The sequence below is a fragment of the Hymenobacter terrenus genome (genome assembly GCF_000972495.1).
Lineage (GTDB): Bacteria > Bacteroidota > Bacteroidia > Cytophagales > Hymenobacteraceae > Hymenobacter > Hymenobacter terrenus.
Genome location: NZ_LATM01000005.1, coordinates 55,761 through 113,431, shown reverse-complemented (window position 1 = coordinate 113,431; position 57,671 = coordinate 55,761). Strand labels below are relative to the sequence as shown.

Annotated in this window: 54 protein-coding genes (2 of these 54 cut by a window edge); 40 read left to right on the top strand and 14 right to left on the bottom strand. The window is 56.1% G+C overall.

What is annotated here, in order from left to right; all coding sequences use genetic code 11:
- The 4 genes from WX88_RS09785 to WX88_RS09770 all read left to right on the top strand — a co-directional run.
- Window positions 1–254, top strand: the final stretch of a protein-coding gene (locus WX88_RS09785; protein WP_046244181.1) for a site-2 protease family protein. The gene continues 898 nt to the left of window position 1, outside the view; only the last 254 of its 1,152 coding nucleotides appear in the window; its start codon lies off the left edge, out of view; it ends in the stop codon at window positions 252–254.
- Window positions 255–586: 332 nt separating this feature from the next.
- The gene (locus tag WX88_RS09780) at window positions 587–1,039 is read left to right on the top strand and encodes a hypothetical protein (protein WP_156176044.1); all 453 of its coding nucleotides are present in this window, start codon (window positions 587–589) and stop codon (window positions 1,037–1,039) included.
- Between the two features lie 191 nt (window positions 1,040–1,230).
- Window positions 1,231–2,133 carry an ABC transporter ATP-binding protein gene (locus WX88_RS09775; protein ID WP_046244179.1) on the top strand — a complete coding sequence of 301 codons (903 nt, stop codon included), beginning with the start codon at window positions 1,231–1,233 and terminating at the stop codon, window positions 2,131–2,133.
- 66 nt (window positions 2,134–2,199) lie between these two features.
- Window positions 2,200–5,883, top strand: a complete 3,684-nt coding sequence (locus tag WX88_RS09770) for an ABC transporter permease/M1 family aminopeptidase (RefSeq protein WP_046244178.1) — start codon at window positions 2,200–2,202, stop codon at window positions 5,881–5,883.
- Between the two features lie 282 nt (window positions 5,884–6,165).
- On the opposite strand, the gene WX88_RS09765 is transcribed toward WX88_RS09770, so the two are convergent.
- Both WX88_RS09765 and WX88_RS09760 read right to left on the bottom strand, forming a co-directional pair.
- A complete protein-coding gene (locus WX88_RS09765; RefSeq protein WP_052732535.1) occupies window positions 6,166–6,543 on the bottom strand; it encodes a hypothetical protein in 378 nt (125 codons plus the stop codon).
- A 142-nt stretch (window positions 6,544–6,685) separates the two neighbouring features.
- Window positions 6,686–7,294 carry an RNA polymerase sigma factor gene (locus WX88_RS09760; RefSeq protein WP_082115963.1) on the bottom strand — a complete coding sequence of 203 codons (609 nt, stop codon included), beginning with the start codon at window positions 7,292–7,294 and terminating at the stop codon, window positions 6,686–6,688.
- A 244-nt stretch (window positions 7,295–7,538) separates the two neighbouring features.
- Between WX88_RS09760 and nuoK the strand changes: the two genes are divergently transcribed.
- The gene (nuoK, locus tag WX88_RS09755) at window positions 7,539–7,871 is read left to right on the top strand and encodes an NADH-quinone oxidoreductase subunit NuoK (RefSeq protein ID WP_046244176.1); all 333 of its coding nucleotides are present in this window, start codon (window positions 7,539–7,541) and stop codon (window positions 7,869–7,871) included.
- Window positions 7,872–7,952: 81 nt separating this feature from the next.
- Window positions 7,953–9,905: an NADH-quinone oxidoreductase subunit L gene (gene nuoL, locus WX88_RS09750; protein WP_046244175.1), complete on the top strand. Its 1,953-nt coding sequence runs from the start codon at window positions 7,953–7,955 to the stop codon at window positions 9,903–9,905.
- A gap of 168 nt (window positions 9,906–10,073) precedes the next feature.
- Here the strand turns inward: nuoL and WX88_RS09745 are convergent, their stop codons facing one another.
- Window positions 10,074–10,418: a winged helix-turn-helix transcriptional regulator gene (locus WX88_RS09745; RefSeq protein WP_046244174.1), complete on the bottom strand. Its 345-nt coding sequence runs from the start codon at window positions 10,416–10,418 to the stop codon at window positions 10,074–10,076.
- A gap of 125 nt (window positions 10,419–10,543) precedes the next feature.
- Between WX88_RS09745 and WX88_RS09740 the strand changes: the two genes are divergently transcribed.
- Together WX88_RS09740 and WX88_RS31975 are read left to right on the top strand one after the other, a co-directional pair.
- Window positions 10,544–11,260: a pirin family protein gene (locus WX88_RS09740; protein ID WP_046244173.1), complete on the top strand. Its 717-nt coding sequence runs from the start codon at window positions 10,544–10,546 to the stop codon at window positions 11,258–11,260.
- 189 nt (window positions 11,261–11,449) lie between these two features.
- Complete coding sequence (locus WX88_RS31975) at window positions 11,450–13,042, top strand: OmpA family protein (protein WP_077068273.1); 1,593 nt, start codon at window positions 11,450–11,452, stop codon at window positions 13,040–13,042.
- Between the two features lie 104 nt (window positions 13,043–13,146).
- Here WX88_RS31975 and WX88_RS09730 read toward each other — a convergent pair whose 3' ends face one another.
- The 5 genes from WX88_RS09730 to WX88_RS29960 all read right to left on the bottom strand — a co-directional run bounded on the left by WX88_RS09730 (window position 13,147) and on the right by WX88_RS29960 (window position 17,827).
- Window positions 13,147–15,765 carry a TonB-dependent receptor gene (locus tag WX88_RS09730; RefSeq protein ID WP_082115947.1) on the bottom strand — a complete coding sequence of 873 codons (2,619 nt, stop codon included), beginning with the start codon at window positions 15,763–15,765 and terminating at the stop codon, window positions 13,147–13,149.
- Between the two features lie 85 nt (window positions 15,766–15,850).
- Window positions 15,851–16,336 (bottom strand): hypothetical protein, encoded by a 486-nt coding sequence (locus tag WX88_RS09725; protein WP_052732533.1) that lies wholly within the window; start codon window positions 16,334–16,336, stop codon window positions 15,851–15,853.
- A gap of 57 nt (window positions 16,337–16,393) precedes the next feature.
- Window positions 16,394–16,753, bottom strand: coding sequence for a winged helix-turn-helix domain-containing protein (locus WX88_RS09720; protein ID WP_046244171.1), 360 nt, complete (start codon window positions 16,751–16,753; stop codon window positions 16,394–16,396).
- Between the two features lie 157 nt (window positions 16,754–16,910).
- Entirely contained in the window at window positions 16,911–17,630 is a 720-nt protein-coding gene (locus WX88_RS09715; protein WP_046244170.1) for a DUF72 domain-containing protein, read from the bottom strand.
- Window positions 17,631–17,656: 26 nt separating this feature from the next.
- Window positions 17,657–17,827, bottom strand: coding sequence for a hypothetical protein (locus WX88_RS29960; RefSeq protein WP_156176043.1), 171 nt, complete (start codon window positions 17,825–17,827; stop codon window positions 17,657–17,659).
- Window positions 17,828–18,045: 218 nt separating this feature from the next.
- Between WX88_RS29960 and WX88_RS09710 the strand changes: the two genes are divergently transcribed.
- The 11 genes from WX88_RS09710 (at window position 18,046) to WX88_RS09660 (ending at window position 33,391) form a co-directional block, all read left to right on the top strand.
- Window positions 18,046–20,508, top strand: coding sequence for a S9 family peptidase (locus tag WX88_RS09710; protein WP_046244169.1), 2,463 nt, complete (start codon window positions 18,046–18,048; stop codon window positions 20,506–20,508).
- Window positions 20,509–20,723: 215 nt separating this feature from the next.
- Window positions 20,724–22,061 carry a PQQ-dependent sugar dehydrogenase gene (locus tag WX88_RS09705; protein WP_046244265.1) on the top strand — a complete coding sequence of 446 codons (1,338 nt, stop codon included), beginning with the start codon at window positions 20,724–20,726 and terminating at the stop codon, window positions 22,059–22,061.
- Window positions 22,062–22,231: 170 nt separating this feature from the next.
- Window positions 22,232–22,615: an NUDIX hydrolase gene (locus WX88_RS09700; RefSeq protein WP_046244168.1), complete on the top strand. Its 384-nt coding sequence runs from the start codon at window positions 22,232–22,234 to the stop codon at window positions 22,613–22,615.
- A 200-nt stretch (window positions 22,616–22,815) separates the two neighbouring features.
- Entirely contained in the window at window positions 22,816–24,948 is a 2,133-nt protein-coding gene (locus tag WX88_RS09695) for a prolyl oligopeptidase family serine peptidase (protein WP_052732559.1), read from the top strand.
- A gap of 270 nt (window positions 24,949–25,218) precedes the next feature.
- Window positions 25,219–25,785: a class I SAM-dependent methyltransferase gene (locus tag WX88_RS09690; protein WP_046244166.1), complete on the top strand. Its 567-nt coding sequence runs from the start codon at window positions 25,219–25,221 to the stop codon at window positions 25,783–25,785.
- Between the two features lie 406 nt (window positions 25,786–26,191).
- On the top strand, window positions 26,192–27,529 hold the full coding sequence (locus WX88_RS09685; protein ID WP_046244165.1) for an inositol-3-phosphate synthase: 1,338 nt from the start codon (window positions 26,192–26,194) through the stop codon (window positions 27,527–27,529).
- An 11-nt stretch (window positions 27,530–27,540) separates the two neighbouring features.
- Complete coding sequence (locus WX88_RS09680) at window positions 27,541–27,990, top strand: phosphatidylglycerophosphatase A family protein (protein WP_046244164.1); 450 nt, start codon at window positions 27,541–27,543, stop codon at window positions 27,988–27,990.
- 79 nt (window positions 27,991–28,069) lie between these two features.
- Window positions 28,070–28,453 carry a GtrA family protein gene (locus WX88_RS09675; RefSeq protein WP_046244163.1) on the top strand — a complete coding sequence of 128 codons (384 nt, stop codon included), beginning with the start codon at window positions 28,070–28,072 and terminating at the stop codon, window positions 28,451–28,453.
- Entirely contained in the window at window positions 28,450–31,050 is a 2,601-nt protein-coding gene (locus WX88_RS09670; protein ID WP_046244162.1) for a DUF5686 and carboxypeptidase-like regulatory domain-containing protein, read from the top strand. Before WX88_RS09675 ends, WX88_RS09670 begins: the two co-directional genes overlap by 4 nt.
- A 21-nt stretch (window positions 31,051–31,071) precedes the next feature.
- Entirely contained in the window at window positions 31,072–32,361 is a 1,290-nt protein-coding gene (locus WX88_RS09665; protein WP_046244161.1) for a DUF4833 domain-containing protein, read from the top strand.
- 67 nt (window positions 32,362–32,428) lie between these two features.
- A complete protein-coding gene (locus WX88_RS09660) occupies window positions 32,429–33,391 on the top strand; it encodes a phosphatase PAP2 family protein (protein WP_046244160.1) in 963 nt (320 codons plus the stop codon).
- 30 nt (window positions 33,392–33,421) lie between these two features.
- On the opposite strand, the gene WX88_RS09655 is transcribed toward WX88_RS09660, so the two are convergent.
- The 6 genes from WX88_RS09655 to WX88_RS29955 form a co-directional block, all read right to left on the bottom strand.
- Window positions 33,422–33,913 carry a DUF2243 domain-containing protein gene (locus WX88_RS09655; RefSeq protein WP_046244159.1) on the bottom strand — a complete coding sequence of 164 codons (492 nt, stop codon included), beginning with the start codon at window positions 33,911–33,913 and terminating at the stop codon, window positions 33,422–33,424.
- Window positions 33,910–34,128, bottom strand: a complete 219-nt coding sequence (locus WX88_RS09650; protein WP_046244158.1) for a hypothetical protein — start codon at window positions 34,126–34,128, stop codon at window positions 33,910–33,912. Before WX88_RS09650 ends, WX88_RS09655 begins: the two co-directional genes overlap by 4 nt.
- Window positions 34,125–34,562 (bottom strand): hypothetical protein, encoded by a 438-nt coding sequence (locus tag WX88_RS09645; RefSeq protein WP_156176041.1) that lies wholly within the window; start codon window positions 34,560–34,562, stop codon window positions 34,125–34,127. Before WX88_RS09645 ends, WX88_RS09650 begins: the two co-directional genes overlap by 4 nt.
- 137 nt (window positions 34,563–34,699) lie before the next feature.
- Complete coding sequence (locus tag WX88_RS09640) at window positions 34,700–36,310, bottom strand: protein adenylyltransferase SelO (protein ID WP_046244156.1); 1,611 nt, start codon at window positions 36,308–36,310, stop codon at window positions 34,700–34,702.
- 354 nt (window positions 36,311–36,664) lie between these two features.
- Window positions 36,665–37,582: a pirin family protein gene (locus tag WX88_RS09635; RefSeq protein ID WP_046244155.1), complete on the bottom strand. Its 918-nt coding sequence runs from the start codon at window positions 37,580–37,582 to the stop codon at window positions 36,665–36,667.
- A gap of 165 nt (window positions 37,583–37,747) precedes the next feature.
- Window positions 37,748–37,915 carry a hypothetical protein gene (locus WX88_RS29955; RefSeq protein WP_156176040.1) on the bottom strand — a complete coding sequence of 56 codons (168 nt, stop codon included), beginning with the start codon at window positions 37,913–37,915 and terminating at the stop codon, window positions 37,748–37,750.
- A gap of 178 nt (window positions 37,916–38,093) precedes the next feature.
- On the opposite strand from WX88_RS29955, the gene WX88_RS09630 reads away from it, so the two are divergent.
- From WX88_RS09630 to WX88_RS09540, 21 genes are all read left to right on the top strand, one after another.
- Complete coding sequence (locus WX88_RS09630) at window positions 38,094–38,564, top strand: GNAT family N-acetyltransferase (RefSeq protein ID WP_046244154.1); 471 nt, start codon at window positions 38,094–38,096, stop codon at window positions 38,562–38,564.
- A gap of 286 nt (window positions 38,565–38,850) precedes the next feature.
- Window positions 38,851–40,968: a glycoside hydrolase family 97 protein gene (locus WX88_RS09625; protein ID WP_046244153.1), complete on the top strand. Its 2,118-nt coding sequence runs from the start codon at window positions 38,851–38,853 to the stop codon at window positions 40,966–40,968.
- 559 nt (window positions 40,969–41,527) lie between these two features.
- A complete protein-coding gene (locus WX88_RS09620; RefSeq protein WP_052732531.1) occupies window positions 41,528–42,373 on the top strand; it encodes a phytanoyl-CoA dioxygenase family protein in 846 nt (281 codons plus the stop codon).
- Between the two features lie 211 nt (window positions 42,374–42,584).
- On the top strand, window positions 42,585–43,586 hold the full coding sequence (locus tag WX88_RS09615; protein ID WP_052732530.1) for a glycoside hydrolase family 43 protein: 1,002 nt from the start codon (window positions 42,585–42,587) through the stop codon (window positions 43,584–43,586).
- Between the two features lie 73 nt (window positions 43,587–43,659).
- Complete coding sequence (locus WX88_RS09610) at window positions 43,660–44,595, top strand: NmrA family NAD(P)-binding protein (RefSeq protein ID WP_231590667.1); 936 nt, start codon at window positions 43,660–43,662, stop codon at window positions 44,593–44,595.
- A 617-nt stretch (window positions 44,596–45,212) separates the two neighbouring features.
- Complete coding sequence (locus WX88_RS09605; protein ID WP_046244152.1) at window positions 45,213–45,773, top strand: hypothetical protein; 561 nt, start codon at window positions 45,213–45,215, stop codon at window positions 45,771–45,773.
- Window positions 45,774–45,962: 189 nt separating this feature from the next.
- A complete protein-coding gene (locus WX88_RS09600; protein ID WP_046244151.1) occupies window positions 45,963–46,241 on the top strand; it encodes a hypothetical protein in 279 nt (92 codons plus the stop codon).
- A complete protein-coding gene (locus tag WX88_RS09595; protein WP_046244150.1) occupies window positions 46,238–46,687 on the top strand; it encodes a type II toxin-antitoxin system VapC family toxin in 450 nt (149 codons plus the stop codon). The genes WX88_RS09600 and WX88_RS09595 overlap by 4 nt, the downstream gene beginning before the upstream one ends.
- Before the next feature lie 321 nt (window positions 46,688–47,008).
- Window positions 47,009–47,617, top strand: a complete 609-nt coding sequence (locus tag WX88_RS09590) for a hypothetical protein (protein ID WP_046244149.1) — start codon at window positions 47,009–47,011, stop codon at window positions 47,615–47,617.
- A 145-nt stretch (window positions 47,618–47,762) separates the two neighbouring features.
- The gene (locus tag WX88_RS09585) at window positions 47,763–48,536 is read left to right on the top strand and encodes a DUF3800 domain-containing protein (protein WP_046244148.1); all 774 of its coding nucleotides are present in this window, start codon (window positions 47,763–47,765) and stop codon (window positions 48,534–48,536) included.
- A 499-nt stretch (window positions 48,537–49,035) separates the two neighbouring features.
- A complete protein-coding gene (locus tag WX88_RS09580; protein ID WP_156176039.1) occupies window positions 49,036–49,263 on the top strand; it encodes a hypothetical protein in 228 nt (75 codons plus the stop codon).
- Window positions 49,256–50,032: an AAA family ATPase gene (locus WX88_RS09575; RefSeq protein ID WP_316932321.1), complete on the top strand. Its 777-nt coding sequence runs from the start codon at window positions 49,256–49,258 to the stop codon at window positions 50,030–50,032. The genes WX88_RS09580 and WX88_RS09575 overlap by 8 nt, the downstream gene beginning before the upstream one ends.
- A 513-nt stretch (window positions 50,033–50,545) precedes the next feature.
- Window positions 50,546–51,736 (top strand): AAA family ATPase, encoded by a 1,191-nt coding sequence (locus WX88_RS09570; protein WP_046244261.1) that lies wholly within the window; start codon window positions 50,546–50,548, stop codon window positions 51,734–51,736.
- Window positions 51,720–52,460, top strand: coding sequence for an HNH endonuclease (locus tag WX88_RS28700; RefSeq protein ID WP_072052982.1), 741 nt, complete (start codon window positions 51,720–51,722; stop codon window positions 52,458–52,460). The genes WX88_RS09570 and WX88_RS28700 overlap by 17 nt, the downstream gene beginning before the upstream one ends.
- A 162-nt stretch (window positions 52,461–52,622) precedes the next feature.
- Window positions 52,623–55,232, top strand: a complete 2,610-nt coding sequence (gene clpB / locus WX88_RS09565; protein WP_046244145.1) for an ATP-dependent chaperone ClpB — start codon at window positions 52,623–52,625, stop codon at window positions 55,230–55,232.
- 117 nt (window positions 55,233–55,349) lie between these two features.
- A complete protein-coding gene (locus tag WX88_RS29950; protein ID WP_156176037.1) occupies window positions 55,350–55,799 on the top strand; it encodes a hypothetical protein in 450 nt (149 codons plus the stop codon).
- Window positions 55,800–55,922: 123 nt separating this feature from the next.
- Window positions 55,923–56,240: a nucleotidyltransferase family protein gene (locus WX88_RS09560; RefSeq protein WP_046244144.1), complete on the top strand. Its 318-nt coding sequence runs from the start codon at window positions 55,923–55,925 to the stop codon at window positions 56,238–56,240.
- A complete protein-coding gene (locus WX88_RS09555; protein WP_046244143.1) occupies window positions 56,218–56,577 on the top strand; it encodes a HepT-like ribonuclease domain-containing protein in 360 nt (119 codons plus the stop codon). The genes WX88_RS09560 and WX88_RS09555 overlap by 23 nt, the downstream gene beginning before the upstream one ends.
- Before the next feature lie 131 nt (window positions 56,578–56,708).
- A complete protein-coding gene (locus tag WX88_RS09550; protein WP_046244142.1) occupies window positions 56,709–56,936 on the top strand; it encodes a DUF6364 family protein in 228 nt (75 codons plus the stop codon).
- Entirely contained in the window at window positions 56,936–57,355 is a 420-nt protein-coding gene (locus WX88_RS09545; RefSeq protein ID WP_046244141.1) for a type II toxin-antitoxin system VapC family toxin, read from the top strand. The genes WX88_RS09550 and WX88_RS09545 overlap by 1 nt, the downstream gene beginning before the upstream one ends.
- Before the next feature lie 86 nt (window positions 57,356–57,441).
- On the top strand, window positions 57,442–57,671 hold the 5' portion of the coding sequence (locus WX88_RS09540; protein ID WP_231590666.1) for a DUF433 domain-containing protein. It continues 28 nt past the right edge of the window; 230 of the gene's 258 nt are visible here — the first part of the coding sequence; it begins with the start codon at window positions 57,442–57,444; its stop codon lies off the right edge, out of view.

Below are 57,671 nucleotides of genomic sequence, written 5' to 3'. Positions count from 1 at the left end.
TGCCGGCGGCCCGCGCTTTCCTGACACAGGCGAAGATTACGACCCACATTCCGGCTGATGTGCCGCCGCGCGTCCAAGCCGCCATAGCCCGTTTAGCTGGCGATGTCGACGGTGCCTGCGCTCAGGCCCAAGCGGCTCTGTGCGAACTGTCCAAAAGCTTCGACCAAGGCAGTGCCCACTTCTACGCCGAGTGGCTGGCCGACACGGTGCGCTGGGCTAGGCAAACAGACCCCGCCGCTAACACTAATTGTTGATTTTTGCCGCTTGCTGCCTCAGTGACCAACGAGGTGCAACCGGACTCTAAGCGCTTATAAACAAGTGCGCCGACCTACGGCTCTTCTGCTCCAATTACTTCTTTCCAGCGCCTCTAACTGACCATTCAGCCCAAGGCCTGCTAGCAGCCCCGCGCCCGCCCCGCCTTTTGCCGCACTCGTGTAAAAAGCGGCGGCTTAGCGTTAGTTCGGCTCTTTAGTTTGTGCCAGTAATTCATTGAATCACTTCAATCATAACTGGCTTCGTCATGCTATGCATCTATCACTTCTGCCTTACTACCGCTTTCGTTCTTTTACTGAACCTGCTGCCCAGTATGCTTCAGGCCCAGTCCTATGCATGGCAGGCTCTGGCCGATGCTCCGCGCAATGGGCAGACGCAGGACGATAGTTCGATTGTGAAGTCGAGTCTGGGCAGTGCCGTGAACAGCTCGGGACAGATTGACAAAACCACCAATAGTAGTCTGGCCCGGACTTGGCAACTGCCCCAACTCGGCGCCACGCTTGCCCCGGCCACCTTTGGCTTCGAGGCCTTGCTCAACCCCGCAACCCGGCAGGTCACATTGCGCTACACGCTGCCCCGTCGTCAGCCCGTGCGCTTGGTAATAAACGACTTACAGGGACGAGAAACCGGGGCAGTCCTCGAGTTTACTCAGGACGCCGGCTCCCATGAGCTTACGTACACGCTGCCCCTTACGCTCGCGCCCAACCGCCTGCAATTTACCTTATCCACGGCCCATGGCCATGCCACGCTGCCAGTCAGCCTCTGACCTTAACCAAAGCGTAAATTTCTGGTATCGTGCGAATTCACGCATTCTGTGGTGCTCGGGCAACCGCCGACCAAAAACGTGCATCTATTTCGGTCAGCTGTAATGTTCGGCCCTGTTTTGCGAATAACTCCCAGCCAGCTTTCAGCTGATTCTTCTCGCGTCACTTTCACCTCACCTTATTTTCTGCAACCATGGCTCTCACCATCACCAACCTCTCCAAGACGTACCCGAATGGGACGCAGGCCCTCAAAAATGTTAGCCTCACCATCCCCACGGGGATGTTTGGCTTGCTGGGCCCCAACGGCGCGGGCAAATCCAGCCTGATGCGTACCATCGCCACTTTACAGGATGCCGATACTGGTTCCATTCAGCTCGACGACATCGACGTACTGCGCAACAAGGAGGCCGTGCGCCGCGTGCTGGGCTATTTGCCCCAGGAGTTTGGCGTGTACCCCAGCGTGAGCGCCGAGGAATTGCTCGACCACTTTGCCACGCTCAAAGGTATTGCCAATGGTAAGGAGCGCAAGGAAATAGTGGCATCTCTGCTCCACCAAACCAACCTTTACGACGTGCGCAAAAAGCACGTGGGCGGCTATTCGGGTGGTATGAAGCAGCGTTTCGGCATCGCGCAGGCCCTGCTCGGCAATCCCCGCCTCATCATCGTCGATGAGCCTACCGCCGGCCTCGACCCGGCCGAGCGCAACCGCTTTCACAACCTGCTGAGCGAGATTGGCGAAAACCTGGTAGTCATCCTCAGCACCCACATCGTGTCCGACGTTTCGGACCTCTGCCGGAGCATGGCCATCATCAACCGGGGCGAAGTACTGCTCACCGGCGACCCGCTCACGGTGATGAATAACCTGAAAGGGAAAATCTGGCGCAAGCTGGTCGAGAAAGCTGAATTGCCCGCCCTGCAAGCCAGCCAGCAGGTGATTAGCTCGCGGCTGTTTGCCGGCAAAACTGTGGTGCACGTACTAGCCGATTCGGCTCCGGATAGTGGGTTTGACTTGGTGAATCCGGATTTGGAAGACGTGTACTTCTCAGAAATTAAAAGCTACGAGTCAAAAATTAAAAACGGACCCGTTCTGGCCTAAAAAAGCTCTCTGCGTAACGCAGGAGCACCTTTTGATTTTCAATTCAGGCTTTTAATTTCCAAGACAATGTTCTTTCCTATTTTTCTTTTTGAGCTGAAATACCGTCTCAAGCGACCGGCTACCTGGATTTATTTCATCTTGCTATTGCTGATGGGCTACCTGCTTGTGGGGCTGGCCGGTGGGCTGTTTGGATCGGGCATACAAATTGGCCTGGGCAGCGACGGGCAGACTGATAAAATCAACTCGCCTTTCTCAATCACGGTCATCGTGAGTATCATAAGCGTATTCGGCGTTGTCATTGCCTCCTCGCTGATGGGTAACTCGGTATATCGCGACTTTGAGCACCGCACCCACCCGCTGTTCTACACCACCCCCATCACAAAGTGGGGCTATTTGGGCGGGCGCTTCCTGGGGGCGTACGTGATAGCAGCGCTGGTTTTCAGCGGTATTGGCCTGGGTGCGGCATTGGGTGCTACGTTGCCCGGCGTCGAATCCGACCGCTTTCTAGCCTCTGCTCCGGTGGGCACCTACTTCTGGCCTTTCTTGGTGATAGTACTACCCAACCTGTTTTTCACGGGGGCCATTTTCTTCACGGCCGCTACGCTCAGCCGCAATATTCTCAGCACCTACATTGGGGCCGTGTTGCTGCTCGTTGGCTATATTATTTCCAGCGCTTTCACCGTGGATATTAAAGACGAGTACCTGGCCTCGGCCCTTGATGCGTTCGGCCTTGGCGCTCAGACTCTCACGACGCGCTACTGGACTTCGGCCGAAAAAAACACGCTCCTGCTGCCGCTCAGCGACTACGTGTTGCTGAACCGCGCCATATGGGTAGCCTTGGGTGCCGGGCTGCTAGCCTGGTGCTACGCGGGCTTTCGCTTTTCGGCTTTCGCCGCCGACAAAGCGCCCCGCAAATCGAAAAAAGCGGCGCAGGCCCTCGACCGTGACACGTCTGCGTTGCCCGATAACGGCGGTTTGGGCGGAGCGCTGGCTAGCCTGCGCCTGCCCAAAGTCCAGCAACTGTTCACCAGTAGCATGCACCGCAGCCAGTGGTGGAGCCTCACCAAGCTGGAGTTTCGCGGCATCGTGCGGAACGTGTATTTCGCGGCCATTGCCGGTGCGGCCGTGATTGTGCTACTATCAACTGCCTCGCAGGCCGGCAAAACGTTTGGTACGACTACTTATCCCGTTACGGCCGTGGTATTAGGCCTGTCGCGGGGGGCGTTTTCCTTGTTCTTGTTCGCCATCATCGTTTTTTACAGTGGTGAGCTGGTGTGGCGCGAGCGTAACGCCAACGTCAATCAAATTGCCGACGCCGTACCGGTGCCCAGTTGGGTGCCCTTTCTGAGCAAGCTGAGCGCGCTCTGCCTTGTTCAGGCGCTGATGATGGTGGTAGTGCTGCTCAGCGGCCTCATCATCCAAACATTCAAAGGTTATCATCACTACGAAATCGGCCTTTATCTGGAGGTGCTGTTTCTCTACCGCTTGCCCTATTTAATACTGATGTGCGTGCTGGCCATGTTCTTGCAAGTGCTCGTGAATAACAAGTACCTGGGCTTCTTCGCCATGATAGTGTACTACGTGGCCGACCTTTTCCGTGGGCAGTTGGGCTTCACCCACCGCCTGTTCAGCTACGGGGGCGACATCGTGCCGGGCACTTACTCCGACATGAACGGCTACGGCCACTTCCTGCCCGCATTTTGGTGGACCAAGCTGTTCTGGATTGGCATCGCGCTGCTTTTTGTGGTGATTGCCAACTTGCTCTGGGTGCGCGGCACCGACACCGGCCATCGCCTGGCCGAGGCCCGGCGGCGGTGGGGCCTGGGCAACCTGACCACGACCGGCGCCGGCTTGGTGCTGGCCGTGGGTGCGGGTGGGTTCATCTTCTACAACACCAATGTGCTCAATAAGTACTGGACACCCAAAGCGCAGGAAAAGGTACGGCTAAGCTACGAGCAGCAGTACCGCCGCTTCAAGGACGTGCCGCAGCCACGCATTGTGGCCGTGCAGATGAACACCGACATCTACCCCAAAACCCGCGCCGTGCATTTTCAGGGCCGCTACATGCTGGTGAATAAGCACGCCGAGGCACTCGATTCGGTTATTGTGAATTTAGCACCGCAGAACAACCCGCGCCTGCGCCAGCTGGCCCTCGGGGCACCGGGCCAGGCCACGCTCGCCCTCAACGACAGCACACTGGGCTTCCGCCTCTACCGGTTGGCAAAGCCGTTGGCTCCCGGCGACTCGCTGTCCCTGGCCATAACCGTGGACTATCAGGAGCGCGGCTTCCCCAACGACGACTCCAACACCGACATCGTGGATAATGGCACCTTCATCAACAACAGCTACCTGCCCAGCCTGGGCTACAGCGAAGACCAGGAATTGAGTGAAGACCAGGACCGCAAAGACTATGGCCTCAAGCCCAAGCCCCGCATGGCTAAAGTCAACGACCTGAAAGCCCGGCAGAATACTTATTTCAGTAACGATTCCGATTGGATACGCTTCGAGACGACGGTCAGCACTGAGGCCGACCAGACGGCTGTCGCGCCTGGTTATCTGCAAAAAGAGTGGGTGAAGGATGGCCGCCGCTACTTCGCCTACAAGATGGACCGGCCGATGCTGAATTTTTACTCCTACGTGTCGGCCCGCTATCAGAAGTTCACCGACCAGTGGATAGACTCGGCCGGGCAGCGCACCATTCCCATCACCATCTACTACCACGCCGGCCACGAGTACAACCTTAAGCGCATGGCCGCTGGGGCCAAGGAGGCATTGGCTTACTGCTCGAAGAACTTTTCGCCCTACCAGCACCGGCAACTGCGCATTCTGGAGTTTCCGCGCTACCAGACCTTCGCCCAAAGCTTCCCTAATACGGTGCCGTTTTCCGAAGCGATTGGCTTCGTGGCCGACGTGGATGACAAAGACCCCGACGATTTGGACTATCCATTCTACGTGTCGGCCCACGAAGTAGCGCACCAGTGGTGGGGCCACCAAGTTGTCGGTAGTAACGTGCAGGGCAGCACGCTCATGTCCGAAAGCATGGCCGAATACTCGGCCCTGATGGTGATGCGCCACCACTACGGCGCGACGGCAATGGAGCGCTTCCTCGAACTCGACATGAACCGCTACCTCAGAGGCCGTAGCTTAGAAAAGAAAAAGGAAGTACCCTTGGCCTTGGTCGAAAACCAGCAATACATTCACTACGGCAAAGGCTCGGTAATAATGTATGCCCTGCAGGACTATATGGGGGAGGCCCGCCTGAACGGCGCCTTGCGCGATTACGCGAAAGCCGTCGCCTTTCAGGCGCCGCCCTACACCAATGCACCCGAGTTTATCGGCTACATCCGCCGGGCCGCTCCCGACACTTTGCAACCCCTGCTAACGGACCTTTTCGACCGCATCACGCTCTACGACAACCGGGTGACGGCCCCCGCTACGGCCAAAAAGCTGCCCGATGGTCGCTACCAAGTCAGCTTCACAGTCAAAAGCACTAAGTTCTACGCCGACTCGCTGGGGCAGCAGCATCCCGCCTCGCAGGAGCAAGACGAATTTCCGGTGGCTATTTTCCCCGAAATCGGCAAAGACAAGCGCCCTCCCGCGCCTTTGCTGCTCGTGAAGCAGCGCCTGCGCGCCGGCGAAAACAAGCTGCAATTCATTGTAGCTCAAAAGCCTGCCACCGTAGCCGTGGACCCCTATCACGAACTGGTAGACCGCGACCTCGACGACAACACCAAGGATGTGAAGCTATAGCACTAGGCATAAAAAATCCCCGGTTCATTCGGCCGGGGATTTTTTTATGTTTTAGTTGAAGCGGTGAATCATAAGCCTATCAGCCCGTCCTACTGAGCGGAGCCGAAGCATTTCGCGTGCAGCAGTAATTCAATCGTTACACCATGCGAGCGAGATGCTTCGGCTCCGCTCAGCAGGACCACGTTTTTATTTGCTTGAATAACTAATGTTGCTGTCCACTCCGCTGTGAGCGAGTGGTAATCGGAAGATACTACACGCTTTTATTGGCGAGATGGGCCGTTCTTATGCGGGTTGCTGCGCAGTGGATTCGGTCGTTTCGGGTTGGCGCATCCAACCCATGTTGCACCGGCTCTTCATCTGCTGGCGAAATTTTTCGCGGGCCTCGGGGCTAAGGTGCTCCATGCGGCCGGCCATGCGTTGCTGCCAGGCCTTGCGGCGCCGGGCCCAGCCGCCGGGCCGTCCGCCCCGGAAGCTACCCAGTAAAATACGGCTGAGGATAAGCAAGCCCAGTGTCTGCCCTAAACCAATCTGGGGTAAGTGGAACAGTTCGGGCATCAGCCAATTCCAGAGTGCTTGGGTGGTGAAAATGGCGGCAATGACGAATAGCGCTGCAAAAATAAAAAAGCGGAGGCCGCGAAGCAGCCAGAATTTACGGTCCATAATTCTTAAATGAATGAGGAGATGTAATGATGTGAACGCTAACTACAGGTAGATTAAGGAAAAGTATTTGCAACGGTGGAACATATTCACCGTGCAATTTACCTTTACATCTTCCTAATTAGCACCGCGGCACACCAAGAAATCAATCGGTGAATAACTCGGTGTACAGCTTCTGTAGCCGTTTGCGAAGGTGCAGCACAGCGTAGTGCTTACGCGAAATCAGCGTTTTGAGGGGTACGCCGGTTTCTTCCTCCATTTCACGGAAGGTTTTGTCTTCCAGCTCATGCCACACAAATACCTGACGCTGAGCAGCCGGTAGTTCGGCCAGCGCTTCAGAAAGCGCGTCCATGAGCGTTTCGCGCAGCAGGCGGTTTTCGGGTGAGTCGTCGGGGGCTGGCAGCAGGTCGGCCAGCAGCAGGCCTTCGCCGTCGTCGGACGCTTCAGCCGCGCCAAAAGCCGCTTCTAAGCTCACCGGCCGCTTGCGGCGGTAGAGGTCGGTGATGCGGTTGCGGGCCACCCGGAAGAGCCAGGCCGCGGCCTGTTCTACGGGCTTAAGCAGCCGGTAGCTTTCAACGAGTTCGGCGAAGACGTCTTGCAGGAGGTCTTCGGCCTCTGCTTCGTCGGGGATGCGGCGCCGGATGAACTGCAAGAGCCGGGGCCGCTGCTGCCGCACGGCGTCGGCAATCTGGCGGTCCTGCTGACTAGCCGTCATCGGAGCCGGAGCAAAAGAGGAGGGGAGCGAAAGAGCCATGGTTTTCATTCTGAACAAGCAGACGCTGGCTCATCTAAATTACTTTAACTTTTGTAGCCCAGACTGAATAGTCCTGGCCCGGCCCGGCTGATAGCAGGGCCTACTCACGTGGCATTGTGGGCCACAAATTTCGTGCTACGGTGCACGCCACGGAAATTCAGCCCCATTTTTTCGTTTTTCAGGATACCTTTGCCTACTTAATCGCAGCCGGGCTTCCCCACCCGCTTTTTCGTTGTTGCCTCGCATGGACCAAACCATCCCCCAAGTCATCCGCACCGTTCCGCTGCAGTATTACGTTTTTTTCGCCTCGGCTCTGTTCGCCATCGGCGTCACGGGCGTGCTGGTGCGGCGCAATGCCATCATCATTTTCATGTGCGTAGAGCTGATGCTCAATGCCGTGAATATCCTCCTGACAGCCTTTTCGGCCTACCGCGCCGACCCCAACGGCCAGGTTTTCGTGTTTTTCATCATGGCCGTGGCCGCCGCCGAAGTCTCGGTGGGCCTGGGCATTATCGTCATGATTTATCGCAACTTCCAGACCACCGACGTCAATCTGCTTAGCCGGTTGAAGTGGTAATTCAGTGCTTGGTGTCGGGGTCTTACAGTACTGAGACCCCGACACCAAGCACCCGGCACCAAGCACCAAGCACTAACCCGCATGCAAGAAACCGTTCTCCCCAGCGCTAGCGCCCCCTATCCTACGATACTCTACGTACTGATTCCGCTGTTGCCCTTTTTGGGCTTTTTGCTGAATGGGCTGCTGAACAGGAAGCTTTCCGGCACTGTGGCCGGACTAATTGGCAGCGTCACCGTCCTGGGTTCGTTCCTAATTTCGGTGATGCTGTTCCTGAATTTTCAGTACCAGTACACCGTGCAGCTCTTCGACTGGATTACGGTCGGCTCGCTGCAAATTCCCTTCCAGTACCAGATTGATCAACTCAGCCTGATTATGCTGCTGCTGGTTACCGGCGTCGGCTTCCTCATTCACGTCTACAGCATCGGCTATATGCACCACGACGAGAACGTGGGCAAGTTCTTTAGCTTTCTGAACCTGTTTATCTTCAGCATGCTGCTGTTGGTGCTGGGTTCCAACTTTGTTATCTTGTTCATCGGCTGGGAAGGTGTGGGCTTGTGCTCCTACCTGCTCATCGGCTTCTGGAACAAGAACACCAACTACAACAACGCCGCCAAAAAAGCCTTTATCATCAACCGCATCGGTGACCTGGGTTTTCTGCTGGGTATCTTTCTCATCTATCTCACATTCAATTCAGTGCAGTACGCTGAGGTGTTCCAGAAAGCCTCACTCGGCGAGTTTGGGACCTATAGTGTCGGCATCTGCACGGCTATTACCTTGCTGCTGTTTGTCGGTGCCATGGGTAAGTCAGCTCAACTGCCGCTCTACACCTGGCTGCCCGATGCCATGGCCGGCCCCACGCCGGTTTCGGCCCTAATCCACGCGGCTACCATGGTCACGGCCGGCATCTACATGGTGCTGCGGGCCAACGTGCTGTTTACCCTCGCGCCTGAGACGTTGCAAGTAGTGGCCATTGTGGGAGTGGCTACGGCTTTGTTTGCCGCCACTATCGGGTTGGCGCAGAACGATATCAAGAAAGTGCTGGCTTACTCCACGGTGTCGCAGCTAGGTTATATGTTTTTGGCCCTGGGTGTGATGGGCTATTCTACGGCTTTGTTCCACGTTCTCACCCACGCCTTCTTCAAGGCGCTGATGTTCCTAGGGGCCGGCTCAGTTATTCACGCCATGAGCAACGAGCAGGACCTGCGCCGCATGGGTGGCCTGCGTAAAGCCTTGCCCATTACCTTCCTCACATTTCTCATCGGCTGCCTAGCCATTTCGGGCATTCCGCCGTTCTCGGGCTTTTTCTCCAAAGACGAAATCCTGAGCCACGCCTATGAGCACAACAAATTGTTGTGGGCCATGGGCTTGCTCACGGCATTCCTTACGGCCTTTTACATGTTCCGGCTACTGTTCCTGGCCTTCTTCGGGGAGTTCCGCGGCACCGAGGAGCAGAAGCACCACCTGCACGAGTCGCCCGCGTCGATGACGCTGCCGCTGATTGTGTTGGCTATTCTGGCTGCCGTCGGTGGCTTCATGGGCGCACCGATGTTCACCGGCGGCCACCACTACTTGGCCGAATATTTGGCCCCGATTTTCACCTATTCTCGGGGCATCTTACCGGCCGCCTTCAATGCCGAGCCCGACCACAATACCGAACTGATGCTCATGGGCCTATCGGTGGCCGCGGGCTTACTGGGCATTATTCTGGCCTACGTGCAGTATGTGGCCCGCGCTCAGCGCCCGGCCGAAGACGAGGCCCAGCGTTCGGCCCCCGAGAGCCTAGTGTACCACAAATACTACATTGACGAGCTATATAATGCGCTGTTCACGCAGCCCATTATGTGGCTGTCCAACGGCTTGTTCAAGTTTGTTGAAAACGGCATTATCAACCCCGTCGTCGGTGGTTTCGGTCGCATCGTGAACGGCGGTGGCCAACTATTACGCTACGTGCAAACCGGCGCCGTGGAAACCTACCTGATTCTAATGGTAATCGGCATCGTGCTGATTCTTGGCCTGAACTTCGGGCGTTTCTAGCACCTTTTACCGGATATCAAAAAAGCCTCATTGCATCAAGCAGTGAGGCTTTTTAACGTTATAAATAGACTAGTAAATTAACCGCTGCTTCTCATTTCTTCACCAAGGGAGGCTCACTCTATGGAAGACACGTGAGATTTCGCCCATTAGGCGCTTGCGCCAAGACTTTTATCGCCTGGCCGCCAGCACCGCCCGGTTCTGGATGCCCCAGGCCTGAATGGCGTCAATCACAGGCTCTAATGACTGGCCGCATTCGGTAAGACTATACTCTACGGTGGGGGGCACAGTGGGGTAGGGGCGGCGGGTCACGATGCCGTGTGCTTCCAGTAGTTTCAGCTCCTTAATGAGCATGCGGGCGGTGATGCCCGCCACGTCGCGCTCCAGGTTTTTGAAGCGCAAAGTGCCGTGCTGCAACAGGCTGTGGATGATGGCAAACTTCCATTTTCCCTCTAGTACATCTAGCGTTTCGCGGAACGGACAGTCCAAAACGGGCTTTTCTTTCTTGGCGGACATAATTTATATGCTTGGGTATGAGCAAAGATTACACGTGCGTCTCTAGTATACATCGGTGTAACTACTTGCAAATGTATACCGACGGTGGGACCTTTGCTAAGAAATTTAAATAAACACAATCTGACATGCCTCAATCCGTTCTGCACCGCGCCGATACTCGCGGGCACGCCAACCATGGTTGGCTTAATTCTTACCACACGTTCAGCTTTGCCGGCTACCACAGCTCCGACCGGATGCACTTTGGCGCGTTGCGCGTGCTGAACGACGATACCGTGGCTGGCGGCATGGGCTTCGGTAAGCACCCGCACGACAATATGGAAATCATCTCTATTCCCTTGTTCGGCGATTTGGAGCACCAGGACAGCACGGGCCGCCAGGCCGTCATCCGCGAGGGCGACGTGCAGGTGATGAGCGCTGGCACGGGCATCGCCCACAGCGAGAAAAATCACAATCCTGATAAGGAGGTGAAATTTCTACAAATCTGGGTGTTCCCTAACCAGCGCAATGTGGCTCCGCGCTACGCTCAACAAAGCTTTAAGGCCGAAGACCGGCGCAACAAACTGCAGCAAGTATTGTCACCTTCACCCGACGACGAAGGCGTATGGATTCACCAGGACGCCTGGTTTCATCTGACTGACTTAGATGCCGGCGTGAGCCTGGAGTACGCTTTGAAACAAGCTGGCAACGGCGTATACGCCTTTGTGTTGGAGGGCAACGTGACAATCAACGAGCAGGCGTTGCATCGGCGCGATGGTCTGGGCTTGTGGGAAGTTGAGAAACTGACCATCAAAGCCGATGCTACGGCTCAGCTTTTGCTAATGGAAGTACCGATGTTAGGTTAGCAAGGAGGACATATAAAGCACCTCTTTTTTTATGTCATTATTACCTGATTATCAATAATTTTATTTGTGCGCTTTGCAAGCCTGCTTTGCAGATATAGCAACTTTTTTAGATAGATGGGGTATAGCAGCACATCCGTCGCTAGCTGAACGGCCAGCGGCGGATTCACGCCTCTTTTACATCCCACTATTATGCACTTAAAACCTCAACTCCTGCGTAGTCTCGCGTTGGGTGCGGTAATGCTCGGCATGGCTGCCCCGCACTCGCAGGCCCAAACCCCCGATAAAAAAACAGCCATCAGCCTCTTTGGCAGCGGCTACCAATATAAGGGCAACTATGGCTCTTATTTCTGGGACTGGTCCAACACCAACGGCGGCCCCGGTATCTCCTTCAACCGCTACCTCACGTCTGGCCTCGACTTGGGCCTGCAGTTTGGCTACGCCGAACTGAAAGGTAATCAACCCACGAATGCACAAAACGTATTCAAAACTAACGTGGTGCATGGCAATTTAGCCTTCAAACTGAAGCTGAATAACGGTTGGGCGCTGAAGGAAGATGCCGTAATTCAGCCCTACCTGACCATAGCACCGGGCCTAGCTTACCTGAGCCGGGAATCTACATATCGGGGTGTTACTTCCGATAGAAATTCTACGGCTTTCGACCTGTTCGGCGCCGCTGGCATCAATTTCCGTCTTAGCGACGGGGTTGGCCTTTTCATTCAGACTGGGCAGCACATTCCATTTGGTGCAAACATTGACGGTGACCTCGTTCGTGACGAAAATCGCATTGACGACCGATATCTGCAACACTCTGCGGGCCTGACGTTTGCCTTCGGCAAAATGAAGGACGAAGACAAGGACGGCGTGTCTGACAAGAAAGACAAGTGTCCTGGCACGCCCGCCGGCGTAGCTGTAGACCCCACTGGTTGCCCGCTCGATAAAGACGGCGATACCGTGCCGGACTACCAAGACAAGTGCCCCGACGAGAAAGGTGTGGTAGCACTGGAAGGCTGCCCCGACCGCGATGGCGACGGTGTTCGTGACGCGGATGACAAATGCCCCGATACACCCGGCAAGGCCGAGCTGGGCGGCTGCCCCGACGCTGATGGCGACGCTGTAATTGACCAAAACGACAAATGCCCCGGTACCCCCGCTGGCGTGGCCGTCGATGCCAGTGGCTGCCCCTTGGATAAGGACGCCGACGGCGTGCCGGACTACCAGGACCGTTGCCCCGACCGCCCCGGTCCCGCTTCGAACAAAGGCTGCCCCGAGGTGAAAGCCGAAACCAAGAAGCGCCTATCGGAAGCGACCAAGTTCATCAATTTCGAGTTCAACAAGGCCGTACTGCTACCCAGCTCGTACCCTACGTTGAAGGACCTCGCCGCCGTGATGGCCGAGTACCCCGACTACACGCTGAGCATTGCCGGCCACACCGATAGCAAAGGCGCCGACAATTATAACCTGCGCCTTTCGGATGACCGTGCTGCTTCGGCTCGTACCTACATGCTGAGCCAAGCGGTGCCCGCCGAGCGCATCGTGTCGCATGGCTTCGGCGAAACCAAGCCGATTGCCGACAATGCCACGGCTGCTGGCCAGGCCCAAAACCGCCGCGTCGAGTTCGACCTCTACCTCACCGGCGACCCCAACGCCGCCGAAGTGAAGTATGGTGCAGCCCCGACCATCGCCCCCGAGCCGGTGAAAGCCGCCCCGGTGAAAAAGGCTCCCGCCAAGAAAGCCCCCGCCCGCAAGGCGCCGGCCAAAAAGGCACCGGCCAAGCGCAAGTAGGCCGCCCACGCGGCAAGCGCTAAGCAAGAAAAAGGCCCGCTCGATGAGAGCGGGCCTTTTTTGTGAACACGTGAAGCGTGCTGATGCGTAAACCCACAGGTGCCCTACAACACCGAATATGTGACGGCCAAGTAATACAACCCGCCCACGCTGGGCCCGCCGAGGTACGACACGTAATACTGGTTCAGCACATTGCTGGCACCTAACTTGATGCGCAAATTGGGCGTCGGCACGGCATAGCTGAGCTGGGCATCAAGGGTGCCGTAGGCGGCCACGTTGCCACTCACGAGGAAGGTTTGGGAATAGTAGCCTTTCTGCCAGCGGTAATTGAGGCCGAAGCCGAAGTTGCGATAGGCGTTTTCATTGTCCAGGCTCAGGTTATAGGCCCAGCGTGGGGTGTTGAAGCCATCTTCGAGGCCGTCACTGTTTTCGGTGCGGTCGAGGCGGGTGCAGGTGGTGTTAGCGCCGACCAGATAGCCGCCCGCGAGTTCGTAGCGCAGGCCGAGCGAGCCCCCGTAGTTGTACACCTTGCTCTGGGCGTTGGTCCAGAGGCGGTAGCGGTTTTGGGTGGTTCTGCTGTTGAGGTAGATAGCCGAGGAATCAGGGTTCAGGGTTTTGGGTACATAGGCTTCGACCTGGGCAATGAAGTCGCGGTAGGTATTATAGTAGAAATCAACATCGACCAGCAGCCGGCCGTCGGGCAGCAGCACCGCTTTATAGCCCAGCTCCAGCGAGGTGATACGCTCGGGGTTAAGATAGGTGTAGGGATTTTTCACCAGCAAGCGTTTGTTCTGGGCAATAGCTTGGTTTTGAATAGAATGCCTCTGAGTTGCGGTGGCGTTGGCGGGCGTATTGGCATTCATATAAGCCGTGTTGGCCGCTACGAAGGCGTCGATGCTGGTGCGCAAGTAGCTATTTTCAAATACGCCGTCCGACATCACCCGCAGCCCACCGATGCGCTTCACTTGCCCGCTGTTGACGTTTGAGAAACCCTCAAACAAGCTGGGGAATCGGTAGCCGCTCTGGTAGCTCAATCGAAAATTGGCGCGCTGCCCGGGCGAGTACACCGCCGTAAAGCGCGGGTTGAATCTGGTAGTGAAATAATCGTTTTTGTCGGCGCGCAACGTAGCGGTAAGGCGGATTTTCTCGGCCAGCAACCGGGCGCTGGCTTGCAGGAAGCCACCGGTTTTGCCGTAGGTCAGGTTGCTGAACGGGTCCTGGCCTTTTTCGGGATTAATGAAGTAATTGCCATCCGGTACCACGATGTAGGTGCGGTGGTCGGCGCCGGCCAGCAGGTCAACGTTGCCCGGGAGCCAGCTCTGGCCGCCTCGGCGCAGGGCCTCGGTAATATTGATCTGGCCCTCGGCATGTACCAAATTGGCACGCACGCGCAGGGCCGCGCCCACGTCCCAGTTATTGATGTTCTGCACGGCCGCCAACTGTTTCCGAAACTGGGGCGTGCCGGGCTGCGGGCGGCCGGCGTCGGCGGTGGTGCGGGCGGTGGCGTGGGCCTGCGCCACGGTTTGGCCGGACTGGGTAGCCGCATTCCAAGCCGTGGTGTAGTCGCGGTTCCACACCGCATCGGGCTTGAAACCGCGGTCAATGTTCTCGGCGGCCGAGCGTAGGTTGTAGCTCTGGCCGGTATTTTCCCGGGTGAAATAGGCCCGCACCTGCACCACGGAATTGGTGAGTTGCAGAGCGTGCTGCCGCAAGTGGTAACCCTGCAGCTGAAAGCGGTTGGAGCGCTGGTACACGTTGTCGAAACCCGCCATGCGGTAGGTATAAGCCAACTCAGTGCCGGGAGCCAGCTTGTAGTGCAACGCAGCGTCGGCCTTGAGGGTGCGCAGGTGATAGTCGACTATGTGTTGCTCGTCGTAGCCGGTGCGTGCCACCTGGTAGTTTTTGCCCCCCAGGCTCAATGTGCTGCGGTTCGACGACTCGTTGCCGTAGCTGTTCACGGGGTCGCGGGCAGGGTTGGCGGCTCCAAACAAGCCAGTATTGGCGTTGCCGTTGGGGTTGATGTCGGTCTGGTCGTTGGCTACCCAGTCGTAGCCGCGCAGGTAGCTGCCGTTGACTTTAACCGCTAGCTTTGGCGCCAGAATTTTAGCGTAGCGGAGGCTGGTTTCGGAGAAGAGCTTGGCCGCACTGTTGGGGCCGCCGACGTGGTTGACGCCGGTTTTTTGCTGCACTGTCAGGCCCTCCGAGGTGAAAGGGTTTTTCGTTTGAAGATTAGCCAGGCCATTGATAGCATTGAGCCCGTAGAGCGCGGCGGCCGTGCCCGGCACAATTTCCACCGAGCTAATATCTAAATCACTCGGCCCCAAAGCATTCCCAATGGGCCCACCGATGTGCGGTGCCTGGTTATCAATGCCGTCCACGAGTTGGGCGAAGCGCACATTGGTAGTATTGGTGAAGCCGCGGGCGTTGATGACTTTAAAAGCCAGGCTGCTGGTAATCACTTGCACGCCCTTGAGGTGCTCGATGGCATCGAAAAACGACGGCGCCGGCGTGAGCCGTAGGGCCCGGGCATTAAGCTTCTCTACCGTCACCGGCGATTGCAAAAAGCTTTCCTCAACCTTGGAAGCCGATACAACGACTTCTTCTAAATCCACTTTTTGGCGGGTCGTGTCGGGGGGCGCCACAGTCTGGCCGTGGGCGGTGAGCGCCCCCAAAATTGCCGGAGACAGTGGGAGAAATGTGCGCGTGAGTAGCCGTGGCAGCATAATCGGGAATGATTGATGATAAACCATTAAACTCCCAGCTTCAGGGCTGGGCGGCTACCACGCGCAGGGTTTGCACCTGGCGTACTCACCGGCCCATTTTCTTTTCGTCGGGCACAATGATTTGGTAGGGGCCAGCCGTGGCGGGCCGAGGTTGGCCGTCGCAGCGGTCAGCCAGCACGATGGTGTGGGTGGCAAAGCCGGGGTCCAACTCAGCCAGAGCAAACACGGCGTGGTAGCCGTCGGCGGCGCTTGCGAGCAGGTAGTGCGCCATGCCTTTGCCCGGTAGTTTCGAGCCAAGCTCGGCCCCAACGGCGGTCAGCACGTCGTAGAGGGCCACGCCGGAATAAGTGCGGGGCTTCCCGCCGTGGTCGGGCCGGGCGACTTGTCGGCGCGGCAGCTTAGCCAGCTCGGCGGGATTTATTCGAACGGTTTTGGCGAGTCCGACGCCGCTCACTTGCACCCCGGCCACTGTGGGCGTTTGGGCTTTAGCGGCAAGCGCCACACTCAGCAAAGCCGCCAGATAAAGCAGGCAGAAGCGGATAGGCCAGCTGGAAGCAGGAGTGAGAGACATCGAAGCGAGGCAGGTAGCGTTATATTCACAAAGATATAACGAGTCCTCGTTTGAGCGTTACGCGTTGATTGCCTGCGTCTCAGCGGCCATAAAGGCTTGAAAACGTTCTTGTAGTCTCCGGAAATCGGCGATGGCCGCGTGGCCAACTGCAGTTACTGTCGCGCCGCCACCGCGCGGGCCCCCGGTTTGAGTGCTTACCAGTGGGGTGGTAGCTTGGCCGTTCATGGAGCTCACCAAATCCCAGGCTCGCTTGTAGGACATGCCCATGGCCTGCGCTGCTTTTGTGATAGAGCCCAAAGCGGCAATGTGTTCCAGCAGTTCCAGCCGACCGAAACCGAGAAAGCGACCATCCTCGGTTTCGAGCCAGACGCGGCCATTGAGGCGATAGGTTTTGGTGGGAAGGAGCAGACTTTTCATGCAGCAAGTATAGCGCAAAGTAGCGCGGAGCCTTCGCTCCGCGTTGGGCCTAGGTAAAAGCAGTGCCCAACGTAGCAATAGTACCGTCCAACGCGGAGCGAAGGCTCCGCGCCACTTTGGGGGACAATTTGAGGGCAAACTTTGGGCACGACAGGAATCACACCAAAGCTAGCATTTGCCGGGCGTTGCCGATGGCCGAGGCGTCGATGTCATTATTAAAGTACAGATACGCTTCCTGCACGGCCGTTTGGGCCCGAATCTCATCGGCCACGCGGCGCAAAAAGCCTTCCTCATAAGGCGAGCGGTAGAGGTCGGGCACGCCGTGGAAGCGGTAGTAGAGCACAGGCGCGGTGGCCACCACAGCATCGGGCAGCTGCGGGTGACTTTGGCCGCAAAAGACGACGTTGCGGTGGGCGAGCGCCTCGTACACCTCGGGGCGCCACCAACTGGGATGCCGGAATTCGAGCACATTGGCAAAGGCCGGGTCGAGGCAGTCGAGGATGCGAGTCAGGCGGTCGGGGTCGTAGGCCAGGCGCGGTGGCAGCTGGAAGAGAACGGGTCCCAGCTTTTCGAGCAGGCCGCGGCCGGTGGTGTCGTAAAAGTCGCCCAATAATTGCTGCACGTTGTTGAACTGCTTATAATGCGTAATGAGCTGGGGCGCTTTCACCGCGAACTGAAAATCGGGCGGACTGAGGGTGTACCAGTTTTCCAGAAATGAGAGCTTGGGGAACCGGTAAAAAGTCACGTTCAGTTCTAGCGTGCGGAAGTGCTGGCTATAGTACTCAAACCACTGGCGCATGGGCATTTTCTCGGGGTAAAACGCGCCGCGCCAGTGGCGGTAGTGGTAGCCGGAGCAGCCGATATGGAAAGTTGCCATGTTTCCCCCAACGATGAATTAAGGCCTTACGTTGGGGCCTCGCCGGCCGGCAACTCCTGCATCGGCCACGCATTCTCCACCCCGATGGCGCCAATGCCGCTGTTGAAGTACAAATACACTTGCCGCACGTGCTGGTTGGCTTTGACTTCGACTTCTGCTACGATACGCGCCAGTAAAGTCAGGACTGTTTCGGGCACGCTTTGAAAGCGGTAAGCAAGTTGCGCTCAGTTCCAGAGTGCTGAACTATGCGCAAGCCAAGCGCTGCTCCGATGGCTCACTGGCACCCTGCTGATGATAGGGCGGCTGTTACCACTGCGCTGCAACACTGAGTAGGAAGCTATGTCTATGCACCAGCCACAGTGTTACCTTTCGGCTGCGGCACCTTGTCGTTTCGGTTCTCTTTGCATTCCCGCGTATGAAAAAACTGCTTCTTTCCGCCACACTTCTGCTTGCTGCCGCCGTGTCCCAAGCCCAGGATGTCCAGTATAAAACGCCGCCCAAAGCCATTCAGGACCTGCTGTTGGCGCCACCCACGCCGCGCGTCAGCCTGTCGTCTGACGGCCGCATTATGGCCCTGCTGCAAGTGCAGGATTTTCCTACCGTGGCCGAGCTGGCCCAGCCCGAACTGCGCCTCGCCGGCCTGCGCTTCAACCCGCGCACCAACGGCCCCAGTCGGGTAAGCTACGCCGTGGGCATCAAGCTCAAAAAGCTGCCCAACGGGGTCGAAACCGAGGTAAAAGGCCTTCCCGCGCAAGCCCGCATCAGCGGCGTGAACTGGTCGCCGGATAACAAAACCATGGCCTTCGCCCTCACCACACCCGGTTCGGGCACCGATGGCCGGGTGGAGCTGTGGGTTGCCGACGTGGCCACGGCCACCGCCCGCCGCCTGCTGGCCACTCCCTTGAACGAGGCCTTTGGTACCTCCTTCGAATGGGTATCGGATAGCAAGACCCTATTGGCCCGCACCGTGCCGGCCAACCGAGGTACTGCACCCGCCGCCACGGCCGCGCCCACCGGCCCGGCGGTGCAGGAAAGTGGCGGCGGGAAAAAATCTGGCGCCCGCACCTACCAGGATTTGCTGAAAAACCCCGCCGATGAGCGGTTGTTCGACTATTACGCAACCTCGCAGCTAGTGAAGGTGAGCCTGGTCGACGGCAGCGCCCAGCCTCTGGGCCAGCCGGCCGTGATTCAAACCAATTCGCCCTCACCCGATGGCAAGTACGTGCTGCTCCGGGTTCGCCAGCGGCCTTATTCCTATACGTTGCCAGTCAGCAGCTTTTCGCAGCGAATCGACGTGCTCGATTTGGCTACCGGTGCACCCGTGAAAACCGTGGCCAACCTGCCCCTTGCTGATAACGTGCCCACCAATTTCGACGCCGTGCCCACCGGTCCGCGCAGCCATGCCTGGCGGGCCGATGTACCCGCTACCATTTACTACGTCGAAGCGCAGGACGGTGGCGACCCCAAAGTCAAGGCGGACACTCGGGACAAGATTTACACCCTGCCCGCGCCTTTTAGCGGTCCGGCGCAAGAACTCGCGGCTCTGCCGCTGCGCTATGCGGGTCTCACCTGGGGCAATGAGAAGCTGGCGCTTGTGGACGGCTACCGCTGGGCTGACCGCCACCTCAGCACCTGGCAGTTGAACCCCAGCGCGCCTACTGCGCCACTCACCGCGCTCTACGATGGCTCGTCGGAAGACACCTACCACCTGCTCGGCACGCCTTATGAGCACCGCAACGCGCAGGGTAAATTCGTGCTGCTAACTGGTGGGCCCACGGGCCAGAGCATCTATTTTCTAGGAGATGGGGCGTCTCCCGAAGGCGACCGGCCGTTCGTGGATGAGCTGGATTTGACTACCAGGAAAACCACCCGTTGGTGGCGTTCTGAGGCGCCATTTTACGAAGTGCCAGTGGCTATTCTCGACGCCACCGGCAAGCGCCGCCAGCTACTCACGCGCCGCGAGTCGCTCACCCAAAACCCCAACTACTACCTGCGCGACGCCAGCAAAAAGGGCAAGCCAACGGCGATTACGCGCTTTCCTAACCCCTACGCAGCCTTTGGTGGCAGCTTCAAAAAGCAGGTTCTGAAGTACAAGCGCGCCGATGGCGTTGACCTCACGGCGGACCTTTATCTGCCCCAGGATTATAAGAAAACCGACGGCCCGCTGCCCACTTTGATGGAGGCTTACCCCGTTGAGTTCAAAGATAAAAACAACGCCGGGCAAGTGAGCGGCTCACCCTACACATTTACCCGGCTGAACTGGGCCTCGCCGGTATTCTGGGTGACGCAGGGCTATGCCGTGCTGGCCAACGCCAGCATTCCAATTGTGGGCGAGGGCAGCAAGGAGCCCAACGATACCTACATCGAGCAGCTGGTGAGCAGCGCCAAAGCTGCCATCGATGAGGGCGCCCGCCTGGGCGTGGTCGACGCTGGCCGCGTGGGCGTGATGGGCCACAGCTATGGTGCCTTTATGACGGCAAATCTGCTCTCACACTCCAGCTTATTCAAGGCCGGCATTGCCCGCAGCGGTGCCTACAACCGCACGCTCACGCCATTCGGCTTTCAGGGGGAGGAGCGGACGTTCTGGCAGGCACCGGAGGTATACAATGCCATGTCGCCGTTCAACTTCGCCGACAAAATCAAGACGCCCATCCTTCTCATTCACGGCGAGGCCGACAACAATTCCGGCACATTTCCCATTCAGAGCGAGCGGTACTACGCCGCCCTCAAAGGCCAGGGTGCCACTGCCCGCTACGTGGTACTGCCCGCTGAAGCCCATAGCTATGCCGCCCGCGAAAACCTGCTCCATATGCTGTGGGAAATGGATTCGTGGCTGAATAAGTACGTGAAGGCGCCTGCGCCCCAGCCCGCTAATTAGCTGATTGTCCGGGTATGCTATTCAGTGAATGTATAATGCCCTGTATGATATTAGCTTCGGCGTGACTTTCGTGCAACTGCTTGAGCTGCCTGCGAGGACTTTGCAAGTTCGGACCACGACCGATTAACCGCAACCAATATTGTATGGTCGAGTAAAACAGTGGACCGGCGGCTATAGTAAGTCGCCGGTTTTATTTCAACGTGTTACACTCGATGATGCTTTCCAGAACCTTCTTTTGGGCGGGCCTGACGCTGCTGGCCGCCTGCGGCGGCCCCAGCAAGCAAGAAAAACAAGAAGCCGCCGCCAAGCTGCCAGCCCAGACGGTGACTACTCCGGCCGCCGACGTCGTGAACCTACCCGCGCCTTACGCCACCAAATCGGTGACCAAGCGGGTGGATATTTTGCCCTGGCCCGCCGGCAAAACGCCCACCGCGCCCGCCGGCTTCAGCGTGACCGAATACGCCGGGCAACTAGAGAGCCCACGCTGGATTTACGTGGCCCCGAACGGCGACGTGCTGGTGGCCGAGGCAAGCACCATCCCGATGACGATGACCAAGAAAGTGGCCGCCGAGCTGAAACTGGATAAGTCCCGCTCGCTGCGTTCGCGCAGTGCCAACCGCATTACCTTGTTTCAGGACGCCAATAAGGATGGCAAACCCGACATCCGTACCACATTTCTGGCCAACCTGAGCCAGCCTTTCGGCATGCTGATATTGGGCAACAACTTTTACGTGGCCAATACCGACGGCATGCTGCGCTTCCCGTACCAGCCCGGTGCCACTACAATTACTGCCTCCGGCCAGCGCATCCTCAACCTGCCCAAGGGTGGCTACAACAATCATTGGACCCGCAATCTGCTGCCGAACACTGATGGGTCCAAGATTTATATAACGGTAGGTTCCGGCAGCAACGTGCAGGAGCACGGTGCCGAAAACGAAGTACGCCGGGCCAATATCCTCCAAATCAACCCTGACGGTACGGACGAGAAAGTCTACGCCAGCGGCCTGCGCAACCCCGTAGGCCTGGCTTGGGCGCCTGGTACCACCACGCTCTGGACGGCCGTGAACGAGCGCGACGAGTTGGGCGACGAGCTGGTGCCCGACTACCTCACCAGCGTGCGGGAGGGCGGTTTCTACGGCTGGCCCTACGCTTACTACGGCCCCAACGAGGACCCCCGCCGCAAAAACGAGCGGCCTGATTTGGTGAAGAAAACCATTGTGCCCGACGTGCCCCTCGGCGCGCATACCGCCTCATTGGGCCTCGCTTTTTATGATAAAACTGCCTTCCCCACCAAGTACCACGGCGGTGCCTTCATCACTCAGCACGGCTCTTGGAACCGCACAGCTTTCTCAGGCTATAAAGTAGTATTCGTGCCCTTTGCCAATGGCAAGCCCAGCGGCCCGTCTGAAGATTTCCTCACTGGTTTTCTGGTCGGCGGCGACTCCAAAGACGCTTATGGTCGCCCCGTAGGCATCGCCACACTACCCGACGGCTCCCTGTTGGTAGCCGACGACGCGGCCGATAAAATCTGGCGGGTGAGCGCGAATAGATAATATTGATTGTGAAAACCGTTGTAAATCGTGGCTTACGTAAATTGAGGCTTGAAAACCGGGCAGATTAAAAAAGCACCTTTTTTGATCTGCCTGAGTCGCTGTTTTACCTGTGCAATACCATTGATTTGCAGTTAATAATTTCAGTAGCTTAAGTTCTGATAAACTTATTAATGATTGACAAAATAGCTTGGTTACACCTGCTCGATAGGCGGTTGTTGAGTACCCGTAGCCGTGGTAAAGACTGTTATTACATCCCCGGCGGCAAGCGCGAGCTCGGCGAAACCGACCAGCAAACCTTGCTGCGTGAAATCAAAGAGGAACTGACCGTGGACCTGGACCCGACCAGCTTGGTGCATATGGGTACGTTCAGTGGTCCCGCGCACGGGCATCCCGAAGGTGTATTGGTGCGCATGACCTGCTACCAGGCGCATTATACTGGCAACCTGCAACCGGCGGCGGAAATTGAAGAAGTGGCTTGGCTCACCTACCGCCACCGCGCTGAAGTATCACCCGTGGATCAGCAGATTTTTGATTGGCTGAGAGAGTCGGATTAGCTGGCCGAATAGGGGCAGAGCTATTTGCTCTTGAACTTGTTGCCGCGCCGGGCGCAACCTTTCGAGCGAGAAATTTGCCTTTGCCATTATGCCATGGTCGCTTCCCGGCTGCGCCGTATCTTGTAGGGCCCTCAGTTGGAGCGCGATGCTGGCTAAAAATGGCCATTTGGTAAAGTACAATGCTCACTAAATTTCAAGTCATGAGAAGTTTTTATGTCGCGTCTGTCGCGTCAGCAGCTGTGTTGATGGGCGCCACCGCTTACGCTCAAGCCCCCATCAAAACCCTGCCTTACCCACAGACGAAGAAGGTTGACACCGTGACGACCTACTTTGGTACCAAGGTAGCCGACCCGTTCCGCTGGCTGGAAAATGACCAGGCACCCGACACCAAGGACTGGGTGCAGCAGGAAAACAAGGTGACCCAAGGCTACCTGACTCAAATTCCCTTCCGCGAAACCGTGCGTAAGCGCCTCGAAACCCTGTGGAATTACGAGAAATACAGCGCGCCCTTCAAAGAAGGCAAGTACACGTATTTTTCGAAGAACACTGGCCTGCAAAGCCAGTCGGTGTTGTACCGGCAGGTGGGCGCGGGTGCCCCGGAAGTGTTTCTCGACCCCAACAGCTTCTCTAAAGACGGCACTACATCGCTGGCGGGCATCAACTTCACCAAAGACGGCAGCCTGGCCGCCTACCAAATTTCGGAAGGCGGCTCCGATTGGCGCAAGGTGATTGTGCTGCGGACAGCCGACAAGTCCATCGTGGGCGACACGCTGAAGGACGTGAAGTTCTCCGGCCTCGCCTGGAAAGGCAACGATGGTTTCTACTACAGCAGCTATGACAAGCCCAAAGCCGGTAGCCAGCTAGCTGGCCTGACGCAGCTTCACAAGCTGTTCTATCATAAGCTGGGTACTCCACAAGCCACTGATAAGCTGATTTTTGGCGGAGAAAAAACGCCCCGCCGCTACATCGGCGCCTACTTAACGGAGGACCAGCGCTTCCTCGTCATCTCCGCAGCCAACACAACTACCGGCAACGAGCTGTACTTCCAGGACCTGAGCAAGCTTGGCAGCGCTATTGTGCAGGTGGTAGACAATGAGAAGAATAACGTTGATATTTTCGACAATGTGGGCAGCAAGCTTTACATCTTCACTAACCTGAATGCGCCTAACAACAAGGTGGTGACCGTGGACGCCGCCAACCCCAAGCCCGCCAACTGGAAAGACCTCATTCCCGAAACGCAAAACGTACTGAATGTATCGACCGGCGGCGGCAAAATATTTGCTAATTACCTGAAAGACGCCACTTCACTGATTGAGCAGTACGACATGGCCGGCAAGAAGGAGCGGGCCATTGTGTTGCCGTCGGTAGGCACGGCCGGGGGCTTTGGCGCCAAGAAAGAGGAGAAGGAAACCTACTACACCTTCACGTCTTACATCTACCCGCCCACTATTTTCAAGTACGACATCGCCACTGGTAAATCGACGGTGTATAAAAAGTCCGGCGTGCAGTTCGACCCCACCAAGTATGAGTCGAAGCAGGTGTTCTACAACTCTAAGGATGGCACCCGCATTCCGATGATTATCACCTATAAGAAGGGAGTGGTACTAAACGGTAAAAACCCCACGCTGCTCTACGCCTACGGCGGCTTCAACGCCAGCATAACGCCCGGCTTCAGCACCGCCAACATCGTGCTGCTCGAAAACGGCGGCATCTACGCCGTGCCCAATCTGCGTGGCGGTGGCGAGTACGGCGAAAAGTGGCACCTGGCCGGCACCAAGCTTCAGAAACAGAATGTGTTTGACGACTTCATTGCCGCTGCCGAGTACCTCAAAACCAATAAGTATACCGATACCGACCACCTCGCCATTTCGGGCGGTTCCAACGGTGGCTTGCTGGTGGGTGCTACCATGGCCCAGCGCCCCGACCTGTGCAAGGTGGCGTTCCCGGCCGTGGGCGTGATGGACATGTTGCGCTACAATAAGTTCACGGCTGGCGCCGGCTGGGCCTACGACTATGGCACCGCCGAAGACTCCAAGGAGATGTTCGACTACCTCTATAAGTACTCGCCCTACCACGCCCTGAAGCCCGCCAGCTACCCCGCCACCATGGTCACCACCGCCGACCATGACGACCGAGTGGTGCCCGCCCATTCTTTCAAGTTCGCCTCGCGCCTGCAGGAAACCCAGCAAGGTCCGGCCCCGGTACTCATTCGCATCGAAACCAAGGCTGGCCACGGCGCCGGCCGCTCCACCGCCCAGGTCATCGGCGAGCAGACCGATAAATGGTCCTTCATGTTCCAGAACATGGGCCTGACGCCCTACCAGAACAACTAGCGCAGTTCGCCGTGCGGGTAGCGCCGCCCTGCGCCGAATACCAACTCAGTCGATTTGCCAAGCCTGAAAAGCCTGCTGGTGCCAAAGAGCGCTAGCAGGCTTTTTCGCCTGAAAAATAACTTGAACACGGGGCGCTATAATCTCAGCAATGTGGGCTGGTTGCTGCTCTGCTTATCCTTATTGATGCAGGAGTCAGGCTATACCTTGACTGAATATGGTCGAAAAGCAGGCTATAGGAAGGATATTTGTAGTCTCAATTGCCACTCTACCATGCTACCCATCCCTTCTTTTGTCGAACAGTTTTTCCGGAACCCGGCCACGGTAGGCTCATTGGTGCCCAGCTCCCGCGAGCTGACCGACAAGGTAATGGAACCCATTGACTTTGCTACGGCCCGCTGCATTGTGGAGTATGGGCCGGGTACGGGCGTCTTTACCGATATTATTATTCAGCGGCGTAGGGCGGAGACGGTGGTGGTGCTGGTTGAAGTAAATCGCCGGTTCAGCCAATTGCTGAGGGAACGGTACTCGGGCCAGCCCAATGTTCACGTCATTCATGGTTCGGCAGATGAAACTGGGCAGTATTTGCAGGCTATGAATGCGCCTCGGGCCGACTATGTGGTGTGCGGCCTACCGTTTTCGTCGTTGCCCCGGCGGCAAGCCTGGCGCATTCTGGCGCACACCCAGCAATTGCTGCTACCAGTCGGCACACTCATTCTGTTTCAGTATTCGCTACGAAATACGAAGCTGTTTGAGAAGTTTTTTCGGTTGCTTAGTCGCGAGCATGTACTGCTGAACCTGCCGCCCGCGCACGTGCTGGTTTATGCGCCGTTGAGCTAGCCAATGGTGTCTTAAAATGAACGTGGGGCTTGGCTGATACAGCACCGTGACGTGTGACGGCCAGGCTTTAAGCCCTGACGCACCAACGTGCTGAAAATCATTTTCATTATAAAGTGTGTCCGAAGAACCATTTACGGGTAAGGAACCGTATACTGCGACCCTGTTTTCGAAATAACTGAAAAATTTCGAGTAAGTTATGAAGTAATCGAATTGTTAAGTCGTCTTGGCTGGGAGATGGGCCGCCCAGTCAAACAAGCTTAACTAGATGAAAAAAACATTAGGTGCCGAACCTGTTATACCCTCCCCGAAGACGGAAAAGTATCCTGGAATTTACCCTAAGCTTGTTGCCTTGAACGAAGCCCGATTGCAACAAATACATTTACCTGGGCATCGATAAGAAAACCACATGAAACAACAACAACCATGGCAAATTGCCCCTGCAGAAGGTAAACTAGGCATTTTGCTGCCCGGCATGGGGGCCGTCGCGACCACTCTGATTGCGGGGGTACTTTCCGTACGGAAAGGGGGCTCGCAGCCCATTGGCTCACTCACCCAGATGGGTAATATTCGCATTGGTAAGCGCACCGCGAACAACTACCCCAAAATCAAAGACTTCGTCTCGCTGACTCCCCTCGAGGATATTGAGTTTGGCGGCTGGGATGTGTACGAAGACAACGTATACCAGGCCGCCGTGAAAGCGGAGGTTCTCGACGTTCGCCTGCTCGATACCATCCGGCCGGAGCTGGAAGCGTTGAAACCGATGAAAGCGGCGTTCGATAAGCACTACGTGAAGAATCTGGACGGCACCCACGTCAAGACCTACATCACTAAGTACGACCTGGCCGAGCAGCTGATTGAAGACATCCGCAACTTCAAGGCCACGCGCGATTGCAGCCGCTTGGTGATGGTGTGGTGCGGCTCGACGGAGCTTTACCACGAGATGTCGGAGGTGCATCGCACGCTCGCCGGCTTTGAGGAAGGGTTGCGGAGCAACGCCTCCAACATCGCGCCCAGCATGATTTACGCCTACGCCGCCCTAAAGGAAGGCGTACCGTTCGTGAACGGTGCTCCCAACCTGACCGTCGACGTGCCCGCTCTGCTGGAGTTGGCCCAACTCACGGGCACGCCCGTAGCCGGTAAAGATTTCAAAACGGGACAAACCCTGATGAAAACCATCTTGGCACCCGGCCTCAGCGCCCGTGCGCTGGGGGTGAAGGGCTGGTTCTCTACCAATATTCTGGGCAACCGCGACGGCTTGGTGCTGGACGACCCCGATAACTTTCGCACCAAGGAAGTGTCGAAGCTCAGCGTGTTGGAGGATATTTTTCACCCGGAAGTCAACCCCGAGCTGTACGGCGACATGTACCACAAGGTGCGTATCAACTACTACCCGCCGGCCGGCGACAATAAGGAGAGCTGGGATAACATCGACATCTTTGGCTGGCTGGGCTACCAGATGCAGATTAAAATCAATTTCCTCTGCCGCGATTCCATCTTGGCGGCGCCGCTGGTGCTAGACTTAGCCTTGTTCATCGACTTAGCTAAGCGGGCGGGCATGAGCGGCATCCAGGAGTGGCTATCCTTCTACCTGAAATCACCGCAAACCCCTCCCGGCCTGCGGCCCGAACATGACATTTTCAAGCAGTTGGTGACGTTGCATAATACGCTGCGTCAAATCATGGGCGAAGAACCCATTACCGACTCGGTTCCCGACGAGTACCAGGATGCGACCGAAGCTTTCTAAGAAAGCGTCCCATGTTTAAGGTAATAGCCTCAGTATCGGGAATCGGGTACGTGAAAGGAGGGGGCACGGTGGCGGCCGTTGCCTGTTGCCTGGCCTTGTATCTGGCCCGCACCAGCGGCGTTACCGTGCATATTGTTCCAGCAGGCCTGCTCACCGCGGGCCTGCTGGCCTTGGGCACCCTGGCGGCCCAGCAAGTTGAGCCGCTGTGGGGGAAAGACAGTTACCGCGTGGTAATTGACGAAGTAGCCGGCATGTGGATTAGCATGCTGTTGGTTCCAATTACGGGCCCCCACTTGCTGGCTGGGCTCGTCCTTTTTCGGTTTTTTGATATAGCAAAGCCATTGTATATCAAATCAATGGAGAAGCTGCCCGGCGGAGTTGGCGTCATGATGGATGACGTGCTGGCCGGGGTTTATGCCAACATCCTGCTGCAAGTAAGTATCTACCTCAATCTTTTTTAGCTGTCAGTTGGTTGTTGTCAGCTGTGGCGCTTAAAGTATGCTGACTGACAAGAGCTACTTGAAACTAGTAACAACTTAAGTGCGCTATTCTCGACTTGTTAAAGCGCAAGCGGCTTCCCTGGCAGGTACCGCAGTTGACTTCCTGGTTACCATTGGCTGCGTGGAAGTGCTGCACAGCTGGTACCTGGCAGCTACCGTCTTGGGCAATATAGCTGGCGGCATCACCAACTTTTGTCTCGGCCGGTACCTCGTTTTTGACGCCTCGCAGCAGAATGCCCCGCTGCAGGGAGGGAAGTATTTTTTGGTATGGCTGGGCAGTATGCTCTTGAACGCTACTGGAATTTACTTGTTTACCCAGGTACTGCATGCCAATTACGTGTACAGCAAAATAGTAGTTTCCCTGCTGGTTGGCATCGGATTCAACTACTTTCTGCAACTGCATTTTGTATTTAAGAAATCATGAAAAGTCTGCCTAAAAGGCACTACTACCCAACGGTAGTATATTTTCTACTGGTGTTGCTGGGGATGCCGTTAGCGGCCATTGCTCAGACTACCACCGTAGAAGGGGTGGTGATAGACGCTAAAACGAGGGAAAAGCTTCCATTCGTCAGCGTTGCGGTTCCGCAAGCCGCCATCGGCGTCAATACTGACGAGAACGGGCATTACTCCCTCCGCATACCGGCGGGCAACACGTCGATTGTGTTCAGCTATTTGGGCTATCGTACCGTCACGAAGACGATTGTATCGGGCGTGCTGCAACAGGAGATTAATGTTCAGCTGGCAGCGAGCGCCGCTTTGCTGAATGAGGTAGTGGTGAAAGGTGATAAACTGCCACGCTACAAGAACAAAGACAATCCGGCCGTCGAACTCATCCGCAAGGTTATCGAGAACAAGGCGCAGAACCGGCCGGAAAGCTATGACTATGTGGAGTATGATAAGTACGAGAAAATGGCTTTCTCGTTTAGTAATTTATCTGAAAAATTTAAGAATAAAAAGATATTTCGTAACTATCAGTTTCTATTTACCAAGCAGGATTCCACCGCAGCGGGCGGCGTGAATATATTGCCTATCTACATAGAGGAGAAACTGGCGAAAGAATATTACCGCAAAACTCCGGAAAAGAGAAAAATAATACCTCTCGGCACGAAGCAAGTGCAGTTTGACAAAAATTTTATTGATAACGAGGGCCTGAGTTCCTATTTCAATAGAATGTATCAGGATGTTGATATCTACGCCAATAATGTCTCACTTTTAGGAAATCAATTACTAAGCCCCATTGCCAATAATGCCCCAACTTTCTACCAATACTTCATTACCGATACTCTTAAGCAAAACACACCGCGGCTAATTGAGCTGAGCTTTTCGCCTCGCAATAAGGGCGACATGCTCTTTAGGGGTAAGCTCTACATCACGCTCGACGGGAATTACGCGGTGCAGCAAGTCAATTTATCGGTCGACAAGCGCATCAACCTCAATTTTGTTAAGAGCTTGGATGCCCGCTTGGCCTTTGCCGAAAATCCGGATAAGCGCTACCATTTGAGCAAAAGCAGCCTGGCCATTGATTTTGGTATTTCTCAAAATAAAGGCTCTGGCTTTTATGGCGAACGAACGGTATCGTTTACTAATTACCAGATTAATAATCCCCGGCCCGCTGCTTTCTATAATGGCCCTGCGCAAGTGGAAGTAGTCCCGGATAGTGTGGCCAATAGAGATGCGACGTTCTGGCAAAAGAACCGTCCCGATAGCCTCAGTCGAATCGAAAAAGCTATTTATAAGAACGTCGACACGCTTCAAACTATTAAGTCCTTCCGGCGGACGCTGGACCTGTTCACTTTTGTGCTATCGGGGTACAAAGGTTTCGGTCCGGTCGAAATAGGCCCCTCCAACACGTTTTACAGTTTCAACCCAGTCGAAGGTTTTCGGCTGCGGGTAGGCGGGCGGACTACCCCCGAGCTAAGCAAGCGTATTTATTTTGAGACGTATACGGCTTACGGTTTCAAAGACGAAAAGTGGAAGTACTTCCTCAGTTCTACGTATTCGCTCAATAATAAATCGGTCTATAGTTTCCCGCAGAACTTTGTTCGCGCCAGCTTTCAGCGTGATACTAAAATTCCGGGGCAGGAACTAGAGTTTGTACAGGAAGATAATTTCCTGCTGTCGTTTAAGCGCGGCGTTAATGATAAATGGTTGTACAACGACGTGTATCGACTCGATTATGTACACGAATTCAGCAACCACTTTTCCTACACGCTGGGCTTTAAAAAGTGGCAGCAGATGCCGGCTGGGGGCCTCTATTTCCGGAATAGCGAGAAAAACGAAAACGGCGAAGATATTGGAGCTGGTAATAATATTACGGCTTTGAATACCACAGAGCTGACGCTTTTACTGCGCTGGTCACCCAATGAAAAGTTTTACCAAGGCAAGCTCTACCGTGTGCCGATTATTGGGCCCAACCCTATCATTACGGCCCGAATCACCACTGGCATTAAAGACCTGCTCGATGGACAGTACGACTATCAGAACCTCTCGCTCAATATCGCGAAGCGGTTTTATCTTTCGCAACTGGGCCATTCCGATATGATGGTTGAAGGAGGCTATATTTCCGGACAGGTTCCCTTCCCGCTCTTAGCCGTTCACCGGGCCAACCAAACGTATTCATACCAGCTTAATTCTTACAACCTGATGAATTTTCTGGAGTTTTCCAGTGACCATTATACCAGCCTTTTTGTTGACCATAATTTTATGGGATTTTTCTTTAATAAACTCCCTCTCATCAAGCGCCTGAAGCTGCGTGAAGTAGCATCCATCAAGCTATTGTACGGCGGCATTCGAGAGGAAAATAACCCGTCTGTTCAGCCGGCACTTTACCAGTTTCTGCGCGATGGTCAAGGGAGGCCGACTACGTTTGCCCTGGGCCGGGAGCCCTACGGCGAAGCTAGCGTGGGAGTGGCCAATATCTTCAAACTGTTTCGAATAGATGTGGTTAAGCGACTCACTTACTTAAATAATCCGAACGTCGCGGAATGGGGACTACGAGGCCGATTTAAGATTGATTTTTAACCGTTATCCGCCAAGTATCTCATGAACTTCGCACCGCTCCGTGATGCCCTCCAGCAGGGCATTTATAAGGTTATAAATCCTTTTGTAAGGTTATTGATTAAGGTTGGTTTCACGCCTAATGGCGTCACCCTAACCGGGTTGCTACTAAACATCGGCGTGGCCGCTCTTTTTATCGTTGGTGGCGAAGATGGCAACCGTGGCGACCTGCGCTACGTGGGCTGGGGCGGGGCCCTGATTCTATTTGCCGGCTTGTTCGACATGCTCGATGGCCAGGTAGCGCGGCTCGGCAATATGAAGAGTGACTACGGCGCGCTATTCGATTCGGTGCTGGACCGCTACAGTGAGCTATTTACTTTTCTGGGCATCTGCTACTACTTAGTCGCGCACCACTATTTCCTCAGCTCGCTGTTTGCGTTTATTGCCCTCATTGGCTCAATGATGGTCAGCTACACCCGGGCGCGGGCCGAGGGGCTGGGCATCGAGTGCAAAGGCGGATTAATGCAGCGCCCAGAGCGGGTAGTATTGCTGGGCGTGAGCGCATTAGCCTGTGGCATTAGCTCCGCTTTTCTAGGCGGTGACTATAAGCTATTCGTGCCCGGCGTGCCCTTCCACGTGTTTGAGACGATGTCTATTTTCACGTTTCCAATTACAGTATTGGCCGTATTGTCAAATATCACCGCCATTTCTCGTCTTCTGGAAGCGAAGAAGGGGCTGGAAGTGAAAGCCCAAGTGGCGAAGCAGCCCGTTTCGTCAGACAAGATGGTGTCGGCAGCGGCTGCTCTATTGGCAATTGGACTGCTCTTCAGCAACCTCCCCCTGGCTAATGCAATGCCGCAACCTGGAATCGTGTTTCCGGTGCCCACTGGTATTTCTAACCAGTTATTCTATCTGCAGCGCGACCCAAATATTAATACGGTGATATACCAGTTGAACCTGAACGGGGCTGGTAAGCTCGACGAAGATGAACCAGTGCGGGTGTTCTGGATACGCTACACCGAGCAAGGTGAGCGCAAGGAATTGAGTTTTATTCAGCGCAAGTTTGCCTACGGCCTGAGCGCTAAAAAACTGGCAACGGATAAATATGAATTGAAATTTGCCGCCTACAATAAGGTCCGCTTCTTTCTCATGAAGTCTCCGGCCGATAATGCCTTCCACGTTTATACCACTATTGCCAGCAAGCAAATTGTGTTGACGCGCGTTTACCTGCGCATTGAAGGAGGGACCTTCTGGGTACCCAATGTCAAATACATTGAATTTAAAGGCTGGAACGCCGCAAGCCGTGAGCCAGTAGTAGAGCGGGTAAGCGTGTAGTTGAGCGGCGGGAAGACGAAGTAGTTAAATGGCGCAGCCAGAACCTTGGCAGCCATCAAAAATATTCATGATTGACTCATCATCAGGCCCTAGCGTAGGGCTGACCGCCAGGAAAGGCAGTTGGCTTGTGCCTGCGCTGTCGTTGGCGTACCTATTGTTTTCTTACGTTCTAATAGGTTTTCGGTCCGAGCAGCTCGTGTTAATCGGCCTCTGCAACGCCTGCTATTATCTGTCGGAAACAACTCGGCGGTTCATCACGGGCTTTTCCATATTCGTTGTGTATTGGGTTCTTTATGATTACATGAAGGCCTTCCCAAACTACATGTACCGAGCAGTAGATATCGCGCAGCTTTACGCTACGGAAAAGAGTTTATTCGGTGTTGAATACCAAGGCAAAATTCTTACACCTAACGAGTTCTGGTTGCTTAATGGTAATTCTGTGCTGGATGTAATGTCCGGTATTTTCTATTTGTCCTGGGTACCAATTCCCCTGGCATTCGCCGGGTATTTATTCTTTAAAAACCGTCGGCTCTTTTTCGAATTTTCGTTGACATTCCTACTGGTAAACCTATTAGGCTTTGTCGTTTATTACCTGCACCCGGCGGCGCCCCCGTGGTATGTGCAGCAGCACGGGTTCGAGTTTCAACCATTGACAATGGGTAGCACGGCTGGACTGGCGAAGTTTGATAGCTTCTTTGGGGTGGGTATTTTCAAATCTATCTACGCGAAGAACTCGAATATCTTCGCCGCCATGCCCTCGCTGCATTCGGCCTATCCCGTAATCGTGCTGTTCTACGCCGTGAAGAACCGGTCGGGCCTTTTCAACGTGTTCTTCTTTATAATCATGATAGGCATTTGGTTTGCTGCGGTTTACAATAGCCACCATTATATCCTAGATGTGCTGGCCGGTATTTCAATTGCCCTGACTGGTATTTTTATTTTTCGCCTGCTGGTTAGCAGAAGCGCGACTTTCAACCGGTTTATCGAATATTTCCTGCTGGCAACGGCGCCAGCTGATTCAAAGAATTAGCCCGATAATCTATCGGCTCCGCTTCACTTTTTAGGTGAGGCGGCGGGTGCGGCCAGCGCGTACCAAGGCCCAGCCGCTGAGTAGTAGCAACCCGCCAAAACCGAGAAAGGCCAGGTCGGCAGGTTGCTTGTTGGTGGCATACTCATACACGTGATGCAGCCCCAGCAGCTGGTGGTCGATAATGCCTTCCACTACGTTGAACAAGCCCCAGCCGAGCAAGAGCCCGCCCAGTAACGTGCGGCCCGAGTGCGGTACTTCGGGGCGGCCAGTAGCGGACCAGAGCATGCCCAAGCCCACCGCCGTGAGCACCCACACGGCAGCGTGAAACATGCCGTCCCAATACATATTTACTTTGGCTCGCACCAGTGTATCAGGCGGTAGCTGGTTCGATAGCATGTTGTGCCACTGAAATATCTGGTGCAGTACAATGCCATCGACGAAGCCACCCAGGCCCGCGCCCAGCAGCAGGCCGGCGGCAATAAGTGGCGCACGTGTGGGGCGCGGGGAAGTGATAGGACTCATGCGTGGCGCAACGTGAAGCGGTGACGGATATCAGCCGCGAAAAACAACCCCAGCCCCGCGAGCAACAGCACTGCCACCGGCAGTAATATCAGCAGCAGGTTGGCCGTGTAGGCGTCGTTGTGAATGCCGGCTTGTACCCGGGGGCGGCACACAGTGCAGGCCCAGGCGGCAGGGGAGGTCAGCAGTAATAGGAGCAATGAGGTTAAGTATTTCATTCGGTGTGGCTTGATTGCCTGGAGATGTCACTCAGACCGTTGATAATTACTGGCAAGAGCCCCAGAAAAATAAGAACGCTACGTTCGGGCTGCGGCATGCGGGGCACGAGGCAGCCCAAGGCCAGAAATACTGGCCCGCCTACTTGCCCAATGCGCACATGCGACCGAAAGCTGATGAGTGGAAACAGCCCGGCCGGAAACCTGGTAATGGCAGCACTACTGCCCTCGCCCAAGGCATTGGCCAGGATGATGGTGGCGGCCCGCTTGCTGCGTCGCGCCGCCCAGACGGCTAGTCCTAGCATTACCGGAAAGGCGACGATATCAATCCAGGCGTGGGCCTGCGGGGAGATGAGGTCAGTGGGGCGGTGCGGCGGTGCGGCGCGCTGGGGTTGCGAGAGCGCAGGACTCCTGGCTGCGGAAGGAAGCAGTGACATTTTCCATCCTACGCCACCTCTTACAGCTAAGTTTCTCACAAGCTGGGCTGTAGGAGTGGTTTTCTACGATTCGCCGTAACTTGAGTTTTGGAAATCTGCGTGCGAAGTCTACCAGGCACTGACTCCCAAGGCCCACGCTACGAGCTGCATGAGAGCGTGGCACAGCCCGGTTTGTCGCGGGCCCAGTCGGGGCGTTTGGCGGCTAGCTCGTGGTATTCGGGGTGTTCGTCAAATGGCGTTTTGAGCACGTGCATCAGCGTTTCCAGGGTGGAAAGGTCGCCGGCCTCGGCCCGCTCGATGGCTTGCTGCGCGAGGTAATTCCGCAGCACATACTTCGGATTAGCTCGTAGCATGCGCTCCCGGATGGCCTCGCCGCTATCCGGTTCCTGGCGGAGGCGGGCCGTGTACCGATGCAGCCATTGGCGCACGTTCCGGTCTTCGTCGGGGGCTACGGAATAGGCTGCGGCGGTAATCAGCTCGTCAAATAAACCATCTTCATTATCCGAGGCGGCTAGCAGGGCCGGGGCCAGGTGGGAAAGCTGGCGGAAGAAGAGCGTCATGTCTACTTCCGGCTCGGCAAGGGCTTGAGGCAAGTCTTCAGTCAGGGCGCGGTCCTCATCGGGGTGCAGGGGCGTGAGGCCCAGCTTGCGCAGCATCAGGGTGTGCTGAGTGGTAGCCAGCGTAGTGGCGTACTCGTCGAGGCCATTGCGCAGCACCTCGGCATCGGGCAGCAGCGGCGACAGAGCCTGGGCCAGGGCCATGAGGTTCCACATTGCCACCCGCGGCTGCTGCCCAAAAGCGTAGCGCCGGGAGCCGAAATCGGTGGTATTGGGCGTCCAGTCGGGGTCGTATGGTTCCAGCCAGCCGTAGGGGCCGTAGTCGATGGTGAGCCCGAGGATGGACATATTGTCGGTGTTCATCACGCCGTGCACGAACCCCACCGCCATCCAGTGCGCAATCATCACGGCGGTACGGCGGCTCACTTCCTCAAACCAGCGCACGTACACCTCCGGCGACGGCGCGCCTAGCTCTGGGTAGTGGTGACGAATGACGTAGTCAGCCAGCGCGCGCAGGTTGTCCAGCTCGCCATTGGCCGTCATTATCTGGAAGTTGCCGAATCTAATAAACGTGGGGGCCACCCGCGCCACGATGGCCCCCGGCTCGGCCTGGGGGTTGCCGTTGTAGAACATGTCGCGGACCACGGCATCGCCAGTACCCACCAGGCTCAGGGCGCGGGTGGTGGGCACGCCCAGGTAGTGCATGGCCTCGCTGCACACAAACTCCCGGAGCGAGGAGCGCAACACCGCCCGGCCATCGGCGCGCCGCGAGTAGGGGGTGGGGCCGGCGCCCTTTAGCTGGATTTCCCAGCGCGAGCCGTCTACCGCTGCCACCTGGCCTAGGGAAATGGCCCGGCCATCGCCGAGCTGCCCGGCCCAGTTGCCAAACTGGTGCCCGCCATAGCGCGCTGCGAAAGGTTTCATGCTGCCGGTAACGAGGTTGCCGGCCAGCGCATCCACCGCCGGGCCGCGCTCGGGGGGCTTCGCCAGGCCTAAAAAGTCGCCTAATTCGTCGGACCACGCCAGCAAGTGTGGGTCTTGCACGGGCGTAGGCTTCACCAGCGAGTAGCAGTAGCCCGGTACCTGCCGCGACCCTTTGTTGCCGGATATTTCGCCGCGGAGCTCATCTACAAAAGGATTTTCAAAGGTGGCCTGGTCAAGCGGTAGTTCATTCATAGCAGCACTATTCATTGGGAGTATCAGGAAAAGAAAAGGCCTGCATAACGCTGAATAGCGCCCTGGCCGTTCTTGCCAAACGGTACTCCGACGTGCTTGTTTCGGTCGGGCTTAAGCATTCACCCGAAAATCATAGAGCGTCCTGTCGAGCTTGTCGGGACGACCACTAATGGCCACACTGAGGAGAAGGCCGTCATGCTGAGCGGAGCCGAAGCATCTCGCGTGCCACCACTATTCCTTTTCCAACGATTGAGTCACTACCCCGAGCGAGATGCTTCGGCTTCGCTCAGCATGACGGCCTGATGCGCTGACAGGGCCGAAAGTGCTGAAATTATAGGAAAACGCTTATCCGCGCAGTACCCAAGTCGCTCAGGATAGGGCCTGGGGCGAGGGCGCTGAGCCGGCGGGCCGGGACTTGTCCTGCGGCAGGGGCACGAACTCGGCATTGTCGTTCGGGGGTAGGGCAATGCGGCCGGCTTGCCAGTCAGCTTTGGCCTGCTCAATCCGTTCGCGGCGCGACGACACGAAATTCCACCAAATGAACCGTTCGCCCAGCGGCTCACCGCCTAGTAGCATCAGCGTGCTGGCTTCTTGGGCAATTAGCACCGGGTCCTGGCCAGGGGTGAAGACCAGCAGCTGGCCAGCGGTGTAGCGGCGTCCGCCTACTTCCACGCTGCCCTTGGCCACGTAGGCGCCACGCTCGGGATAGCCGCGGGGCAAGCCGAAGCGGGCCCCGGCTTGCAGCACCACGTGCAGGTAGAACAGCGGCGAATGCGTTTTAACGTCGTTTTTCAGGCCGAAGGCGTCGCCGGCAATCAGCCGCATCCACACGCCAGTATCCGTGAAAATGGGTAGCTCCTGGGGTTGGTAGTTGGCGAAAGTGGGGGCTTGCTCTTCGTCAGCTTCGGGCAGCGCTACCCAGGTCTGAATCATTTCCAGGGCGCCACCAGCTAGCGTAGCCGGGTCCTCAAACCGCTCGGAGTGGGCGATGCCGCTGCCGGCCGTCATCCAGTTCACCTCGCCGGGGCGGATAATCTGCTGCACGCCCAGGCTGTCGCGGTGGGTTACCTGGCCGCCAAACAGGTAGCTAACGGTACTCAGGCCAATGTGTGGGTGGGGCAGCACGTCGAGGTTGGGGAGTTGCTCGGGCGCGACGTTCACCGGGCCGGCGTGGTCCATAAAAACAAACGGCCCCAACATGCGCCGCAACCGGTAAGGCAAAATGCGCCGAACATCGAAGCCGGGGCTAATGGAGGCGGAGCGAGCATCAATGACAAGGTCGAGCATGGAAGAGGAAGTATTAGAACGTTTGCAGAATAAATAGGCGCGGGGCCGTAGCGCGAACTTAGAAAGGGTTTTGATTAAGCATTGAAAGCGGAATTCTGTTTTACCGATTCAAATAGCTTCTCCGCTCTCACTTGCCGTCGTATTTCAGGGCTGACGGTAATATTTCTAGAGCACAAAGAAGGCTTTTTTCTTCACCCCTGCGCTTGAAACCAGGTCCTTGCGGTTGAAGTTATTCTGGTGCACGGGGTGCTGGCGGTGGGTGGCCCGGAAATCGGCCAGAATCCAGGGCGTCATGCTGCGCAGACATAGATTCAGCAAGTACGGGATGTTCATCAATTAGAGAAAGGGCAGCAAGGAAGTGGTGGCTGGCAAAGTAAGGCCCTCGCGCCGTTTGGTTATTCCAGCAAGCGAATTATTGCCCCTTGATTAAGAAGAGCATTGGTTTCTTTGCGCTGTGGCCGTGAATTGAATTTACTGTGTGGTCAGAAAAGCTTCCCAAAAAACTGCCTTAATGCCTCCTCAATTGCGCGCCGCGACGCCCGCCGACCTCGAAACCGTCCTCGCCTGGCTGCCCGACTCCCAGGCCTGCCAGCTTTGGGCCGGCCCCGCCGTGCGCTTTCCGACCACTGCTGCCGACCTCTGGCACGACATCGGCGCAACGGGGCAGAACACCTTTATATTCTCAAGTTCGGCCGAGGGAAGCCTTGTCGGCTTCGGGCAGCTCTTGCTCCGGCCGGGCGGCGTGGCCCACCTGGCCCGGCTCATCATTTCGCCCCAGCATCGGGGCCAAGGGCTGGGCCGGCACCTTTGCTTGGCGCTCCTGCACGAAGGAGCCACTTTCCTGGGTGCAAGCACTTTTACATTGCGCGTCTATCCCGATAACAAAGCAGCCGTTGCGCTCTATGGCTCTTTGGGCTTCGCGGAAGTACCAGATGCCGGAGATGAAAGTGGCTCCATCCTGATGCGCGCTGTCGTTGGATAGTTACCGGCTGTCACCCGTCTTCGTGCCAAGGCCGCGCTGACCGATGCGCTTGCCGCTAGCGCCGAAAGTCCTTAAAATGACTCCTAGAGCAGTTTTGGCATCCGTGTACCGCGAGCCGTAGCGCGAACTGTGTAGTTCGCGTGCCCGCGCCGTTCGCATTGTTCGGGTCTCGTTCTGCCACGCGAACTACACAGTTCGCGCTACTGTACACCGACTCCGAATCCGGTCTAATGACGAGCCACGGCTTTTCTTTGCCACGTCCTAACCCGTACCAAATCCCACCCTCATGAGCTTGTTGAGAACCTCTATTTTGCACTTAGCGCTGCTTGCTGGTAGCTACCACGCCGTGGCCCAGTCCGGCAGGTCCCTAACCGCCAGCCTGGAAAACGTTAGGCTGACGTTTGCGCTGTCGGCGGGCGGGCTGCCGACCTACGAGGTTTCCTATCGGCAGAAGCCGGTCATCAAGTCCTCCCGCCTCGGCCTGAAGCTGGCCGAGGGCCCCGGCTTCGAAGGTCCGCTGGTGCTGGCGGGCAGCGAGGTGAAAAATGTAGACGAAACCTGGCAGCCGGTGTTGGGCGAAGTCAAAAACATCCGCAGCCGCTACCAGCAGCTCACGGTGCACCTACGCCAGCCAGCGGCGCCCGGCCGGCGGCTCGATGTCGTGTTCCGGGTGTTTGCCGATGGCGTGGGCTTCCGCTACGAATTTCCCCAGCAGCCCAGCCTGAAGTACTTTACGGTGACCGATGAGCTGACGGAATTCGCCCTGCCCGGCGACCACAAAGCCTTCTGGATTCCCGGCGATTACGACACCAACGAATATCCCTACACCGTTTCCCGCCTCAGCGAGGTCGATAACGCGCAGCTGGTTAAAAGCTCTACGGCCATTGCCGTGCGCGACGCGCCCGATGCGCAAGCCGTGCAAACCCCGCTCATGCTCAAGTCGACCGACGGGCTCTACGTGAACATCCACGAAGCGGCACAGGTGAACTACCCGGCCATGCAGCTGCACGTCGACCGGCCCACGGCGCGCCTCAAGGCCCAGCTCGTGCCCGACGCGGTGGGCACCAAAGCCTACCTGCACGCCCCCGACCACACGCCCTGGCGCACCGTCATGGTCAGCAACAAAGCGGCTGATATTCTGGCTTCCAAACTCATCCTGAACCTGAATGAGCCCAGCAAAATCACCGATACGGGCTGGATCAAGCCCATGAAATTCGTGGGCGTGTGGTGGGAGATGCAAATCGGCAAAAGCACTTGGAGCTACGCCAACAGCGCCGATACGCTCACAGCCGCGGGCCAGCTCATTCCGCACGGCAAGCACGGCGCCAACACCGCCAACGTGAAGCGCTACATCGACTTTGCCGCCCGGCACGGCATCCCCGGCGTGCTGGTGGAAGGCTGGAACGTGGGCTGGGAAGACTGGTTTGGCAACTGGAAGGAAGGCGTGTTCGACTTCGTGACACCCTACCCGGATTTCAACGTGCCAGAAATTCAGCAGTACGCCGCCGCCAAGGGCGTGAAAATGATAATGCACAACGAAACCTCGGGCGCGGCCACCAACTACGAGCAGTACCTCGACACGGCCTACCGCTTTATGAACCGCTACGGCTACCCGGCCGTGAAAACCGGCTACGTGGGCCGCATCATCCCGCGCGGCGAGCACCACGACGGCCAATGGATGGCCAACCACTACGTGCGGGTGGCCGAAATGGCGGCCCGGCACCGCGTCATGCTCGACGTGCACGAGCCCGTGCGCCCCACCGGCCTGGGCCGCACCTACCCCAACTGGCTGGCCTCCGAAGCAGGCCGGGGCAACGAATACAGTGCCTTTAGTGACGGCAACGTGCCGGCCCACGAAACAATTTTGCCCTTCACCCGCCTCATCGGCGGCCCCATGGACTACACGCCCGGCATTTTCAAGCTGCGCAATTATGCCCCCGGCAGCCCCGAGCGCCAGGTACACACCACCCTGGCCAAGCAGCTGGCCCTGTACGTGACGCTCTACAGCCCGCTGCAAATGGCCGCCGACCTACCCGAAAACTACGAGCAGCACCTCGACGCCTTCCAGTTCATCAAAGACGTGCCCGTAGACTGGGACGACACCCGCATCCTCGAAGCTGAGCCGGGTGAATACGTAACCATTGCGCGCCAGCAGAAAGGCGCGGCCAGTTGGTTCATCGGCGCCATCACCAACGAAAACCGCCGCACCGCTACCCTCGATTTGAGCTTTCTGCCCAAAGGCCGCTACACCGCCACCATCTACGCCGACGCGGCCGATGCCGACTGGAAAACCAACCCCGAAGCCTACCGCATTACCAGGCAAACGGTGCAGGCCAGCAGCAAGCTGCGCCTAAACTTAGCGCCCGGCGGCGGTGCAGCCATCAGCCTGGTGCCAGCCAAATAGCAGCTTTGATTGAAGCCAAAGCCACTTACTGTCCCACGCTGTAGCGCAGACCCCAAAACCGCTCTATTGAATCCGGTAATGCAGCCTCCCAGGCTTCCGAGACAGGAATACCAGTCTCCGCGCTCGATTCACACCGTCCCGAGGAGGGTTTACACGCTCCCGAGCTAGGTTTATACGCCTCCGAGATGAGTTTACACCATCTCGAGATGGCTTTACACGCTCCCGAGATGAGTTTATACCGTCCCGAGATGGTTTTACACACTCCCGAGATGAGTTTACACGCTCCCGAGACGAGTTTACACGCTCCCGAGGTGAGTTTACACCATCCCGAGATGAGTTTACACGCCTCCGAGATAGGTTTACACGCTCCCGAGCTGCCTGTGCACATCGCTGCATCGTTCGCGCAAGCTGCTTCGCGGCGAGTACAAAAGCTCTCCCAATAACTGCCACCTAAAGCCCGCGAAATGCGTTAGCAGGTTCAGGCCAACTGGTCCCGGAGCGTTGCTCTAGGCGGACGAAGCTGGTCGTGAAACAGCCGAACCCTAAACTACCGCGCACCATGGAGACCCAGGAAGCAGACATCATCACCCGGCCCACGTACGACATCGCCCAAATCATGGGCGGGCTCTACGGCGACGGCATTATTGGCCTGAAAGGGGCCTTTAGCCGTGAATGGGTACAGCAGCTCGGCGCAGACATTGCCGGGCTCTATACCGCCGCCCTCCAACGCCCCGGCGGCGCCCTGGGCCGCGGGCCCAAGCGGCACTACGTCGAAATTCACCCCGAAAGCATTCGCGGCTTCGTAGACCTCGCCACCCATCCGTGGGTCACGGCCGTGTGCGAAGCCGTACTCGGCCCCGACTACAAAATCGTGGAAATTGGCTTCGACGTGCCCAATCCCGGCGCCATGAACCAGCCCTGGCACCGTGACTTTCCGGCCCCCGACGATACCATCACCGGCCGCCGGCTCAATTCCCTGGCCTTCAACCTCACCACCGTGGATGTGACCGAGGACATGGGCCCCTTCGAAATCGCCCCCGGCACCCAGTGGGACCTGCCCATCGACTTCGAGCACGACATGTTTCCGCCCAAAGCCAATAGCCCCCGCTACGAGCAGCGCGCCCAGCGCAAGCTGCCCCAGATGGGCGACATCTCCGCCCGCTCGGCCCTCACCATCCACCGCGGCACCGCCAATAACTCCGACAAATCCCGCCCCGCCCTCGTGCTCGGCGTAGATGCCCCCACCGCCAACAACGCCGAACGCCACGACCTGCAAATCACCCGCGCCTTCTACGCGACGTTGCCCGAAAGCCTGAAGCAACACCTGACCTGCCGGCTGGTAGATGAGTTGGAACCCATCGTACAAGGCCACACCATCGAAGGCCTGATGATGGGCGAGGCGTAAAGGCCAGAATTGGGCAAGGCGTAAAACGTCATCCAAAACGGCCCAACATACCCGTCATGCAGAGCGCAGCGAAGCATCTCGCGTGTGGTAGTAACTAATTAGTGGTGGCACGCGAGATGCTTCGCTGCGCTCTGCATGACAGATGGGTTTTGTGTACGCCTGCTTAAGAGCAACACCGCACAGGCACGGGTAGCACCGGTAAGAATTCAACATGCACACCCCCGACGACCACATCTACCAGGAGGCGCAGCTTTCGCCAATGACGGTAGCCGAAATCAACGAGCTGACCGCGAAAGCCCGCGCCCGGCCCCCCAGCGGCGACCAGACCCACGTGCTGGTGTCCGATGGCGAAGACCCCTGGGTCATCGCCCACGAGGGGCAGCTGTACTATTGCACCGTCGACCGCCTGAAGCAGAAAATTCTGGTCGCCAGGTTTTCCAGCCTATCTGAAATGGCCAACGCCGAGCTTGTTCAGGTGTGGCCGGGCAAGCAGGGCACCACACCCGAATTCGTAGAAATATGGTCGCCCGAGCTGCAGCTGATTGACGGCAAGTGGTACATCTACTTCGCGCTCTACAATGCCAAAAATGGCGCCGAGCGGCTGTTCACCCTCGAAGGCGTTTCCGGGCACCCGCAGGGCGAGTACGAGTTCCTCGGGCAGCTCCAGATTCCCACCGACCGCTGGGCCATCGACGGCTCCGTGCTGCGCACCGAGGAGGGAGAGCTGTACTTCATCTGGTCGGGGTGGGAGGGGTTCACCAACACCAGCCAAAACATCTACATCGCCCGGATGCGCAACCCCTGGACCATTGCCTCCGACCGGGTGTGCATCTCCCGGCCCGAATACGAGTGGGAAAAGCAAGGCTACCCGCACGTAAACGAAGGCCCGCAGGCCCTGGTGCGCCAGGGCCGCATCTTCATCATCTACTCCGCCAGCGGCAGCTGGACCGACGACTACTGCCTCGGCCAGCTCACCTACCTGGGCGGCGACCCGCTCGACCCCGCCTCCTGGCGCAAAGAGCCCGCCCCCGTGTTCGCAAAAACCGACACCATTTTCGGGCCCGGCCACGCCTCATTCGTTCAGCTTGGGGGCCAGGATTACATCATTTACCACGCCGCCCGCAGCAGCCAGGCCGGGTGGGCCCGGCAAATTCGCGCCAAGCCCTTTACCTGGCATCCGGACGGCTTCCCCGATTTTAGCGAGCCAGTATAGTTGAGGTATTCCAAAAGGCATCCCCACAGCCAGCGGTGAGAATATTCACTCAATCATTTTAAATCGCGCCATTTTGATAGCACACCCAGCCATTAACCAGCGCAGCGCACCGACGCAACCCGCCACCATCGCCTTAGCCGGCGCCACCGGCGACCTTGGCTTCCGCATTGCGCAGTCCCTCCTGGAGCGGGGAGCCATCGTGCGGGCACTGGTTCGTCCGGGAAGCACCAAGCCGGAAATAACCTCCCTGCGCAACCTCGGCGCAGCAATAGTGGAGGTTGATTTCAACAGCGTACCCGCGCTAACGCACGCCTGTGCCGGCGCCTCCTGCGTCGTATCGGCCTTGTCCGGGCTGCGCGACGTAATTGTGGATGGCCAAAAGCGCCTGCTCGATGCCGCCGTGGCCGCCGGCGTGCCCCGGTTTATTCCGTCCGACTACTCCATCGACTACACCAAGCTCCTCGACAGCAGCAATCGCAACCTCGACCTGCGCCGGGAGTTCAGCCAACGGCTCGACCAAGCGCCCATTCAGGCCACATCAATCCTCAACGGCATGTTTACCGACCTGCTAACCGGGCAGGCACCGGTGGTCCTATTCGGGCTGAAGCGGGTGCTGTACTACGGCAGTGCCGACCAGCCGCTGGACTTCACCACCGTTGCCAATACCGCCGAATTCACGGCCGCTGCCGCCCTCGACCCCACCACGCCCCGTCACCTGCGCGTGGCCGGCGAAGTAGCCACCGTCCGAGGCTTGCAAAAGGCCGCCAGCGAAGCCACTGGCCAACAGTTTAAGCTATTGCGGGTAGGAGGGTTGTGGATACTGAGCACCATGATTAAGGTAACCCGCGCCCTAATGCCGACCAGCGACGACATCTTTCCACCCTGGCAAGGCATGCAGTACCTGCACAACATGTTCACCGGCCGCCCCAAACTCGCACCACTAGATAATGCTCGTTACCCGGACATCCGGTGGACTTCAATCCGGGAAGTGCTGGCGGCCAGGAGGTAATTCGGCTCCGCCCATGTCCATTATCGCCAGTGCAGTAGGCCTTAGTGTTTGCCTCGCATGAAATGCGTGAGCCAGTAATTGAGCCCAAGGGAAGACACACCCAGCAGCGTGAGCAGGCAACCACTTATCACACCAAGAACCCTGCCTATCCCGAATATTAGCACCAAGCCCAGAACCACCGCAAGGGCGGCAGCTATGTAAAGTGGAATGGGTGAAACCCATTGACACACAACAAATCGAAGTGCACTACCTTGAAGACGGTACTCGTGAGGCAAAGACACTGGTAGTTGCATTTGATGCATTTGAATAGCCAGCCAGGGGCCATTCGCATTTTCCTGACCACGGCCGCTCCATTGAATTCGCCAAGCGACGACGAGGCGGATAAATTTTTTATGCTATTACTTTGTAATGCAAAGTTCTTTTGTTTTCTTTGCGTCATTCTCGTTTATGCTACTTTAACTCAGGTAGCAACCACTAGTGAAGACCAGTTCTGAGAACAGCGTTTTGGGCTTGCTCTCCTGCTCCGTAATACTTCCCACATCAGAACCCATGGCTGCCTCCACCACTCTCTGTTTTTAGAAATTTTCCTACCTATCTCAATCAAAAGCACTGCTATCATGACACTAACCCAAAGCATTACCCGCGTTGCGCTGGCTACGGCGCTTTTGTTGCTCATTCCCTTGACGGCAAAGCTTTTTCTCCCTGAAATGGCTTGGAGCTTGGGCGACTTTGTGGCGGCTGGCGTCCTGCTATTCGGCGCGGGCCTCACGTTTGTATTAATTGCGCGGATGGGGGATAATACCGCGTATCGACTGGCCGCTGGCGTAGCCGTGGCGGCTGGGCTGCTCCTCGTATGGGGGAATCTGGCCGTAGGGTTCATCGGGAACGAGGATAATCCCGCCAATTTGCTCTATGGTGGCGTGCTTGCCGTCGGACTCATTGGGGCCATCGCAGCGCGCTTCCAGCCGCTCGGGATGGCCCGCGCCATGTTTGCGGCGTCGCTCGCGCAATTTTTAGTCCCCTTTATTGCGGCGATTATCTGGAGGCCCGAGGTTAACTTGGGGATGATACAGGTAATTATGCTGAACACAGTCTTCGCTACGCTGTGGATTGGTTCGGCTTTGCTGTTTCGCCGCGCCAGCGCCATTGGCTCAAATTCGGGCCGACAACTGGCGTAACGGTTTCAGTCCTCTATATCCTAGCTAGCACGGCTTCAACACTAGTACTGGAAGCATTAAGAGCCGCGAGTCATACCAACGGAAATATTCTTTCTTGGCATGACTCGCGGCTCTTAATGCTTCTTCGCCCCGCCCGCTGCCCCCGCCGCCGAAGGAACGGACGCTTCTGTGTAACTTAGCTACCTATCTATGGAACTCGAAGTAAAACTTAAATTCCCAACGGAAAAGGCCGCCGCCATCTTAGAGTGGCTGCGTAGCCTGCCGTACGGAGCCGCCGAACTACAAAGCCGCAACACGGAGGCTCAACCAGCGCCGACGATTATGGAAGTCAAGTCCGACGAATTGGCGGAGCGGGAACGGATATTCTATTCGCTATTTGGCGCGTGGAAATCCGAGGAAACGGGAGAAGAGTTGAATCGTCTGCTGCAAGATGCCCGCCATACCGAGCAACGTGACATCGAGTTATGAGCCCACGCTACCTGCTCGATACCAACATCTGTGTGTTCTACCTAAAAGGCGAGTTTGGCATTCGGGAGCGAATTCAATCCGTTGGGTTGGTGAATTGCTTTCTATCTAAAATCACCATTGCCGAGCTGCTATTTGGGGTCGCAAATAGCGCCCCGGCCTGGCAGGCCAAACAGCGGCTGGACGTTGCGGCACTCCGCAAAAGCTTCGCTGAACAGGTCTTACCAATTGGGCCAGCCCTGGAAACTTTCGCGGAAGTCAAAACCCACTTGCGTCGCTTCGGCCGCGTGGTGGATAGTTTCGACTTGCTCATCGGCAGCACGGCCTTGTTTCATAATCTAACGCTGGTGACGCACAACACGCGGCATTTTGTCGATATGCCCAATACGGTCATGCAAGACTGGGTTGCTGAACAGCGGGCCGCAAGCCAAGTGGCTAACGCAAAGTAGCCTACTCACCACCCCGCCCGCGGCCCCCGCCGCTGAAGAAACGGAGGCTTCTAGGGTAGCTTGCCTTGCTCTCAGCAACATAAGCAACGCGCGATGAACCTTTGACTCTACTGATTAGTATTGATACTGCCTGTTACTACTTTGGCCTAGACCTTGTAGCTTTGCTTCCATGAACACGACAATCCCTAAGCCTGATGCTACTAAGGTGGTTGCACCTGTGGTTACACCTTCAAACAAGTGTGTAAATCAAGCAGGGGCTTTCCGTCCGGTACAGCCCAAAGACCTTGAGGCCAAGCGTCGCAAAGCTTATCCTTACCTGTTTTGATTCCACGCGATTTTCCGGGTAATGCTTACCCGTTCCGCTTTATAACCGAAAAGCCGCCCTATTCCCCGGGCGGCTTTTTGCTTGAGCGGTATATCTGCCCGTTTCAAACCAAGAAAGGCCGTCATTACATCATTCAGGCAGAGAAATACCAGCACCACATTTACGTGCTGAAGTTCTACCTCAAAGTTCATCGTTTCGAGCGCGACCCAGAGCCCAAGTACGCCTACCAAACCAACGATGGGCCTGGCGAAGCAATTCGGATTTTGAATACCTGCTTGGCCGTGATGCTACATATTCTAAAGCGTGACCCTTTGGCGTCAGGAGGATTTATTGGTACGCTGAAGCCTGCCGAATTAGAAAACGACTCAACCAATGCACAGCGTTTTCGCATCTACTCGCAGTTGGCCAGCGACTTTTTCCCGCCCGAACGGTGGGACCACCAGCACAGCCCCGAAACCAATGCCTATCTGCTGCTCAACAAAGCCGCGCTAGCCCAGCAGCCGGATTTGTTGGAGAAAGCGCAAGCCATGTTCCAAGTCTTGTACCCTGAGTTCTCAACGGCCACTACTTTGCGCCCGCCATTGCCAACTGCCCGAATCGGATAACCCCGCCCGCCCGCTGCCCCCGCCGCCAGAACGATACCACAGCTTCTCTCTCCAACGGCCTCCACCACCCCCGCCCCGCGCGCCCGCTGCGAAAGAAACCGAGGCTTCTCAAGTAACTTGCTGGCTTCATCACAAGCGGCCTCTCATGTATCTACTCTACGCCGACGAAAGCGGCGACACTGGCCTTGCAGCTAGTCCAACCAAGTATTTCATTCTATCAAGCTTGGTGGTGCATGAGACACGGTGGCGGGATTTTTTAAATGACATCGTCGCGTTTCGGCGGCACTTGCGGGCAACGAAAGGATTGAAGCTGCGCGAAGAAATCCATGCGGCACCCTTTATCACCAATCCGGGCGCGTTGGTCCGCATCCGGCGCAACGACCGGCTTGACATCCTGAAGCAATGCTTGGATTTTTTGAGCAACCGCAGTGACATTCGCATTTGCACGGTAGTAGTGAACAAAACCACGAAACAGGCCGGTTACGACGTGTTTGAAAACGCTTGGCAGGCGCTTATTCAGCGGTTCGACAACACGCTGCGTAACCGCAACTACCCAGGCGCATTCGCCGACCAGCGTGGCCTCGTGTTGCCCGACAACACTGATGGCGGCAAACTCACGACCCTGCTACGGAAAATGCGACATTACAACCCGGTGCCCAACAACGTCGCCCACCAGACCTTAGGCGCGGGCTACCGCAACCTAGCGTTGCAATCCGTCATTGAAGACCCTTTCATGAAAGATTCGGCGCACTCGTTCATTCACCAGTTAGTCGATGTAGTAGCGTATGCCGCCCGGCAGCTGTATGAGCCCAATGCCTACATGCGCAGCAAGCAAGGACACAACTTCTACACCCGTCTGCGCCCCGTGCTCAATGCCTACGCCAACCGGAACCATCCGCTGCACCTCGTGCAGTTGTGAAAATAAAAGGGGCCACCTTGCGGCGGCCCCGGGTGAATCCTACTAGGGCGACTAGCATCCGTTCAGATTCACTGCAAACTTACAGCTTTCTGTAAGATTAAGTTGCATATGTGAAAACAGGCGCCCTACTGCCCCGCCCGCTGCCCCCGCCGCTGAAGAAACCGAAGTTTTTTATGGACTGGCGCGAGTTTAGCGGAGCATAACTTGAGCCGCTGATAGTGGGGCAGTTGCGCATACTGTAACTCGAGAATTAATACATAATTATATTGTATAGGTTATGCTATTATGTTATAGAGTGCCGTTCTGCGTCAGCGGAAATGCAGCATCCACCTCATTGCAAGCACGAGCTACAGAGTCGTGCTAGTTTGGGGTGATTTTCGCCTAGGTCTAGGCTGGTGGTGCGTATGGTGGAGAAGAGCACTGTGTAACGTCTAAAAACATCTGAAGAACCGGGGCGGTGGTATATTCGTTTGCGTTTTAGTAATAATCTATCAGCATCATGGCTACTAGGAAGAAACCCGAAGAATTATCTGCAGCAGGTATGAAGCGTGTGCTAAAAAAAGCTGCAGGCAGCGTAGTACAGGATAATCTGAAGCGCGGAATTGCCATTACGGTTCTGGAGCGTGGCCAGATTGTAAAAATTCAGCCCGATAACTCCCGGCGAGTGGTGAAAAAAAACGCAGCCAAGCCGGTTCATATCACAAACACGGAGTTTTACTTTGAATAGCGCTGTTGTTGCTCGCTTACGCTTGCTTGCCGGTCCTAACGGGTCCGGCAAGTCTTTTTTAGTGCCTTTGCTGGCAGCTGAGGTTAACATGGGTGTCAGCGTTAATGCCGATGACATTGAGGCTACGTTGAAACAGCAGCGCCGCAGGAACCTGCGACTTTTAAACCTACACGATTGGAATCTACAACTCACCGAGGATGACCTACTGCATTTTCGACAGGGTGCGGGGGCCCAGCGCCTGACCCCGGAGCAGTTTGTGGCCTTTAGAATGGAACAGCTTTACATAGAGCAAAACGTTCTGCTGTTTCAGAACACGATTCTTAACTCATATGTGACGGCTTGGGTAGCGGAGTTCCTGCGGTTTCACCTACTGGCTTCGCACCAGACTTTGACCTTTGAAACCGTGATGTCGCACCGCTCCAAGCTCGACTTCTTGCGAACTGCTCGGCAGCAGGGCTACCGTACTTACCTCTACTACGTGGCTACCGACGACCCTAGCATCAATATTGGTCGGGTCGGGGCCCGGGTAGCCAAGGGAGGCCACCCCGTCGCTGCTGATAAAATAGTTGAGCGTTATACCCGCTCACTCGATTTGCTGTTCGACGCCATCAAACTCGCAGACCGAGCCTTCTTATTTGACAACTCTGGCGATGAGCCTCGCCTTATTGCCGAAATCACGAACGGTAATAAAGCGTCTTTTGCTACGACCAGCGTGCCGAAGTGGGTAAATACTTATTTTCTGGCCAAAGCTAAACCGACTGAAAAGTAGTGGAAGGTGCTGGGCAAAACAAGCTGGTTCTCTTCCAAGGCTGGCCTTTTTGGTTTCAGGTTTGCGTCGGCGCAAGTTTAGCGCAGCGTAAACCGCACCAGGTACAGCAATGTGGCTGTGCTGCCCACTATTTGGGTAGGCTATTCTTGCCTCCGCGCGTCTAAAGGCAACGTCTACCGCAAAAGCAGTCACGAGCTACAAGTTCGCGTTAGTGTTGGTAAATGCCCCCCGCCCGCTGCCCCCGCCGCTAGAACGATACCACAGCTTCTCTCCAACGGCCTCATCACCGCCCCTCCCGCTGCCCCCGCCGCTGAGGAAACAGGGGCTTCTTAAGTAGCTGCATAGATACCTACTCCCACCCCGCCCTAAGGCTGCTGAGAGAAACGAAAGCTTCTGCGTAGCTTGCTTCCACTTAAAATTTTGATAGAGCACATTTACTGTCGTCTCACTTCAGCAAATTCTTTGTCTAGATGAAAGAGTAGGAACTGTTTGTTTAATGTAAATAATGTTAAGATGTACATAAAAGAAATTTCTATAAGTGGCGTAGGGGCAATCTCAAATTTGCATATAAAATTTGATAAAAAAATGAATTTAATATGTGGTCCGAACGGTATTGGCAAAACGACGATACTCGAATCTATTGCTCATTTGTTTCTGCACGGCGATTCGCATGTGCTTAAGCGTAGTGCTTTGTCCAGCACGGGGCTTATAAAAGGAGTGCTAGACAGCGATGGGGAAGCAGTTGCGGAAGAACTGAAATTTAATGTTTTCTCCCCTATAAAGGAATTTCAATTTTTTTCAAAATTCGGAAAATTTTCTGACAAAGTAATAGTTCTTAAAACTAGTAGAGCTTTTAATTATGCAGAGCTGGATTCTATTTCTAGAGATGTAGAAAAAAATATTTATAGAACATCAAATGATATTAAAAATGGAATAAACATAAACGAAGTAAAAAATTGGTTTGTAAACAGGTATTTGTATTCTGGGCAAGAAAAGTCGCTCAATGAAGTTCAGCTGCGGAATATTGCTTTCGCAAAGAAATGTTTCGAGTTAATTAGTGAGGATGTTGCTTTTGAGCGCGTAGATGCCTCAACTAATGATATCATGGTGATGACTCCAAGTGGTGAGGTTTTTTATGAATACCTATCATCTGGATTTAAATCAATATTGGCAATTATTTTAGGCATAATAAAAGAAGTTGAATATCGGTTTACTAGTCCTAAGCTAGCGGCCCCTGATTTCAATGGGATAATAATCATCGATGAGTTGGAGCTCCATTTGCATCCTGAGTGGCAAGAAAAAGTTGCTGTTATTTTAAGCAGCGCATTTCCAAAAGCGCAATTTATTTGCACAACACATAGCCCACATATAATTCAATTTGCGGAACCAAATCAAATAATTGCTCTACAATTTTCCGATGGTGCTGTCAAAACGAAGGAAATGCCGAACACAAAGTTTGGATTTAAGGGTTGGACAATTGAAGAAATTCTTACAGACGTAATGGGTATGGAAGATACTCGAACTACGTTATTTACAAACTATATGAATTCCTTCAATGAACGAATTGATGAAGAAGATTATGATAGTGCGCTGAGGATATTTAATGAAATCACTTCAATGCTGCATCCCAGAAGTGAGCTACGTAAGGTTTTGCAATTTCAACTTTCAGCTATAAAGGTCGAAGATAATGATAAGATTGTATAGAAGGGAAACACCTCTGATTTTAACCCCAGCTTTTGTCTTAGCTGGAACTAATAAATATAAGCAGACTGGTGAGCCTGTTTGGAACATCGATGAATTGAAGGAATGCCTTCATAGGCTGAGCAACAATAAATGTGCTTATTGTGAGTGTAATGTAAATGAGGAGAGTAAATACATGGAAGTGGAGCACTTTGAGGATAAGCATGACAATCCAGATAAAGTACTTGAATGGGAAAATCTCTTGCCATCATGTAAAAAATGTAACGGTTCCAAATCTACCCATGATGTCATTGCTGAGCCAATAATTAATCCCTTTACAGTAGACCCAAAAATTCATTTAAAAATAAAAAATTATAGATTTAAGCATAAAACTATAATAGGTAAAACTACGATTGATGTTGTTAATTTGAACGATTCTGACAGAGCAGTTGCAAAAAGATATGCAATTGGGGAGGCAATGCATAAAAACATTGTAATGGCGGAAGAAAGATTATCTAGTTTTAAAGATAAAGGAACGACAATATGGAAGAACAAATTGCAAACAATAGTAAGAGAATTGCTTAACGAGTGTCAACCAGAGTCCAGTTACGCTGCAACCTGTGCAACGCTTTTGCATACTGATGAAACGTATTTACACGTAAAGGACGAAATGAATAGATTGGGTTTGTGGACAAATACTCACGACTTATTACATTCAATCTCAAGCCATTTAGTTATGGACACTTAATTTCTGAAAAGGCTTTTGCGCGTTATGACAATTTGTTGGTTATTGCATAGCTCGATATTGTTAATCTCTGCCAAAAAGACCGAAAAAGCCTTCTCGCACCCCGTTTGCTAGTCCCCTCGTACAAACTTCCTAACCCGAAGCACCTAACCGAGACTAAGCAAAATGGACTTTAAAAACTTCACCATCAAGGCGCAGGAGGCCGTGCAAAAGGCCACCGAAATCGCCGGGGGCAACCAGCAGCAGGCCGTGGAAACGGGCCACCTGCTGAAGGGCCTCTTCCAGAGCGACGAGAGCGTCTTCTCGTTTCTCGCCAGCAAGCTCGGGGCAAACCTCAACATCCTCAACCCCCGCCTCGACGCCATTGTGGCCGCTTACCCCAAGGTGAGCGGCGGCTCGCCCTACTTCGCCAACGAGGCCGCTGCCGCCGTGCAGCGCGCCAACGTCGCCATGAAGGACATGGGCGACGAATTCGTGTCCGTGGAACACCTGCTGCTCGGCATCCTCGGCGGCCGCGACAGCGTGGCCACCCTGCTCAAAGACACCGGCTTCAACGACAAGGACCTGAAAGCGGCCATCAAGGAGCTGCGCGGGGGCCGCAAGGTCACGAGCCCGAGCGCCGAAGACCAGTACCAGAGCCTGAACCGCTACGCCCGCAACCTCAACGAGCAGGTGCGCACCGGCAAGATGGACCCCGTGATTGGCCGCGACGAAGAAATTCGCCGCGTGCTGCAAATCCTCTCGCGCCGCACCAAAAACAACCCCGTGCTGCTCGGCGAGCCCGGCGTGGGCAAAACCGCCATCGTGGAAGGCCTGGCCCAGCGCATCGTGGCCGGCGACGTGCCCGAAAACCTGCGCGACAAAACCATCATGAGCCTCGACATGGGCCTGCTCGTAGCCGGCGCCAAGTACAAGGGCGAGTTTGAGGAGCGCCTCAAGGCCGTCATCAAAGAAGTGACCGACTCCGACGGCCAGATTGTGCTCTTCATCGACGAGATGCACACCCTCATCGGGGCCGGCGGCGGGGGCGAAGGCGCCATGGACGCCGCCAACCTGCTCAAGCCCGCCCTGGCGCGCGGCGAGCTGCACGCCATCGGGGCCACCACGCTCAAGGAATACCAGAAGTACATCGAGAAAGACAAGGCCTTGGAGCGCCGTTTCCAGGCCGTGATGGTGGACGAGCCCACCGTGGAAGACGCCATCAGCATCATGCGCGGCATCAAGGAGAAGTACGAGCTGCACCACGGCGTGCGCATCACCGACGACGCCGTGATTGCGGCCGTGGAGCTGAGCGCCCGCTACATCACCGACCGGTTCCTGCCCGACAAGGCCATCGACCTCATGGACGAGTCGGCTGCCAAGCTGCGCATCGAGCTGAACTCCATGCCCGTGGAGCTCGACGAAATCCAGCGCCGCATCATGCAGCTCGAAATTGAGCGCGAAGCCATCCGCCGCGAAAACAACCACGACCGCGAGGCCGTGCTCAGCAAGGACCTGGCCGAGCTCAACGACCGGCGCGACAGCCTCAAGGCCCGTTGGGAAAGCGAAAAAGGCATCCTCACCGGCATCCAGACCCAGAAAGAAGCCATCGAGCAGTTCAAGTTGGAGGCCGAGCAAGCCGAGCGCCAGGGCGACTACGCCCGGGTAGCGGAGCTGCGTTACGGCAAGATTCAGGAGGCCGAAGCTAAACTGAAGGAGCTGCAGCAGCAAGCCAGCGAGAACAAAGACGGCGGCACCATGCTGCAGGAAGAAGTGACCAGCGAAAGCATTGCCGAAGTGGTGGCCAAGTGGACCGGCATCCCGGTGAGCAAAATGCTGCAGTCGGACCGCGAGAAGCTGCTGAACCTGGAAGTGGAGTTGGGCAAGCGCGTGGCCGGCCAGGCCGAAGCCATCGGGGCCATCTCCGACGCCGTGCGCCGCTCCCGCGCCGGCCTGCAAGACCCCAAGCGGCCCATCGGCTCGTTTATCTTCCTGGGCACCACCGGCGTGGGCAAAACCGAGCTGGCCAAGGCCCTGGCCGAGTACCTGTTCAACGACGAAAACGCCATGGTGCGCATCGACATGAGCGAGTACCAGGAGCGCCACGCCACCTCGCGCCTCATCGGCGCGCCTCCCGGCTACGTGGGCTACGACGAAGGCGGCCAGCTCACGGAGGCCGTGCGCCGCAAGCCCTACTCCGTGGTGCTGCTCGACGAAATCGAAAAAGCGCACCCCGACGTGTTCAACATCCTGCTGCAAGTGCTCGACGATGGCCGCCTTACCGACAACAAAGGCCGGGTGGCGAACTTCAAGAACACCATCATCATCATGACCTCCAACACGGGCGCCGACATCATTCAGAAGAATTTCAAAGAGCTGAATGAGTACAACCACGACGAAGTAGTGGACCGCACCCGCGAGGAAGTAGTGGAGCGCCTCAAGCAGCACATGCGCCCCGAGTTCCTGAACCGCATCGACGAAATTGTGATGTTCCAGCCCCTCAAGCGCAAGGAAATCCGCCGCATCGTCGACATCCAGTTCAAGCAAATTCAGCAACGCCTGGCCGAAGCCGGCATCCAGCTCGAAGCCACCGACGAGGTGCTCGATTACCTGGGCGAGTCCGGGTTCGACCCGCAGTTCGGCGCGCGGCCATTGAAGCGCGTGTTGCAGCGCGTGATTCTGAACGAGCTGTCGAAAGACATCCTCTCCGGCCGCGTGTCTAAGGATGCTGTGGTGGAAGCCGTGATGGAGGATGGCGCGGTAAAGTTCGAGAACGTGGAGTTGCCCACGGTGTAATTGAGCATTGATTTTAAATTAAAAAGCCCCGCTAGCGTCGTGCTGGCGGGGCTTTCTGTTTATCAATTGTAGATTTAAATCATGAAAATTTCAAGGCGACTTGGGTGCTTATCAATAATGACTGCCCTGATTTTAGTTTGTATGCTCTACTTCGGTGCTTTTAATATGGCATACAAGTTTTCAGGGCCGAGTCGCGTAGTCATTACCTGGCCTGGTAGTTGGGGCTGTGATGAATTTCATGAAGCCTATCCAGTAGTTCGCGTAAGTCCATCCAATAGTTTTATTCGGTTATTTCATAGCAATGAGAAATTTATTGCACCTTATCCAGCTGGGCATTATCGAGACACAGCTCAGTTTCATCAGTACTATGCTCATCTAGTAAAGTCAGGGCAAGAGGACACTGTTATTGTAAGCGGCTACTTCGGAGAGACAATAAGCGTCGGAGAAGGCGGCGCATATGGCGGGGGAGGGGGCTTGTATGCGTGTGACCCTATTCCTTATTTCAAGGTGCAGAATATCTATTCCAAACACGGTAAGCTTTTGAAGCATTTTTCCGCCGCGAAATAATCTTGCTATTTCACGTCTTGGAGAAACGCTTGCTACCCGCGCCGTGGCAGCCACGGCGGCGGGGCGGAGAGAAGCTTAGAAGGCTGCCGTATCTTGTGCCTATCTACGCACGTAGCTCATCTGATGGAACCCGTTCGCACCAAAGCGGAAGTTATTGCCCGCCTGCAACAGCAGCAGGCGCAGTTGCGGGCGCTGGGCGTGGCGCAGCTGGGCCTGTTCGGCTCGTTCGTGCGCGACGAGGCCAAGCCCGAAAGCGACGTGGATTTGCTTGTGGACTTTCAGGAAGGGCGCAAGACGTTTGACGGGTTCTTCGCGGTGATTGACTTTTTGGAAGAGTTGCTCGGCCGGAATGTGGAACTGCTAACGCGGCCCGCGCTGTCGAAATACATAGGGCCGCATATTTTAAAGACGACAGAATATGTCCTCCCCGCTGCCGCTTGAGCGGCTGATGCACATCCGCGACGAAGTGCTTTTCTTGCAACGCTGCCGGGTAAAACTACCCGACCTAGTGGCACTGGTGGCCGACGAGGTGATGAGCCGGGCCATTGTCAAGAGTATCGAAATTATTGGCGAAGCCACCAAAAACCTGCCGGCCGAATGGCGGGAGGCATACCCGGAAATCCAGTGGCGCAACATTGCCCGGATGCGCGACAAACTCACACACCATTATTTCGATACTGATTTTGAATTTGTGTGGGTCGTGCTACAAAAGCTTATTGACCCGCTAGGCGAAACCGTCGCAAGGATGCTAGAAGAATTGCCGGGAGCGGAGCAGTAATCGGTAATGCGTTTCTTGGAGAAACGCCTGCTACCCGCGCCGCGGCAGCCACGGCGGCGGGGCGGGGGGGGGCCGGAAACCAGGCCCGCGCGGCTAGCGTTATCTTTGCTCCAACCTAACCTCCTTCGGCCATGTCCATTATCCTTGAGTTGAGCGACGAAGTGACGCAGCAGGCTGAGCAATACGCCCGACAGCAGGGCCGCAGCTTGTCGGCGCTGGTAGAGGAGTACTTGCGGCAGGTAGTGGCTAAGCCAGCCGTGGCCCGGCCGTTGGCTCCGGCCGTGAACGAGTTGTATGGCATCCTGTCCTTGCCCGACGGTTTCGACTACAAAACGCAGCGGGACGAGCCAGCTTTGTGATGCGTCATTTCTTCCTGGATACCAACGTCGTGTTCGATTACCTGGGACGACGCGAGCCGAACGGCGCGGCAGCAGCAGCCTTGTTTCAGGCGGCTTTCGAAGGCCGGGCCACGCTGCATGTGGCGAGCCTGAGTTTCAGTCACGTTTTCTACACCCTGCGCAAGCAATTTGGCGCGCAACCGGCTCGGGAGGCGTTGCGCAAGCTGGCACGGTTGGTGCGCGTGGTGGCAGTAGATGCAGGAGTGGTACAGGCCGCGCTCGATTCTGAGTTTGCCGATGTGGAGGATGCGATGCAGTACTTCGCTGCGCTGGGTGTGCCAAGCTTGGAAGCCATCGTCACCGGCGACCCGAAAGGCTTCAACGCCGGGGAATTATTGGTCATTGGTCCGCATGAGGCGCAGCAGTTGCTGGCTGTATAGCTCCCGCTATTTGCGCCGCGTCAGCCACAGCGGCGGGGCTGGGGAAGTACACAGTTGTATACCTTCTACCCAGGTCCTGCGTATTTTTGGTAGCTCAGTTACCCCTGCCGCTCCTGGACACCGCCGCTATCACCGCCCACATTGAACTGAACCCGCAGGTGCGCTTCGGCAAGCCCGTGGTGAAGGGCACGCGCACGACGGTGGCCGAAGTGCTGGAAATGCTGGCCAACGACATGAGCGCGGCTGACATTCAGGAGGACTTCCCGGCCATCGGCCCGGCGCAGATTCGCGCCTGCCTGCTCTATGCGGCTTACAA

What these genes read in the sequence shown, in the direction of transcription:
- WX88_RS09780 (WP_156176044.1), top strand. Translation starts at nt 587, where the DNA reads ATGCTTCAGGCCCAGTCCTATGCATGGCAGGCTCTGGCCGATGCTCCG.
- WX88_RS09775 (WP_046244179.1), top strand. Translation starts at nt 1,231, where the DNA reads ATGGCTCTCACCATCACCAACCTCTCCAAGACGTACCCGAATGGGACG.
- WX88_RS09770 (WP_046244178.1), top strand. Translation starts at nt 2,200, where the DNA reads ATGTTCTTTCCTATTTTTCTTTTTGAGCTGAAATACCGTCTCAAGCGA.
- WX88_RS09765 (WP_052732535.1), bottom strand. Translation starts at nt 6,543, where the DNA reads ATGGACCGTAAATTCTGGCTGCTTCGCGGCCTCCGCTTTTTTATTTTT.
- WX88_RS09760 (WP_082115963.1), bottom strand. Translation starts at nt 7,294, where the DNA reads ATGGCTCTTTCGCTCCCCTCCTCTTTTGCTCCGGCTCCGATGACGGCT.
- nuoK (WP_046244176.1), top strand. Translation starts at nt 7,539, where the DNA reads ATGGACCAAACCATCCCCCAAGTCATCCGCACCGTTCCGCTGCAGTAT.
- nuoL (WP_046244175.1), top strand. Translation starts at nt 7,953, where the DNA reads ATGCAAGAAACCGTTCTCCCCAGCGCTAGCGCCCCCTATCCTACGATA.
- WX88_RS09745 (WP_046244174.1), bottom strand. Translation starts at nt 10,418, where the DNA reads ATGTCCGCCAAGAAAGAAAAGCCCGTTTTGGACTGTCCGTTCCGCGAA.
- WX88_RS09740 (WP_046244173.1), top strand. Translation starts at nt 10,544, where the DNA reads ATGCCTCAATCCGTTCTGCACCGCGCCGATACTCGCGGGCACGCCAAC.
- WX88_RS31975 (WP_077068273.1), top strand. Translation starts at nt 11,450, where the DNA reads ATGCACTTAAAACCTCAACTCCTGCGTAGTCTCGCGTTGGGTGCGGTA.
- WX88_RS09730 (WP_082115947.1), bottom strand. Translation starts at nt 15,765, where the DNA reads ATGCTGCCACGGCTACTCACGCGCACATTTCTCCCACTGTCTCCGGCA.
- WX88_RS09725 (WP_052732533.1), bottom strand. Translation starts at nt 16,336, where the DNA reads ATGTCTCTCACTCCTGCTTCCAGCTGGCCTATCCGCTTCTGCCTGCTT.
- WX88_RS09720 (WP_046244171.1), bottom strand. Translation starts at nt 16,753, where the DNA reads ATGAAAAGTCTGCTCCTTCCCACCAAAACCTATCGCCTCAATGGCCGC.
- WX88_RS09715 (WP_046244170.1), bottom strand. Translation starts at nt 17,630, where the DNA reads ATGGCAACTTTCCATATCGGCTGCTCCGGCTACCACTACCGCCACTGG.
- WX88_RS09710 (WP_046244169.1), top strand. Translation starts at nt 18,046, where the DNA reads ATGAAAAAACTGCTTCTTTCCGCCACACTTCTGCTTGCTGCCGCCGTG.
- WX88_RS09705 (WP_046244265.1), top strand. Translation starts at nt 20,724, where the DNA reads ATGCTTTCCAGAACCTTCTTTTGGGCGGGCCTGACGCTGCTGGCCGCC.
- WX88_RS09700 (WP_046244168.1), top strand. Translation starts at nt 22,232, where the DNA reads ATGATTGACAAAATAGCTTGGTTACACCTGCTCGATAGGCGGTTGTTG.
- WX88_RS09695 (WP_052732559.1), top strand. Translation starts at nt 22,816, where the DNA reads ATGAGAAGTTTTTATGTCGCGTCTGTCGCGTCAGCAGCTGTGTTGATG.
- WX88_RS09690 (WP_046244166.1), top strand. Translation starts at nt 25,219, where the DNA reads ATGCTACCCATCCCTTCTTTTGTCGAACAGTTTTTCCGGAACCCGGCC.
- WX88_RS09685 (WP_046244165.1), top strand. Translation starts at nt 26,192, where the DNA reads ATGAAACAACAACAACCATGGCAAATTGCCCCTGCAGAAGGTAAACTA.
- WX88_RS09680 (WP_046244164.1), top strand. Translation starts at nt 27,541, where the DNA reads ATGTTTAAGGTAATAGCCTCAGTATCGGGAATCGGGTACGTGAAAGGA.
- WX88_RS09670 (WP_046244162.1), top strand. Translation starts at nt 28,450, where the DNA reads ATGAAAAGTCTGCCTAAAAGGCACTACTACCCAACGGTAGTATATTTT.
- WX88_RS09665 (WP_046244161.1), top strand. Translation starts at nt 31,072, where the DNA reads ATGAACTTCGCACCGCTCCGTGATGCCCTCCAGCAGGGCATTTATAAG.
- WX88_RS09660 (WP_046244160.1), top strand. Translation starts at nt 32,429, where the DNA reads ATGATTGACTCATCATCAGGCCCTAGCGTAGGGCTGACCGCCAGGAAA.
- WX88_RS09655 (WP_046244159.1), bottom strand. Translation starts at nt 33,913, where the DNA reads ATGAGTCCTATCACTTCCCCGCGCCCCACACGTGCGCCACTTATTGCC.
- WX88_RS09650 (WP_046244158.1), bottom strand. Translation starts at nt 34,128, where the DNA reads ATGAAATACTTAACCTCATTGCTCCTATTACTGCTGACCTCCCCTGCC.
- WX88_RS09645 (WP_156176041.1), bottom strand. Translation starts at nt 34,562, where the DNA reads ATGTCACTGCTTCCTTCCGCAGCCAGGAGTCCTGCGCTCTCGCAACCC.
- WX88_RS09640 (WP_046244156.1), bottom strand. Translation starts at nt 36,310, where the DNA reads ATGAATAGTGCTGCTATGAATGAACTACCGCTTGACCAGGCCACCTTT.
- WX88_RS09635 (WP_046244155.1), bottom strand. Translation starts at nt 37,582, where the DNA reads ATGCTCGACCTTGTCATTGATGCTCGCTCCGCCTCCATTAGCCCCGGC.
- WX88_RS29955 (WP_156176040.1), bottom strand. Translation starts at nt 37,915, where the DNA reads ATGAACATCCCGTACTTGCTGAATCTATGTCTGCGCAGCATGACGCCC.
- WX88_RS09630 (WP_046244154.1), top strand. Translation starts at nt 38,094, where the DNA reads ATGCCTCCTCAATTGCGCGCCGCGACGCCCGCCGACCTCGAAACCGTC.
- WX88_RS09625 (WP_046244153.1), top strand. Translation starts at nt 38,851, where the DNA reads ATGAGCTTGTTGAGAACCTCTATTTTGCACTTAGCGCTGCTTGCTGGT.
- WX88_RS09620 (WP_052732531.1), top strand. Translation starts at nt 41,528, where the DNA reads ATGGAGACCCAGGAAGCAGACATCATCACCCGGCCCACGTACGACATC.
- WX88_RS09615 (WP_052732530.1), top strand. Translation starts at nt 42,585, where the DNA reads ATGCACACCCCCGACGACCACATCTACCAGGAGGCGCAGCTTTCGCCA.
- WX88_RS09605 (WP_046244152.1), top strand. Translation starts at nt 45,213, where the DNA reads ATGACACTAACCCAAAGCATTACCCGCGTTGCGCTGGCTACGGCGCTT.
- WX88_RS09600 (WP_046244151.1), top strand. Translation starts at nt 45,963, where the DNA reads ATGGAACTCGAAGTAAAACTTAAATTCCCAACGGAAAAGGCCGCCGCC.
- WX88_RS09595 (WP_046244150.1), top strand. Translation starts at nt 46,238, where the DNA reads ATGAGCCCACGCTACCTGCTCGATACCAACATCTGTGTGTTCTACCTA.
- WX88_RS09585 (WP_046244148.1), top strand. Translation starts at nt 47,763, where the DNA reads ATGTATCTACTCTACGCCGACGAAAGCGGCGACACTGGCCTTGCAGCT.
- WX88_RS09580 (WP_156176039.1), top strand. Translation starts at nt 49,036, where the DNA reads ATGGCTACTAGGAAGAAACCCGAAGAATTATCTGCAGCAGGTATGAAG.
- WX88_RS09570 (WP_046244261.1), top strand. Translation starts at nt 50,546, where the DNA reads ATGTACATAAAAGAAATTTCTATAAGTGGCGTAGGGGCAATCTCAAAT.
- WX88_RS28700 (WP_072052982.1), top strand. Translation starts at nt 51,720, where the DNA reads ATGATAAGATTGTATAGAAGGGAAACACCTCTGATTTTAACCCCAGCT.
- clpB (WP_046244145.1), top strand. Translation starts at nt 52,623, where the DNA reads ATGGACTTTAAAAACTTCACCATCAAGGCGCAGGAGGCCGTGCAAAAG.
- WX88_RS29950 (WP_156176037.1), top strand. Translation starts at nt 55,350, where the DNA reads ATGACTGCCCTGATTTTAGTTTGTATGCTCTACTTCGGTGCTTTTAAT.
- WX88_RS09560 (WP_046244144.1), top strand. Translation starts at nt 55,923, where the DNA reads ATGGAACCCGTTCGCACCAAAGCGGAAGTTATTGCCCGCCTGCAACAG.
- WX88_RS09555 (WP_046244143.1), top strand. Translation starts at nt 56,218, where the DNA reads ATGTCCTCCCCGCTGCCGCTTGAGCGGCTGATGCACATCCGCGACGAA.
- WX88_RS09550 (WP_046244142.1), top strand. Translation starts at nt 56,709, where the DNA reads ATGTCCATTATCCTTGAGTTGAGCGACGAAGTGACGCAGCAGGCTGAG.
- WX88_RS09545 (WP_046244141.1), top strand. Translation starts at nt 56,936, where the DNA reads ATGCGTCATTTCTTCCTGGATACCAACGTCGTGTTCGATTACCTGGGA.